Below are 55,391 nucleotides of genomic sequence, written 5' to 3' on the forward strand. Positions count from 1 at the left end.
GCACGACTCGAAGAACTGGGCGAGGCAACTGTAGGCGTGCCAGGCGGCGAACGTCTGCTCCAGCGGCCAGCGGGCGTGCGACCACGAGGTTTCGAAGAACTCCACGTCCTCGGCGCCGGCGTCGAGGAACTCCCTGGTGATGGCCAGGTCGAAGAACTTCTCGTGCGCACCTTCGTGAACCAGCGCCTCGGCGACCTCCATCGGCGTGGTGGGCTCGTCGATCAGCACGATGCCGGGCACATAGCGCGACGAGGCCGACACCACGCCGCCGGAAGTCTCCTTCTTGAGCACGGCGAACATCGACACGTGCGCGAGCAGGTCGCGGGCCGTTTCCGGTACCAGCCGACGCAGCAGACGGACTCCGTCGGCCACGATCGCCAGCGCCGCCTCGAACCGCTCCCCGTCCGCCTCGGTCAGCGGCTGCGGCGACGTGCCCGGTGGGGCGATGATCCGCAACGGCGCCTCGAGCAGGTTCGCGGCGTCCGGATCCGCCGCGACCGGCAACCCGGCGTCGCGCACGCGCATGGCGGCGACGTCGCGCAGCAACTCCTGGTCGAGATCGCCTTTGCCCGCGAGGGCCTTGCCGATCTCGTACCGGACGATCGGATGGTCGAGGAGGTTGTCCGACAACTGCGTGCCGGGCGCGAACAAGCCGGTTGCGAGGCGGTACAGCGTGCGCCGCTCGTCGACCAGTGTTTCCGCAGGCGCGATCGCGGCATGCAACGCATGTGCGCTCGCGATGGGTGAACTCATCACCGAAGACCCCGTACTCACGTCCCCCGACGCCATGGAGTCACGACACCGCCCGATCGACGCCGTGATGACGGACAACTCTACTGACTTCATGCCCTGAACTACGTGCGGACAGGCCGGAACGGACCGGTGCCCGGACCGCGAGTTCGCGATCCGGGCACCGGTGGTTCTGTTCATCAGCGGGTTTTGCTCATCAGCTGAACATGATGCTGGTGACGTTCACGAAGCCGACGACGGCAAGCGCGATCACTGAGACGGCGACCATCGTGAGCACGGTCCGCCATCCGATGGCGGTGACGGCGACTGCGACGGCTGCTGCGATTCCGAGTGCACTCCCTGCGGACATCTCGATTCCCTCCCGACTAGGCGAGTCCGTGCTCCCAGGTGTGGGCGGTCCTGGGCGTCTCGCCATGTACTTAGGGTCCCGTGTTGTAGGTTGTCTGTCAACGGTCGCCAGGTTGCCAGACAAGTTGCAACCAGACTGCGATAGGCCTAAACTGAACCAATGCCCGCCGACGAGTCCCATCTCGGCGAGAGCTGGTCGCTCTCGCCGGATTCGCGCCGCCCTCTCCCGGAGCTCATCGAGCAGAAGCTGAGGGAGCAGATCATCGGCGGCACTCTCAAAGCGGGCGATCGCCTCCCCACGGAACCCGAACTGGCCCGCAAACTGGATGTCGCGAGGTCGTCGCTACGTACAGCTCTTCAGCGACTGCAGCTCCAGGGCATCGTCGAGGTGCGCCGCGGCCTGGGCTGGTACGTGCGCCGCACCGACCTGGCCGCCGTCGAGGAGCACCTCGAGGGCAGGCTCGCCGCCAGGCAGTTCTCCCTCACGGACCTGCTGGAAGTGCGCATCGCGCTGGAGACCACGGCGGCGAGCCTTGCCGCTGTTCGCGCCGGCGACGGCGAACTGGACGAGCTGGCCAAGCTGAACCGCCGTTACCAGCGGGCGCCCGTCGACGACGTGCAGGAGATGATCGAGTCGGACGAGGAGTTCCACTCGGCGCTGATCCGCGCGTCGCACAACGAGCTGCTGGAGCAGATGTACCAGACACTCGTGCCGGGCCTGCAGGACTGCAAGCGGCACGCTCATCCGTCCCGCGAGGTGCACAACCGTTCGGCGAACGAGCACGAACAGGTCGTCTGGTTCCTCCGGCGGCACGACGAAGTGGGCGCGAAAAGCGCGATGACCACCCACCTGCTGGGCCTGTACAACGACCTCGCCACCGACGACACGAAGCCGAAAGCAACGCTGAGCACCTACGTCGGGGTGTCGGACAACCCGATCTGGAACAAGACCCGCTGATACGGCATTGACCGAAAGGGGCTGGCGCTGATCCCACTTCACTCCCACCATGTATGCAGAACCGGTGGTGTGAGGGGGCGGCGACCAGGTGGTGTTAGCGCGCAGGCACAAACAAGCGCTAGCCGTCGCGTTCCTGCTGTTGGCTGTCGCAGCTGCCGATCTGACCGCCGTGCTGCTGTGGCAACCCACTTCACGGAGCGTGCTCCACGACGCGTTGGTGGTGCTCTGGCCGTTGCCGGCGTTGGCGGGCTTCCTGCTCGGCGCCTACGAACTGTTCCTGCACAAGCGCCTGGTCGCCGAGATCGGGCGGATCTCCGGACCCGGCATCGTCGAACACCTGCTGCCTGCGGAAGTGCTGCGCACGTTCCTCTCGTCCGTGTACGGCCCGAACGCCGCGAACGACGACGTGGTGGCAGGTGTTCTCGGCGGCGACGGCATGCGCCCGCGCGGCGACGACCTGACGATCAGCACCGGCACCACGGTCAAGCTCGAACTGCAGGGCATCGACACGAAGACGTACCACCTGAGGACGACGCAGCGGTACCAGTTCCGCAACAGCGTCCCCGCCGACCGCTTCGTCATCTTCGCCACCTCCAACGCCACGCTGCGCGACACCATCAGCGCCGCCTGCCGCTATCCGTTGTTCGAGCTCTACTTCATCCCGGACTCGTCGCTGTTCCTCGAGTCCGTGGACGACCTGCGCCACTCCACCCAGATCGCCATCGACTACCTCGACCACGAAGGTCAGCGCCGCTCGGCCGAACCCAGTCAGATCCCACCGGTCGAGGTGAGGTTCGACCAGTGGAGCAACTACCTGACGTTCTTCCGCGAGTCCACGGGCCCGCTGGGCAAGCTCAGCCCGCTGGATCACATGAGCGATCTGCGCATCTTCGAGTGCGATCTCAACGGCATCGCCGACGACCACGTGGTGCGCGCGATCCGCGGACTCACCGTCTGGTCCCGCACCTTGCAGCGCACCAACGACGGCTTCTGCTACTGGCAGTCGCCCTATCCGTCCTTTGTGGACACGATCAGCTTCGACGCCACCGGGCTCGCGGTCGACCAGTCCCCCAGGCACGAGTTCCGGGTCATGCCCTTCACCTTCCGGTCGGCCACGACGTCCGCGCAGTGGTTGGAGGCCGGCGAGTTGGACGACCTGGACGTGCGGTCGTGGTTGCTGCCGGGGCACGGGGTGGCGTTGCTGTGGCGAGAAGCGATGAGCTGATCACCAAACCACCACTGCGCCCTGCCCTTGCACCACCCACCGGTCCAGCCGAAGCGAGAGGTACCCGTCCTCCGCATCGAGCATCAGGTTCTCGACGCTGCCGAGGAAGACCTGTACGAACACCTTCAGCCCTTGGTTCCGCACAAGTTCTCTCATGTCCATGGTGAGAGTTCTGACGAACATCGGACGATCGGCGTACCACCACGAGAAGTGCTCTGCGATGTCCTGTGACCAACGAAGGTGGTGCCGCACCCTCACAAATTCGTCGTCCTCCCGGCTGAGATCCGCGAGGAAGAGCACCAGATCAGACGCCGTCATACCTACCGGCGGAGATATGTATTTGCGGACCGAGTTCGTCGCCACCCTCCGGAACTCGACCCGTTTCGTCACGCCGGACCTCGGCTCGACATAGCATTCGAGCTTCTCCCCGAAGGCCTTCACTGCCTCGTCGAACGACGTCGCGGTGGTCAGCGTCGCGACGTCGAACAGCTCAGGACATGCGTCCGACAGCGCGGTCGTGTGCGTGGGTGACGAGGTCACCGCAACCAACAGTGGCCCCCTCGGCATGGTCAACTCGTAACGGCTGCTGTGATACACCCTTCCGTCGGCCACCTTGTCGACGCGAAGAGTCATCGATACGTCATGGTGGGCAGGCCTCGTCGACAGCAGCAGCGACACGAATGTCGACTTGTCCGCCGTACGCGGGATGTGGCGGTTGAGCGCGGTGGTGATCAGCTCATCCGCGGAGGTGGCGTCGAGCACGAGTTTCCTGACCGCGGGCGCGGGACGCGTGTCGTCCCTCATCACATCGAGCTTGCGGTCGATGTCCCGCAGCAACTCCCCCTGTTCCTTGGTGCGGACCCACTCGAAGTAGATCGAGATGAGCAGCACCAGCACGAGGTCCTTGGTGATAGAACCGAGGCTGCGCGCGACAGCGTCGCCGGCCTCGGGGTTGAGCACCGCCGACACGACGATCTTCGGTACCGGCGTGTTGATCAGTGCGATCGTTGCGAGCAGGCTGCCGAAGTAGACGAGCACGCGTGATCGCATGGCACCTGATCAGTCGGTGGGCCGCAGGTAGACCGTGCCGCCGCCGGTCGGCATGCGACGGAACCAGTCGACCGGCACCACCGGCTGCGGTGGTTCAGGGGGTTGAGGAGCGGGAACGGGCTGGACTGGGTCGGCGGCCATCGCGGTCTCCCCTCGCCTGCGGTGGCCTTGGAGCGTATCCAAGGCGCGGTTCGGCGGGCGCCTGCCGAGAGGGTGAGCGTGGTGCTGCAAGCGAGCGCAAGAACTTGCGTACACTTGCGCCATGACGCAACGGAGGCTGGCCGAGGTCGCGGCCAAGGTCGGGGTCAGCGAGGCGACGGTCAGCCGGGTGCTGAACGGCAAGCCGGGCGTCTCGGACGCCACGCGAAGTGCCGTGCTCACCGCGCTTGACGTGCTGGGATACGAAAGGCCCACGCAGCTGCGGGGTGAGCGGGCCAGGCTGGTCGGGCTGGTGCTGCCGGAGTTGCAGAACCCGATTTTCCCGGCGTTCGCGGACGTGGTCGGCAACGCGCTGGCGCAAAGGGGTTTCACGCCCGTCCTCTGCACGCGCACGGCCGGCGGGGTGACCGAGGCGGAGTACCTCGAACTGCTGCTGGAGCAGCACGTCAGCGGGATCGTGTTCGCGGGCGGGTTGTACGCGCAGAAGGACGCGAGTCACGGGCACTACCAGCAGATGATGTCCCGCAAACTCCCTGCCGTGCTGGTCAACGCCGCGATAGACGACCTGGCGTTCCCGCGGGTCTCGTGTGATGACGCGGTGGCGGTGGAGCAGGCGTACGGGCACCTGACGTCGTTGGGGCACAAGCGGATCGGGGCCGTGCTCGGGCCGCCGGACCACGTGCCCAGCCAGCGCAAGCTCGAAGCGCTCACCAAGTGCGGGGGCGCGGACGTCGAGCACGCGATGTTCTCGCTCGAAGGCGGGCAGGCGGCGGCCACGAAGCTCGTACAGCGCGGGGTCACGGCGATCATCTGCGCCAGCGATCCGCTGGCGCTCGGGGCGATCAGGGCCGTCAGGCGCGCTGGATTGGACGTGCCCAAGGACGTGTCGATCATCGGATACGACGATTCGGCCTTCATGACCTGCACTGATCCGCCGCTGACCACGGTCAGGCAGCCCATCGAGGCCATGGGTCGGGCCGCGGTCGAGCTGCTGGCCAACCAGATCTCGGGCAACGCGGTGGCGCCCGACGAGCTGCTCTTCGAGCCCGAACTGGTGGTGAGGGCCTCCAGTGCTCCCGTGAGGTAACCGAGCAGTCGGCTTCTTGCGAGTTTTCGTCTAGATATTGCGTACAGATGTAACGACGACTTATGGTCGCCGTCACATCGACGCGCTCGCGAGAAGGGCGGCCCCACCATGAAGAAGTCCGCTGCCGTGCTGCTGGGCTGTGTCCTGGTCACCGGTTGTGGGAGCGGTTCCACGACCGAGCCCGGCGGCAAGGTCACGATCAACATCAACGGCCAGCCGCCGCAGACCCAGGCGTTCGACCGCAAAGTCTTCGACGAGGACGTGGCGGAGTTCGAGAAGCAGAACCAGGACATCGACCTCGTGCCGCACGAGGGGTTCATGGACCCGAAGACGTTCAGCGCCAAGCTCGCCGGTGGGCAGCTGGAGGACGTCTTCTACGTCTACTTCACCGATCCCGCCGCGCTCATCGCCAGGAAACAGGCCGCCGATCTCACCGACTACGTCAAGGACGTGCCGCACTACGGCGACCTCAAGCAGGAGCTGAAGGACGTCTTCACGGTCGACGGCAAGGTGTACGGCCTGCCCACCGCCAACTACACGATGGGCCTGCTCTACAGCCGCACCAACTTCACCAAGGCCGGCCTGGACCCCGACCAGCCACCGAAGACGTGGGACGAGGTCAGAGCAGCCGCCAAGAAACTCAAGGACGCCGGCGTCACGGGGTTCGCCGAGTACAGCAAGAGCAACCAGGGCGGCTGGCACTTCACGACCTGGATGAAGTCCGTCGGCGGTGACATCGCGCGCAAGGACGGCGACACCTACAAGGCCGACTTCAACAACGACAAGGGCAAGGAAGTCCTGCGCCGTCTCAAGGAGATGCGCTGGGACGACAACTCCATGGGCGAGAAGCAGCTCCTGGAGATCGGCGACGTGCAGAACATGATGGGCGCGGGCCAGCTCGGCATGTACCTCGCCGCACCCGACAACGTCGCCGCGATCGTCAACCAGTTCAAGGGCGAGTACGACGACTACGGACTGGCGGCGATTCCCGGCCGGCAGGGCACTCTGCTCGGCGGCGAGGGGTACATGATCAACCCCAAGGCCACGCCGGACAAGATCAAGGCCGGCCTCAAGTGGATCCAGTGGAAGTACCTGAACCCGGACCGCCTCGAGCAGAACCTGCAGAAGTACAAGGACCGCGGCCAGCCCGTCGGCCTGCCGATCCCGCCGATCGCCGACATCTGGACCGGCGAGCCGCGCAAGAAGCAGGAAGAGCTCAAGGGCAAGTACGCCACCATGCCGGTGCGGAACTTCCAGGCCTATGTGGACGGTTCGGAGCAGACCAAAGGTTCGCTCGAACCACCGCAGGCGCAGCAGGTCTACGCGATCCTCGACAGCGTCGTGCAGGCCACGCTGACGAACAAGGACGCCGACCACGCGGCGTTGCTCAAGGACGCCGAGACGAAGGTCAACGCCGTCCTGGCCCAGGTGAAGTAGGTGCGGCGCCACGTCACCGCGTACGGCTTTCTCAGTGCCGCGCTGGTCGTCTTCGCGGTGTTCTCCTGGTACCCGATCGTGCGCGGGGTGGTCCTGAGCTTCCAGCAGGTCAACTTCGTCACGAGTCCCGACTGGGTGGGCTGGGAGAACTTCGAACGGCTCTTCGCGGACCCGCTGTTCGGGGTGGCGTGGCGCAACACGTTCTACTTCACGGTACTGGCGCTGATCATCGGTTTCGGCGTCCCGTTCCTCACCGCCGTGGTGCTCAACGAACTGCGGCACGCCAAGGGCTACTTCCGCCTCCTGGTCTACCTGCCGGTGATGTTGCCGCCGGTCGTCACGGCCCTGCTGTGGAAGTGGTTCTACGACCCGGGACCCGGCCTGTTCAATTCCGTCCTGAGAGGACTCGGCCTGCCGACCTCCCAATGGCTGGATTCCAGCAGCACCAGCATGATCAGCCTCGTCCTGGTGATCACGTGGGCGAACATGGGCTCGGCCACGCTGATCTACCTGGCCGCGCTGCAGACCATCCCCGGCGAGCTGTACGAGGCCGCGGACCTGGACGGCGCCGGCGTGCTCAAGAAGGTCTGGCACGTCACGATCCCGCAGACCAAGTTCGTGATCCTGATGCTGCTGCTCCTGCAAGTGGTCGCGACCATGCAGATCTTCACCGAGCCGTTCGTCATGACCGGCGGCGGCCCGGAGGAGTCCACGGTCACGGTGCTCCTCCTGCTGTACCGCTATGCCTTCTACTACAACGACTTCGGCACCGCGAGCGCGCTGAGCCTGATCCTGTTCGCGGTGCTGGGCACCTTCTCCTTCCTCTACCTGAAGATCACGAAGAAGGCCGACGGATGAGGACTCTCACCAGGGGAACCGGAAAGACCTACTGGATCGTCCTCACGATCACGCTGGTCCTGTTCACCGCGGCGTTCCTGCTCCCGCTGATCTGGGTGCTGCTCGGCGCGTTCAAACCACCGGCGGAACTCGCGCAGCAGCCCCCGACGATCCTGCCGGCGACGTGGGAGCCCGGCGCGTACGTCGACGCGTGGAACTACATGGACCTGGGACGGTTCTTCCTCAACACGTTCGTCGTCGCGATCGGCGCGTGGGCCGTGCAGATGGCCGTGATCGTCCCGGCGGCCTACGCGCTCAGCAAGCTGAGGCCGTGGGGAGGCAACGTGGTCCTGGGCCTGATGCTGGCCACGCTGATGCTGCCGTCGACGGCTGTTCTGGTGCCGGTGTACCTCACCCTCACCGACCTCGACCTGCTCAACAACCCGGCGGGCATCTGGCTGCCGGCCGCGGCGAACGCGCTGAACGTCTACCTGCTCAAGCGGTTCTTCGACCAGATCCCCGAAGAACTGCTGGAGGCGGCCAGGATCGACGGTGCGAACACCTGGACGACACTCACGAGAATCGTCCTGCCGATCTCGCGGCCCATCCTCGCCGTCGTCTCGATCTTCGCGGTCGTCGCGGCCTGGAAGGACTTCATCTGGCCGCTGCTCGTGTTCCCCGACCCGGCGAAGCAGACGCTCAGCGTGGCGCTGCAGCGCTTCGCCCCGGACACCCCGATCAACCTCCTGCTCGCCGGCCTCGTGCTGGCGAGCCTGCCGATGGTGGCGCTGTTCCTGGCGTTCCAGCGGCACATCCTCGCGGGGCTCACCGCGGGCGGCGTGAAAGGCTGAAAGGACTTCAGATGAGTTGGTGGCGCAACGCATCCATCTACCAGGTCTACCTGCGCAGCTTCGCGGACGGCAACGGTGACGGCATCGGCGACCTGGCCGGCCTCCGCGCCAAGCTCCAGCACATCGCGAACCTCGGCTTCGACGCGATCTGGCTCAACCCGTGGTATCCGAGCCCGCTGGCCGACGGCGGCTACGACGTGGCCGACTACCGTGACGTCGAACCGGTCTTCGGATCCCTTGCCGACGCCGAGAAACTCATCGCGGACGCGCACGGGCTCGGCATCAGGATCATCATCGACCTCGTCCCGAACCACTGCAGCGACCAGCACCCGTGGTTCCGGGACGGCCTGTGGGACCGCTTCCACGTCCGCGACGGAGAAGAGATCCCGAACGACTGGCAGTCGCGCTTCGGCGGGCCTGCGTGGAGCAAGCTCCCGGACGGACGCTGGTACCTGCACCTCTACGCCGCCGAGCAGCCGGACTTCAACTGGGAGAACCCCGCCGTCGAGAGCGAGTTCGAGGACATCCTGCGGTTCTGGCTCGACCGCGGCGTCGACGGGTTCCGCATCGACGTGGCGGACGGCCTGGTGAAGGACTTCAGCAAACCCGACGCCGATCTCCCGTACTCCGACCAGGACGGCGTGCACGAGATCTACCGCAAGTGGCGCAAGATCGTGGGCGAGTACGACGGCGAACGCATCCTCGTCGGCGAGATGTGGCTGCCGGACCCCGTCCGGTTCGCCAGGTATCTCAGGCAGGACGAGATGCACAGCGCGTTCAACTTCGACTTCCTCTGCTGCCCGTGGAACGCCCAGGAGCTGCGCAGCGTCGTCGACAGCACGCTGGCCGCACACGAACCCGTTGGCGCGCCACCGACCTGGGTGCTGTCCAATCACGACGTCACGCGGCACGTGACCCGGTACGGCCGGGAGAAGACGGGATTCTCCTTCGCGGACCGGCAACACGGCGCCCCGACCGACTTCGAGATCGGCACCCGCAGGGCCCGTGCGGCGATCATGCTCACGGCCGCGCTGCCCGGTGGCGTGTACGTCTACCAGGGTGAGGAACTGGGACTCTGGGAGGTCGAGGACCTGCCGGACGAGCTGCGCGAGGACCCGGTGTGGCACCGCTCCGGCTTCACCGACCGGGGCCGTGACGGCTGCCGCGTGCCACTCCCCTGGTCCGCCGAGGACGGTCCGAGCTGGTTGCCGCGGCCCGAGAACTGGCAGGACTTCTCGGTCGAGGCGCAGACCGGCGATCCTGAATCGATGCTCGAGCTGTACCGGCGGGTGTTCGCGCGGCGGCGCGCGATCGACGGCGAGCTGGAGTGGCTCGATCTCGGGCCGGACGTGCTGGCGTTCACCCGCGGCAGCCACACCTGTGTGGTCAACCTGTCGAACGCTCCGATCGACCTGCCCGGCCTGCCGGCGTTGACGAGCGTCCCGCTGGTCAACGGTCAACTGCCCGCTGACGCCGCTGCGTGGTTGGGCTAGAAACGGGCCATTCGGATTGTTCATTCGGGCATGCCCGGAAGCCGCGCCCCAGGTGGGCGCGGCTTTCGTCGTGTGAACCGGGCAAAAATCGGGCAGCATCTCATTTAGTTGTGGTGGCGGCCACAGTGTGCTGAGGGTGTTTCATCTAGGCACAGCCCGAACGGGCAACATGGTTAACCGAGTGGGCAGGTGACATGCGAGCCGAGGAACGCAAACGGCGCATCCTGGCCAGGGCCCGCGCCGACGGTCGCGTCGACGTGGTGGAGATGGCGCAGGAGCTGCGCGTCGCCCCTGAAACGGTCAGGCGCGACCTGCGCGTGCTCGACGAACACGGTCTGGTCCGTCGCACGCACGGCGGTGGTGTCCCGGTCGAGAGCGCCGGCTTCGAGACCGGGCTCCGGTTCCGCGCCGGGTCGCACGTGCCGGAGAAGCGGCGCATCGCGAAGGCCGCGGCCGAACGGATCGACGACGCCGAGACGGTGTTCATCGACGAGGGCTACACGCCGCAACTCGTCGCGGAGGCGTTGCCCACCACCAATCCGCTCACGATCATCACCGCGTCGCTGCCGACCGCGGCGGCGATGTCCGAGCACCCGTCCTGCACGGTTCTGCTGCTGGGTGGGAGGGTTCGCGGGCACACCCTGGCCACGGTGGATCACTGGACCACCCGGATGCTGGGCGAGATGGTGATCGACCTCGCCTACATCGGTGCCAACGGCATCTCCCGCGAGCACGGCCTGACGACGCCCGACCCCGCCGTCGGCGCGGTGAAGGCCAAAGCGCTCAGCTCGTCCCGGCGGAAGATCTTCGTCGGCACGCACACCAAGTTCGGCGTCTCCAGCTTCCACCGGTTCGCCGAGGTCACGGACCTGGAAGCGATCGTCACCGACAGCGGCCTCTCCGCCCACGAGGCGCACCGCTACACCCTCCTCGGCCCCAAGGTCATCCGCGCCTGAGGTTGATGAGGGGAGCTTTCATAAACCTGAGGTTTATGAAAGCTCCCCTCATCAACCTCCCCTTCCCCTCTTCAGCGCGCCCAAAAGTTCGCGAAAGGAAAGACGATGTTGTCTATCCGCACACTCGGAGCCGCTACCGCCGTGTTGCTGCTTGCTTCCGCCTGCGCGGGCGCTGGAGGTGGTGGGGGCAGCGGTTCGGACTCGGTGAACGTCCTGATGGTGAACAACCCGCAGATGCAGGACCTGCAGAAGCTCACCGCGGACAACTTCACCAAGGACACCGGTATCAAGGTGAACTTCACCGTGCTGCCCGAGAACGACGTCCGCGACAAGATCAGCCAGGACTTCTCCAGCCAGGCCGGGCAGTACGACGTGGCGACGATCTCCAACTACGAGACGCCGATGTACGCCAAGAACGGCTGGCTCGCGGCGATGGACGACTTCGTGGCCAAGGACAGCGCGTTCGACCAGGCCGACATCCTCCCGCCGATCAAGCAGTCGCTGACCGCCGCGGACGGCAAGGTGTACGCGCAGCCGTTCTACGGTGAGTCGTCGTTCCTCATGTACCGCAAGGACATCTTCGAGGCCAAGGGCGTCACGCTGCCGGACAAGCCGACCTGGCAGCAGGTCGCCGAGGCCGCCGCGAAGGTCGCCACGCCGGAGGTCCGCGGCATCTGCCTGCGCGGTCAGCCGGGCTGGGGCCAGGTCATGGCGCCGCTGACGACGGTCGTGAACACCTTCGGTGGCACGTGGTTCACCAAGGACTGGCAGGCGCAGGTCAACGCGCCGGAGTTCAAGGAGGCCACCAAGTTCTACGTCGACCTCGTGCGCAACTACGGCGAAGCGGGCGCTCCGCAGGCCGGGTTCGCCGAGTGCCTGAACAACATGACGCAGGGCAAGGTCGCGATGTGGTACGACGCCACGGTTGCCGCCGGTCTGCTGGAGGCCAACGACTCGCCGGTCAAGGGCAAGCTCGGCTTCACCCAGGCGCCGGTCGTGAAGACCGACTCGTCCGGCTGGCTCTACACCTGGGCGTTCGGCATCCAGAAGGCGTCGAAGAAGCAGGACGCGGCCTGGAAGTTCATCTCGTGGGCGTCCGGCAAGGGCTACGAGGAGCTCGTCGGCAAGAACCTCGGCTGGTCCAAGGTGCCGGACGGCAAGCGTTCGTCGACCTACCAGCGCGCAGAGTACAAGCAGTCCTCGGGCACGTTCTCCGCACAGGCAGAAGCCGCGATCAAGGGCGCCAAGCCGCTCGACCCCGGTGTGCAGCCGCGGCCGGCGCCGGGCATCCAGTTCGTCGGCATCCCCGAGTTCACCGACCTGGGAACGCAGGTGTCGCAGCAGATCAGCTCGGCGATCGCGGGCGCGGTGACGGTGGACGACGCACTGAACAACGGTCAGGGGCTCGCGGAGAAGGTCGCTGCCAAGTACAAGGGGCAGTGAGATGGCTGTTCTGACGCGTCAGGAGCGGTCGGTCGTGGACCGACCGCCTCCCGTCCCCCGCAAGACGTATCCGAAGTGGGCGAGGCGGGCGCCGTTGTTGCCCGCGCTCATCTTCCTGATCGTCGTGACGCAGCTGCCGTTCGTGGCGACGCTGGTCATCTCGTTCATGAAGTGGAACTCGCTCGATCCCACCAACCGCGGGTTCGCCGGGTTCGACAACTACGTCAACGTGTTCACCGACCCGGATCTGCGCTCGTCGATCGTGAACACCATCGTGCTGACGGCGTCCGTGGTGCTGATCAGCCTGGTGCTGGGTCTCGGGCTGGCGTTGTTGCTGGACAAGAAGTTCCGGGGTCGCGGGTTCGTCCGGACGATGCTGATCGCGCCGTTCCTCGTGGTTCCGGTGGCGGCGGCGCTGATCTGGAAGCACGTGCTCTACAACCCGGAGTACGGCCTGTTCAACGGAATCCTGAACTGGCTGGGCTTCGACGCCCAGCCGGACTGGATCAGCTCGATGCCGATGTCCGCCGTGGTGCTGTCGCTGGTGTGGCAGTGGACGCCGTTCATGATGTTGATCCTGCTGGCCGGGTTGCAGTCGAAGCCCGTCGAACCCGTCGAGGCGGCGCGGATCGACGGCGCGTCACCGTTCCAGATCTTCCGGTACCTGACGTTCCCGCACCTGCGGCAGTACCTGGAGCTCGGCGGGCTGCTCGGGTCGATCTACATCGTGCAGAACTTCGACGCGGTCTTCACGATCACGTCCGGTGGTCTGGGCACGGCGAACCTGCCGTACATGATCTACCAGACCTTCTACCAGGCCCACGAGTACGGCGAGGCGTCCGCGGCCGGCGTGATCGTGGTGGCCGGGTCGATCGCCATCGCGACGTTCGCGTTGCGCGTGGTGTCCTCGCTGTTCAAGGAGGAGGCGCGATGAGGCAGACCTGGGGTGGCCGGATCTGGGGTCTGCTCGCCTGGATCTCCGGTCTCGTGTTCTTCGCGCCGGTGGCGTGGATGTTCCTGACCTCGCTGCACAGCGAGACGGACGCGGCCACGAACCCGCCTTCGCTCGCGGCGCCGCTGACGATGGACGGGTACGCCGAGTTCTTCGACGGGGGCGCGTGGCCGCCGTTGCTCAACTCGTTCTCCGCGTCGATCGGGTCGACGATCATCGTGCTGCTGCTGGCGATTCCGGCCGCGTACGCGTTGTCGATCAAGCCGGTCGAGAAGTGGACCGACGTCCTGTTCTTCTTCCTGTCCACCAAGATGATGCCGGTCGTCGCGGCGCTGCTGCCGATCTACCTGATCGCGCAGTTCGCCGGGATGCTCGACAACATCTCGTTCCTGACGTTGCTGTACTGCTCGATGAACCTGCCGATCGCGGTGTGGCTGATGCGGTCGTTCCTGTCGGAGGTGCCGCGCGAGATCCTCGAGGCGGCGTCGATCGACGGCGCCGGGCTGATCACGATCCTGCGCCGGGTGGTGGCGCCGATCGCGATGCCCGGGATCGCGGCGACGGCGTTGATCTGCTTCATCTTCAGCTGGAACGAGCTGTTGTTCGCGCGGGTGCTGACCGGTGTCGTCGCCGGTACCGCGCCCGTGTACCTGACCGGGTTCGTGACGTCGCAGGGGCTGTTCCTGGCCAAGGTCTGCGCCGCGGCGGTCGTGGTTTCTCTGCCGGTGCTCATCGCCGGGTTCGCCGCCCAGGACAAGTTGGTCCAGGGCCTGTCGTTGGGAGCGGTCAAGTGAAAGCAGCGGTCATCACCGGCGTCGGGTCCGTCGAAGTGACCACTGTGGACGATCCTTCGTGCGGGCCGCGTTCCGTGGTCGTGGATGTGGCAGCCTGCGGGTTGTGCGGGACCGACCTGCACATCCTGCAGGGCGAGTTCGCGCCGACGCTGCCGGTCGTGCCGGGGCACGAGTTCGCCGGCACGATCGTGGAGATCGGGTCGCAGGTCACCGAACTGTCCGTCGGTGACCGGGTGGCGGTGGACCCGTCGTTGTACTGCTACGAGTGCCGGATGTGCCGTGCCGGCAAGAACAACCTGTGCGAACGGTGGGCCGCTATCGGGGTGACCACTTCCGGTGGCGCGGCCGAGTACGCGGTGGCGCCGGTGGCGAACTGCGTCCGGTTGCCGGACCACGTGCGGACCGAGGACGCGGCGTTGATCGAACCGCTGTCGTGCGCGGTGCGCGGGTACGACGTGTTGCGCGCGTCCATGGCCTCGCGGGTGCTGATCTACGGCTCCGGGACCATGGGGCTGATGATGTTGCAGCTCGGGAAGCTGACCGGGGCGTCGTCGATCGAGGTCGTGGACCTCAACGCGGAGCGGCTGGAGACGGCGGTCAAGCTGGGCGTCAGCGCGGTGGCGGGGTCGGCGGACGAGCTGGACCGGCCGGAGGGCTGGGACGTCGTCATCGACGCCACCGGCAACGAGAAGGCCATCCAGGACGGGCTCGGGCGGGTCGCGAAGGGCGGGACTTTCCTCCAGTTCGGCGTGTCCGACTACTCGGCGCGGGTGACCATCGAGCCGTACAGGATCTACAACCAGGAGATCACCATCACCGGCTCGATGGCGGTGCTGCACTCGTTCGAACGCGCGGCGGATCTCTTCGCGACCGGAGTGCTCGACCCCGCGATCTTCATCAGTGACAGGGTGCCGCTGGACGACTACGCGGGGGCGTTGGACCAGTTCAAGGCGGGCAAGGGGCGCAAGATCCAGGTCCTGCCGTGATCTTGGCCTGAACTGATCGAAAAGGATCGTGGGCACTCGTGTATCCAGACGAGTGCCTGCGACTCCTTCCAGACATGTCGAAGTCCGGGCAGAAAGTGGTACCGCCGTACTTTTCGCACATGTCCGACGAAGAGCTCCTCGCCTGGTACGCGGAGCTTCAGGCGCGCGCGATGAACGCGCCGCCTGGGGACGTCGATTTCGACCACGCCCACGAACCCGCCAGACCGATGACCGTTGAGGACTTGCGGCACCGGATCATGACGTTCCAGGGCTGGCCTGGAGGCATCTCCACGCTCGACGCCGGTTCGCCGTTTCACAACCTGTGGCACTGGCTCAGCGACTGACCCGACGCGAGGTCGTCCTCGCTCGGGTCATTGGTGCGTTGGTGGCCGCGTGTGTGCTCTACGCCGTCGTGCACACAGCGGTCACCGGCGCTGTCTCGCATCCGCGGAACTGGCTGGTCGCGTTCGCCTGCACCCTGCTCGGGGTGCGGGTGATCGGTCACGTCCGCAGGTCGGCCGTCGGGTGGTTGCTGCTGACGATGGGCTTGTTCGGCGCGGTCGCCGTCGCGGTCGCGGGCCAGCCCGCTGATCACCCCGCCCGCTGGGTCGAGGCGTGGGTCTGGTGGCCCACCTACGCGTTGTTGCCTGCTGTGGCACTGGTTTTCCCCAACGGCATGCCGCTGAGCAACCGCTGGTGGATCGCCATCGGGGCGTCGTTGTTCAGCGCTCTCGCCGGCACGATCGGGATCGCCTGGGCGTCGTGGGGCAGTCCCGCCGACTTCTGGCAGATGCCTGGGGGCGGACTGGCCAAGATGATCACGTTGGTCGCGGTGCTCGCGGCTCTCGTCGCGGTGATCGCGGCTGTGGTGTCGTTGTTCATCCGGTGGCGCCGGGCTGAAGGTGATGAACGGCGGCTGCTCGTGTGGGCTGTCGCGCTGTTGGCGTTGGCCGTCGTGGCGACCGTGGTGGAGACGACGGACGGACACGTCGCGTGGGTTGTTGGTGTGCTGGCGTTTCCGGCTGCCGCGGTCATCGCGATCGTGCGATACGGGTTGTACGACATCAGCCTGCTGATTCACCGGTCGTTGCTGTACGGGTCGCTCACTGTGGTGCTGCTGCTGGTCTATCTCGGCGTGATGGTCGGGGCGGGCGAGCTGTTCACGAACGACGCCGAGGTGATCGGTGTGGTCGCGGCGGGGCTGGTGTTCGCGCCGATTCGCAGTTGGCTGCAGCGGCGGCTCGACCGGTGGCTGTTCGGGGAGCGCTCGGATCCTTATGGCGCTTTGTCGACATTGAGCGAGAAGCTCGAACGGTCGCAGGACGTGTTGCCGACGGTGGCTCAGACCGTGGCGGAGTCGTTGAAGCTGCCTTACGTGGCGATTCGCGGTGGGTCGGTGCTGGCCGAGCACGGGCGCAGTCGCGGGTGGCCGTTGCTGCGTTTTCCCATGACGTATCGGGGTTCGCTGGTCGGCGAACTCGTCGTCGAGCCCCGTGCGCCCGATGAGCGGTTGAGCGATCGCGAGCTGAGTTTGCTCGTCGACCTCGCCCGTTCCACCGCGCCGGCCGCGCAGTCGATCAAGCTGACCGCTGATCTGCAGCTCGCGCGCGAACGGCTCGTGCGGGCGCGCGAAGAGGAACGGTTGCGGCTGCGGCGCGATCTGCACGACGGGGTTGGGCCCGCGTTGGTCGGGATTCGGTTGCAGCTCAGGGCGTTGCGGCGGTCGCTCGGTGATGTGCTGGATCCGGTGCTGGGCGATGTCGACTCGACGGCTGGTGAGGTGCGCCGGCTCGTGGACGGGTTGCGGCCGCCGATCCTCGACCAGGGGCTGGCGTTGGCGGTGCGGGACGAGGCCGCGCGGTTCCACGGAGACCTGCGGGTGCAGGTGGAGGCCGAGCAGATCGACGGGTTGTCCGCCGCGGTCGAGGTGGCGGCCTATCGGATCGTGGCGGAGGCGTTGACGAACACCGCGCGGCATTCCGGGGCGTCGACGTGCGTGATCAGCGTGCGGACCGACGGCGACCTGGTGGTGGAGATCGTCGACGACGGGCGTGGGGTGGCGGCGGACGCGCGGCCGGGTGTCGGGCTCGACTCGATGCGAGAACGCTGTGCGGAGCTGGGTGGATCGTGCACAGTGGGACCTGCGCAACCACATGGGACTCGGGTGGTGGCGCGGATCCCGTTGGAGGCCCAGTGACTCGCGTTGTCATCGTGGACGACCACCCGGTGTTCCGGCGCGGGCTCAAAGCGTTGCTGGACGGTGAGGACGGGCTCGACGTCGTCGGCGAGGCGGCGGACGGGCTGTCGGCGGTGTCGGTCGTGCTGGACCTCGAACCGGACGTCGTCGTGATGGATCTGCACATGCCCGGCCTGGGTGGGGTCGAGGCCGCCAAGCGGATCCTGGACGTGCTGCCGTCGTTGGGCGTGTTGGTTCTGACGATGCACGAGGACGACGAACTGGTGTTCGCGGCGATGAAGGCCGGTGCGCGGGGGTACCTCGTCAAGACGACCGACGACGACGAGATCGTGCGCGCCGTGCAGGCGATCGGGGCCGGTGAAGCGATCTTCAGCGCCACCATCGCGCAACGGATGATGGGCTACTTCACCGCGATCTCGTCGTCGAAGGCCGTGGTGTTCCCGCAGCTCACCGACCGGGAACGGGACGTGCTGGAGCTGATGGCGTCCGGGCTCGACAACACCTCGATCGCGCACCGGCTCTCGTTGTCGGGCAAGACCGTGCGCAACCGGGTGTCCGCGATCTTCACCAAGCTGCAGGTGGCCGATCGCGCGCAGGCCATCGTCCGCGCCCGCGAGGCGGGACTCGGAAGTCCCCGCTAAGTCGGGACAACGGTCACCTGACAGCGGGACTGGATCCCCGATGGGATCGGCGTCATCCGCCGAAGGGGGCCCGATGGACATCACCTGGGACGTCGCACACGCGCGGCTCAGCCACGAACGAATGCTGCACATCACTCAGGCGCTCATCTCGATGCGCCCGGAAACCGTCACGCTGGGCGGAGGAGAGCCTCTCACCGTGCCCGGCCTGTTCGAGATCGTCGAGGCGTTCCGCGCCGGCGGCATCGACGTGGTGCTCCGGACGTCCGGCAAGTCGCTGCACCCGTCGATGGTGCGGACGCTGCTGGCCTCCTGCGCACGCATCGAGGTGTGCGCGATGGCGTTCACGCACGCCATGCACGCGTTGCACCTGCTCGACATCGGTGCCGCCAAGCTCGACCGGGCCGCCGTGTTCGGGCTCGACGCGACCGGCATCCGGCGCGGGTTCGACCGGCTGGAGGACTTCTGCGCCACCACCGCGTTCGAGCTGCCGCACCTGTCGTTCATCGCGCTGGGCGACACGATCGGCTCGGACCACGCGCAGTACCTGCAGTCGCTCGCGCCTCAGACCGTGCGCGTGACGGTCGAGACCGCGAACACCTCGGTGGTCAGAGCGAGTTGATCAGGGCGCGCCAGGCAACGTTGGAGAACGCGAGAACGTCACCGCTCGCGTTCTTCGTATCGCGCACCAACGCGTTCTCGGCCAGCGACACCTCCACGCAGCTTTCGGCAGTACCGCCGTTGCTGTAACTGCTCTTACGCCAGGTCCGTTCCGCCGTCATGAGGGTCCTCTCGAAGTCCGCTGACGTACTCCGCCAGCTTGCGCTTCGATTGTTCCGCATCCAGGGCGACAGCATCCAGCCGCTCAAAGAGCCTCTTGGCCCGCGCAACGGCGACGGTGTCCTGCGCCCACACCTGAGCTGTTTCGGACTCGCTGTACACCACCGGGGCTGCCTTGCCGAACTCGTACAGCGTGGCCGGTGAGCGGAAGGCGCAGACGTTTGCAGGTACGACCCGGAGGATGTGGGTGTTGAAGAGAAGGCGCAGGTACTGGTCTTCGCGAAGACGCGCATCACCCAGCGGCAGTTGTAGAGCCAACTCGTGCACGTAGAACACGCATTCCGGCCGGCTGGGCCGCCTCATGATCGTTTGCCGCTCCATGCGCACCTGGACGAGCCTCTCGATGTCCTCGGGCGCTTCGATGTGGGAGTCGACGAACAGCTGCCGCGCGTAATCCTCCGTCTGCATCAGGCCGTGCATGATCAGGACGTCGTAGGAGAAGATCTTCGTGGCCATCGCCTCTGTCATCGCGAGTGTGCGCACGTTGTCCGTCACCTGGGCGAAGAACAGATCGAAGGCGTTGTAGTAGCGGCTGCGGAACTCGTTGGCGAAGTTGATGTCCTTGCCGCACGTCGCCAGGTACTGGACGAGATCGACCTCGCTCGCCCGCACCTTGCCGAGTTCGATGTCGGACACCTTGCTCGGGTCCCAGCCGAGCTGTATGGCCATCGCGCGGCCGTGGAACGAGGTGCAGGACTCCCTCAGGTGGCGCAGCTCGTCCCCGAGATCCCGGCTGTACGGGGTGGAAATGATCGCGGTCATGCCGTTCGACGGTAGGGCTTGGATTCATTCCATGGCAGCGGCTCGTTCGGGTGAAAACGGAGCCGCTGTCGCAAATCAGGTCCGCGGCACCGCCGAGCCCGGGTCGATGCCGGAGAACGCCAGTCCGATGACGAACCCGGCGACTTCTTCGAGCTGCCGGGCACGCCTCAGCGGTCCGAGCACCGCCGGCCGTGCGCCCACGTCGCGCACCAGGTCAGCGGTGATCCGCAGCGCGTCCTCGTGGTCACCGGCGAGCACCACGGTCACCGACGCGCGATCCTCGTTCCACTGATCCGCCGGAAACATGTGGAACGCCTTGACCACTCGGGCACCCGGCGCCCAGTCTGCGACGTGTTCGGCCGCCGACCGGCCGTCCGGGGTGAGCAGCTCGCCGACGCCGTGTGCGACCGCGTTGGTGGGGTCGATCAACGGCGTGCCGGCCAGCGAACCCTCGGCCGCCCCAGCGGTGCGCAGGGCGTCCGGGAGTCCTTGCCACGACACGGCGAGCAGCACGGCGTCCCGCCCTGTGACCGCTTCTGACATGGGGACGGCCCGAGCCGTCCCCATTCGCGCGGCCGCGGCTGCGGCCTTGTCCGGTGAGCGACCACCCACCAACACCTCGTGCCCGGCGCGGATCCACCTCGTGCCCAACGCGACGGCCAGGGTGCCGGTGCCCAGAATTCCTGTTCGCATGAGAGCTAACCTAGGAAGCCGACGCACACCGATCGGTAGGAAACGGACCCGCGAGCATGGCGCCATGAACGACGAGTTGCTCGTGGACTGTCGGCTGCGCGCGGCCACGGAGCTGTTGTCCCACGCCTGGGACCCGGTCGTGCTCGCCGGCCTGCGCGGCGGGCCGCGGCGCCGTTCCGAGCTGCTCGTCGCGCTGGGCGGTCTCAGCGACAAGGTGCTGACCGAGACCCTGCGCCGGCTGCACGCCAACGGCCTGGTCGAACGTCGCAGCTACCCGGCCGCGCCGCCCCGCGTCGAATACCGGTTGAGCGCGCTGGGCGTGAGCCTCGTCGAAGGTCCGCTGCGTGAGCTGGGCCAGTGGATCGTCGAGCACGGCGACGAGCTGCTGGAAGCACAGGAGCGGACCACTCCCTCGGCGGTCTGAGCGCACGCGTCCGAGAGCGCTCAGAAGATCTCGCCGCGGGCTGCGAACACGTCCGCGACAGGGCTTTGCGCGCCGAGCGCGAGCCGCAGCAGCACACGTGCCTTGCGCGGGCACAGCCATCCGGCCATCACCACACCGCGCTTGATCAGGTCCGATTCGGACCCGGTGAAGCCGTAGGTGTTCCGGAACGTGGTGCCCATGCCGGTCCGCGTCGCCACCACGACCGGGAAACGCGCACGCGAGATCGCCTCGGCCATGCCCGCCGAGACGTGTCCGACGCCCGTGGCGGCGACGACGACTCCGCCCACGTTCAGCCAGTCGAGGAGTGAGCCGTCGTCATCCAGCGTCGCCTCGATCAGCGGAACCGTTGGCACGTCTTGGGGTCGTGGCAACGCGGGCAGCTGGTGCGCGGGGTGGAAGTACTGCGGGCCGCCCTCGATGACGAGCCCCAGCGGGCCAGGGAACGACTCGAAGGCGTTCAGCAGGCTGCTGTGGGCTTTGCGCACCCAGCGGGCGGCGTGGATCTCGTCGTTCAACACGAGCAGGGCGCCGCGGCCGCGTGAGTTCGGGGCGGCGGCAACGGCGACGGCGGCGGCGAGGTTGGCCGGGCCGTCGGCGCCGGGAAGTCCGGGGTGGCGCATCGCGCCGGTGACGACGACCGGTTCCTCGTGCGGCCACAGGCAGTCGAAGAAGTACGCGGTCTCTTCGAGGGTGTCGGTGCCCTGGATGATCACGACGCCCTGGGCGCCCTGGGAGACCTGCTTGTCGGCCCAGTCGAAGGCGTCCAGCAGCGTGGTGAACGTGAGCGAGGCGCCCGGAATCGTTGCCAGGGTCGCGATCTCGCCCACTTCGAGGCCCTGGACGAGGTCTTTCGCACCCAGGGTCGGTGACACCGCACCGGAGCCCGTCATCGTGATCGTGCCGCCGAGCGATGCCACCGCCACCTGTGAGCTCATGCCCTCACCTTAGGGTCACTGGCGCCAGTACGTGATGTTGCGGAACCGGGCTTCGGCACGGCCGCTGCCATGGTGGTAGACGCCGTTCTTGAAGTGTCGGGTGGCCCTGCCGCGGTCGTTCACCGTGGCCTTGAGGACGCCGCCCGCGTAGACCTTGATCTTGCCGGTGCCGCCCGCGACGGCGGAGTGCTCGACGCGGATGCGGGTCCAGGTGTTGTAGATGCCGGCCGCGATGACCGTGCTCGTGTAGTACCGCAGCGTGCCGCCGTTGGCGTTGGTGACGTTGAGCATGAAGTCGGTGGCCGGCGTGCCGGGGTCGCCGCCGCGCACGCGCAGGATCTGCATGACGGTGGGGCCGTTGACGCCGCTGGGCACGAAGATCTCGCCCTCCCAGGCGTGCTGGCCGCTGGAGTACTCCTGTGCCCAGCGCATTTCGGTGCGCGGGTCGGTGCTGCTGCCTTCGCTCATGGGCTCGTCGGTGTCGTAGACCCACATCGAGTGGACGCCGCCTTCGTGCTTGTAGCGGGCGCTCTGCGGCAGGTTCCACGGTTTTTGGATCTTGTAGGTGAACGGCGTCTGCGTCCAGGCGGGGGCCGCTTGCGCAGGCGTCGGCGTCGCGAGCAGGGCGACGGCGGGCAGGGCGAACAGGGAACGACGGGGCAGGGTCACGTGGTCCTCCGGCCTCGGTTAATGGTCTGGACCAGGATCTCCACACCGAGGCCGGACTCCGCAACGTCTGAGCTGTACCGAAATTCCGGTCACTGGCGCCAGTAGGTGATGTTGCGGAAGCGGGCCTCCGCACGGCCGCTGCCGTGGTGGTAGACGCCGTTCTTGAAGTAGCGCGTCGCCGGCCCCTCGTCCTGGTGGGTCAGCTTGAGGGCGCCGTTGTAGTAGGTCCTGACGGTGCCCCGGCCGCCCGCGACAGCGGTGTGCTCGACGCGGATCCTGAACCACTTGTTGTAGATGCCGGTCGCGACGACCTGGTTGCTGTCCTTGCGCAGGGTGCCGCCGTTGATGTTGGCGACGTTGAGCATCACGTCGGTGGCGCGGGTGCCGTCCGGGCGGCTGCCGCGCAGGATCTGCACGACGGTCGGGCCGCTGCCGCCGGACGGGATGTAGATCTCGCCTTCCCAGGCGCGTGAGCCGCTGGAGTACTCCTGGTTGAAGCGCATCTCGGTGCGCGGATCCGTTGGGCTGCCTTGGGTGTGGGGCTGGTCGTAGTCGTAGACCCACATCGTGTGCACGCCGCCCTCGAACTTGTAGCGGGCGCTCAGCGCGAGGTTGTACGGCTTCTGCATCGTGTAGGTGTACGGCGCCGACACCCACTGCGCGGACGGCGGCTGAGCGAGGGCCTGAGCCGCCGGCGCCACGATCAGGGGTGCGGTCAACGCGAGGGCTAGAACGGAGCGTCGCGTGTGGAGAGCAGGGGTTTCCACGATGAATCCCTCCGACCTTCGATAAGTGGTCTGTACCACTTTGAGGGCACGAAGGCGGAGGGATCAATACTTCGTTCAAGTTCCGGAACTAGATTCAGATGGAAGAACTCACGAAGCGGTCGGTGGCGGCGATGATCGCCGCAGTCATGCTGCCTCCGCCGTGACCGGTGTCGTCGAGGACCACGAGCTCACTTCCCGGCCAGGCCCGGTGCAGCGCCCACGCCGTGCCGAGCGGACCGCTGACGTCGTAACGCCCGTGGATCAGCACGGCGGGAATTCCGTGCAGCCGCTCGATGTCGCGCAGCAGTTGCCCCTCTTCCAGGAAGCAGCCGTGCGACCAGTAGTGGGTCACGAGGCGGGCGAAGACCAGTTGGAAGTCCGGGTCCGCGACTGACAGGAACGGTTCGGCGTCGGGGGCCAACGACACGTGCGTGTCCTCCCACACGCACCACTCGTGCGCGGCTTTGGCGCGGACCTCGGGGTCGGGGTCGTGGAGCAGCCGGCTGTAGGCGGCCGACAGGTCGCCGTCGCGTTCGGCGGCGGGCACGCCGTCGCGGAACCGTTCCCACTCGCGCGGGAAGACGCGGCCCATGTCGCGCGTGATCCAGTCGGTGTCGCGGCGGTCGCCGCTGGTCACGGCCACGAGCACCAGCTCGGTCACCCGCTCCGGATGCGCCTGGGCGTAGGCGAGAGCGAGCGTGACGCCCCACGAGCCGCCCTGCACCAGCCAGCGCTCGACGCCCAGGTGGACCCGCAGCGCCTCGATGTCGGCGATGAGGTGCTGGGTGGTGTTCGCCGACAGGTCGACGACGGGGTCGGTCGCCGGAGGAGTGCTGCGCCCGGCGTTGCGCTGGTCGAACTGGACCACGCGGTAGCGGTCCGGGTCGAACAGGCCTCGCTTGGCCGGAGAGCTTCCCGATCCAGGACCACCGTGCAACACGACTGCCGGCTTGCCACCGGGGTTGCCCGATACCTCCCAGTACAGCGAATGACCGTCGTCGACCTGCAACATGCCCGACTCGTACGGCTCGTTCGACAGGTAACGCCCGTCGTCGGATTTGCTCCCCATGCGGACATGATCGAGGACAGGCGGTTTACGACAAAACAGAATTCAGTTCGTCGAAGGTCGGGAACTTCGTCGCGATGTCACTGCCGGTGAAGTTGCCGATCCAGCCGTCGTCGTCGTGGAAGAACCTGATCGACACGTAGTCCGGCGTGGTGCCCATGTCGAACCAGTGGGTGGTGTTCGCCGGCACGCTCAGCAGGTCGCCCGCCGTGCAGAACACCGCGTACACCTTGTCGCCGATGTGCAGGTAGAAAACCCCTGAGCCGCGGGCGAAGTAGCGGTCCTCGTCGTCGTCGTGGGTGTGCTCGGCGAGGAACTTGTTGCGGAACTCGACGGCCTTCGCGCGGTACTCGTCGGTGTCCGCCGGGGTCATCTCCATCGCGTCGACGTAGGTGTAGCCCTCCGTCTCGCTGACGCGGGCGATGTCCGTTTCGTAGGTCTGCAGGGCGTTCTCGGCCGTCACACCGTCCACAACGGACCAGCGGCTGAAGCGAACGCCGTGTTCCTCGAGCGCGGTGGCGATCTCCTCGGGGTCGGTCGTGCGGACGAGGACCTCGTCGGGGCCGGAGTCCGGCCACACCGTCAGCAGCGTCATGATTGCCTCCCCGTAAAGATGTCTCGCGTCTCCACCTTGAAGCGCAGCAACCACTCCAGGCATTCCAGGCGGTGCCGGGCCTGCACGAGGTCGTCGCCCCACACGTACACGCCGTGCCGCGCGACGATCAACGCAGGGGTTCGAGGGTCGAAGCCCTTCTCGAAGGCGTCGCCCAGTTCGAGCATGTCCTGCGAGTTCCGGACGACCGGGATCACGACCTCTTCGTGGTCGTGGCGGCCGAAACCCTTGAGCATCTCCAGGTCCTTGAGCACGACGCCGTCCGGCCAGTGCTCGGCCGCGACGACCGGGGCCAGCGCGTGGACGTGCACGACCGCGCCCGCACCGGCGACGCGCGCGATCCGGGCGTGCAGACCGGCTTCGGCGGACGGAACCTTGTCGGAGTCGACGGCCAGACCCTCGGAGTCGATCACCACGGAGTCGTCAGCGGTGATCTCGCCCTTGTCGACGCCGCTGACCGTGACCGCGAGCCGCAGCGGATCGCGTTGCAGCACAACGGAAAGGTTGCCCGAAGTGCCGCGCATCCAGCCCATCTGGGCGTAGCGGACGCACTCGCGGGCGAGCTCTGCCGTCACGAGAGTTCCCAGACCGTCGGGTGGGGCGTGAAGTCGGCGTTGCCGTAGGGCTCTCCGGCGCGCGCGACGCCGACCGTCTTCCAGCCCGCCTCCTGCGCGGCGTGCAGTTCGGCCGGAACGTCGCTGTAGAAGGTGATGTCGTCGGACTGCAGCACTTCCGCGATCTTGTGGTATGACGCGGCTTCGCGCTTCGGGCCGGCGTTGACCGTGTCGAAGTGGTGCTCCAGCAACGGGGTCAGGTCGCCGTCGGTGGTGTGCTGGAAGAACGCGATCTGGCCGGCGACCGAGCCGCTCGAGAAGATCGCGAGCTTCACGCCGTCGTCGTGCCACTTGCGGATCGCGGGGACGACGTCCGGGAAGAACTCCGCGACGAGATCGCCCTGCGCGTAGCCCTGCTGCCAGATGAGGCCCTGCAACGTCTTGAGGGGCGTGACCTTCTGGTCGGCGTCCATCCAGTCGTGCAGCGCCTTGACAACGTCGTCGTGGCCGCTCAGCTCCTTGATCTGCCGCACGGCGTCGGCGACGACCGGGTCGTCACCGTGCTGCTCGATCCACGGGCCGAGCCGGGGGCGGGCGTAGTCGTACAGGACGACCAGCACCTGGTCCGTCGCGCTCAGCGTGCCCTCGATGTCGAGCACGACCCACTTGCTCACCGCTGTTCTCCCTCGTAGTACTTGTCCAGCTCCCCGGCGGCGTAGACACCCCGGTCCGTCACCACGTCCGTCACGAACCGCGGCGGCGTCACGTCGAACGCCGGGTACAGCCCTTTCACCCTCGGCGTGGCACTCGGCCTGCCGAGCACCTGCAGCACCTCGGCGCCGTCGCGGTACTCGATCTCCACGTGCTCCGTGGTCGGCGCCTGCAGATCGGGTGCCTGCACCTGGGCGTGGAACGGTACGCCGAACGCGTGCGCGGCCACGGCCAACCCCAGTGTGCCGACCTTGTTGACGACGTGCCCGTCCATGGTGACCCGATCGGCCGCCGTGACCAACGCGTCGATCTCGCCGCTCTGCAGGACGGCGGCGCCCATGCCGTCCGTGATGAGCGTCGTGTCGACACCCATCTCGATCAACGTCTCCGCGGTGAGCCGGGCTCCCTGCAGGTAGGGCCTGGTCTCGGTGCAGAAGAACCGCAGCGTCTTGCCCTGGCTCTGGGCTGCCCGGACCGTTTCCGTCAGGTAGAGGTCGGCCCAGCAGTGGGTCATGACCGTGGCGCCGTCCGGCAGGAGGTTCGCCGTGTGCTCGCCGAGCGCCTGGCTCTTGGCGCGGTACCTCCGGTCGCCTTCGTGGGCGCCGTGGAGGGCGTGCGTGACGTCCTGCGCGGCGTCCACGGCTTCGAGGACGATCTTGGTCGCCTTGCGCAGAGCGTTGTTGGTGCGCCTGGTGTTCTCGAGCATGTGCGCGGTTTTCTCCAGCTCCGCGCGTGCTTGTTCGTACGGCAGGTTCTCGACGGTTCGCGCCTTGAGGACCATGCCGTAGAGGACCGCGAAGTACGGGCCCGAGGACTGGGTGACCATGTCCTCGATGGCCCGCGCGACGTCCTCGGCCGTCCGGCACAGCACCCAGTCGCGTTCGAACGGGAACTGGCGGCGGTCGAGGATCAGCACGCCGTCGTCGGTGAGCCGCACCGAGTCGGCGAGCACCGGCTGCATCAGCTGTACCCGGTGTAGGCGGGACGCGCGCCGGTCAGGAAGTGCTCGCCGACCTCGCGGGCCTTGTAGACGACCGGATCGTGCAGCGTGAGCGTGCGAGCGTTGCGCCAGAAGCGGTCCACGCCGTACTTGGCGGCCGTGCCGCGCGCGCCGACCTGTTCGAAGATGCGGCTGGTGACCTCGTTGACGAGCTTGGTGCTGACGACCTTGGCCGCGGAGATGGTGACGGCGACCTCGCCGCGCTTGGCCGGGGTGAGGTTCCGGCCGAGTTCGGACGCTTCCCGGAGCTGTTCGGCGGCTTCGTCCGCGAGCAGCCCGGCGGCCTTCGTCTGCGCGACCATCTCGCCGTACGCGGCGACGATGTACGGGTCCTCGGTGGCCTGCTCGACACCGCTGACGAACCACGGGCGGGTCTTCGTGCGGGTGTAGTCGGCGGCCTCGTGCAGCGCGCCTTCCGCGAGCGCGACGTAGAGCTGGGCCAGCACGAGCTGGAAGCCGATCGCGGCGAGGCTGAGCCGCGGGTCCTCGTTGGCCGGCTGGACGCCGAGGATCTCGGTCACCTGGACGTTCTCGAACTGCACACCGCCGGACGCGGTGAGGCGCTGCCCGATGTTGTCCCAGTCGTCCAGGTAGGTGATTCCGTCTGCCTTGCCGTCGAGCAGGAAGGTGAGCTTCTCGCCGTTGTCGGTGCGGGTGGCGCTGACGACGATCCGGTCGGCCACCGACGCGCCGGTGGCGAAGGTCTTGCGGCCGTTGAGGACGAACCCGTCGTTGGTCGGCGTCAGTTCGAGCGCCGCGTCGAGCGGGTTGCTGACGCCGGCCCAGAACTGGTCGGGAGCCTTGCTGAACTGGGTGTCGAAGAGTCCGCTGCGCCAGATCTGCAGGTAGTGGTACCCGAGGAGGTGCCCGACGTTGGCGTCGGCGGCCCCGACGATCCGGGTGACCTTCTGCTGCTGGTCCCAGTCACCGACGTTCAGCAGGCCGCTCTGCCGGAGCAGTTCCACCTCTTTGGTGGGTGGCTGGTTGGCCCGGTCCCTGTCCGCCGCGTCGGACCTGAGCGCCGCCGCCACTTCGCGCGCGACGTCCAGCCAGTTCGTCATCCCTGCTCCTCTCGGTGGTACCCGGTCCAACTTACTTCTTCACACCACCGGGCTAACCACGATGTGAGAGAGGTCGTCCGCTGGCAGACTGCCCCGCGCACCCCGCTCGACGGGGGCATGAACTCTAGGGAGCAATTGGTATGGCGCAGGGCACCGTTAAGTGGTTCAACGGCGAGAAGGGCTTCGGATTCATCGCGCAGGACGGCGGTGGGCCGGACGTGTTCGTGCACTACTCGCAGATCGAGGGCAACGGCTTCAAGTCCCTCGAGGAGCAGCAGCGCGTGGAGTTCGAGATCGGTCAGGGCCAGAAGGGCCCGCAGGCGCAGGCTGTCCGCGCCATCTGATTTCTCTCTTCGAACGGCCCGCTCGGTCTTACCGGGCGGGCCGTTTCTGTGCCCAGACAGACCTCGTGGCCGCTGCGGTGACGACAAGGGTCGCGGTGAGGACGAGCGCACCGCCGTCGGTGATCAGGGACGGCAGCATGCCCGGGACTCCGAACCGCTCTCGCGTGGCCGTCCACATCTCCGGCGGGACGGCTGCGACGCCGGCGGCCTGGGTGGCGTTGACGGCCAGCACCAGCCAGAAGAGCCAGGTTCGCGGCTTGCCCTGCAGGGCGAGGATGCCTGCCGCGTTGCCCGCGATGTAGAGGCATCCCACGGCGCGGAACGCGGTCAGGAAACCTGGCGTGGGTTCCGCCTCGGCCAGTTCGAACATTCGCGCCAGCGTCTGCTCGTTGACGATCACGAACGCGTGCAGCGCCGTTCCGACCGTGAAGATCACGGACGCGATGCCGGTGATCTTGAGAATCCTCTCCCCCATGGTCGCGATCGTTCCCGACTGGAGGGTGGAGGCGAATCCGGGAATGCCCTGAAACCACCCCTGACCTGGGCTTCAAAAATTGTCAGACCCGTCTGTCATCGTGGTCACATGGTTCGTTCGGAGACAGACGATGACCGAAAGGCTGGTACCGCCGTGCACCCTCGCGAGTTGCGGAGTTCCTTGAACAAGGCGGCGTTCGTGCTGGCCCTGCGGACGAGTCGCCATCCGGGCTCGGTGAACAGAGAGCTGAACGGCGTGATGGGGGTCGACCGCCGCGCCGAGGCGACCAAAGAACAACTGCGCGAGGCGCTGGCGTACGTCGGAGATCGGTTGCGCGCCTTGGCGGCGAAGTCGCGTGCCAGGCCGACCGAACAAGATGCCGGCCCCACGTTCAGCGGCGATCCACCGTTCTGAAACGAAGGCGGCGCCGCGGCCTCTCGGCCACGACGCCTGCGCTTCCACCGCGGGAACGGTTGAAGAACGCCCAGAGATCACCTGAGCTCGTGGCAACCGAGGGAGTCGAACCCTGCGCGGCTTGTGAAGGCGGCGCTCAGAACCGGCCCGAACCCTTCGGTTGGGCGACGGCTGCCGTGGAGTTGTACCTGCTCTGCAGGAGGCCCGTACCGCAGTGGAGATACCCACAGTGTTAAACGTCCAAACGGTCGAGGGCGTTTCATGTTTCACTCGGGTGGGTGACTCTGGTCACCGTGCGATACCTCCCTGCTGTCGCAGCCCTGCTGCTACTTCCCCTGGTGCCCGCCACCGCGCACGCGGCTCCGTCGGGCACGTACTACGTCACCGGTGTCAGGACCGGTCTCAACGTCGCGCAGAGCGGCGGCGGCCTCGCCCTGCACCGTCCGAAGGGCAACGAAGACCACCAGCAATGGCGACTGAGTGACGGGAGGTTCGAGAACACCGACTCACCGGGCCAGTGCCTCACCCGTCAGCTCACCATGGGTTCGTGTGCACTAGGGGATACGGTTCACGAGCTCCGTCAGTTCGGTGATCAATGGGAGTTCTTCAGCCTCGGTGGCGAGTCCCGCTGGTACCTGACGCCGACGCAGGCCCGGACCGAGCCGATGCCGGCGGATCCGAGGCTCGACCAGATGACGTTCCTGACGGCCCACAACGCATACGCGAACGGGGTCGACGGTGGGTTCGCGCCGCCGTTCGTCAATCTCGCCAAGAACCAGACGCGCGGCATCGTTCAGCAGCTGAACGACGGCGTGCGGGGTTTCATGCTGGACATCCACCAGACCCCGGACGGCGCGATTCTCTGCCACAACAGCTGCACGCTGGTGAGCAAACCGGTGGCGCTCAACGTCGACCTTCAGAAAATCGTGGAATTTCTGCGGAACAACCGCAGTGAGATCATCACGGTCTTCCTGGAGGACTACGTGTCGGCCGATGTCCTGCGCGCCGAGCTCCGCAAGGTGCAGGGGCTGAACGACGTGCTGTACCGGGCTGAAGGTGTGCCGCAGAACGGGTGGCCCACGCGCAGCCAGCTGCAGGCCGCCAACAAGCGGTTGATCATCTTCACCGATCACGGCAAGGACGGGCGCGAGGACAGCGGCGTGCTCTACCAGCGGGACTGGACCGTCGAGAACTACTGGTCGATGGGTTCGGGCCTGGGCAACTCGGACTGGTCCTGCTACTCCCGATGGGATGAAAAACCGCTCACGGCGACGGGCGCGTTTCAGCCGTTGTTCGTCATGAACCACTTCCGCGACGTTCCGTTCACGAGCACCGCCACGACGGACAACGGCAAGCTCGGGAACCGGGCTCAGCAGTTCTGCCAGCCGGCGGCCAGGAAGAAGCCGAACTTCCTGGCGGTCGATCTCTACCACCTCGGCAACGCGGCTCTGGCGGTGCAGCAGCTCAACGCATACGCATATCGCCCGTAGCCCAAATCCTGGGAGTTGTACGCTCCGCGCATGGCCTCGATCCTGTTCACGCGCGGAGCGCCCTCTCTCGACATCATCGACCAGGAGGGTCTGCGCGAAGCGGCGCAGAAAGCCTTCACGGACGACCCCGGCGGCACGTTCGCGTACGGCACGAGCGTGGGCTACGTGCCGTTGCGTGCGTGGATCGCGGAGCAGCACGGTGTCGAGCCGGAGCAGGTGCTCGTCACCAACGGTTCGATGCAGGCCGACGCGTTCCTGTTCGAGCTGCTCGTCCAGCCGGGCGACGACGTGGTGGTCGAGGCGCCGACCTACGACCGCACGCTGCTGAACCTGCGTCAGCGCGGCGCGAAGATCCACGCCATCGAGCTGGAGACCGACGGCATCAACGTCGACGCGCTGGAGCAGCTGCTCGAGAGCGGTGTGCGTCCGTCGCTCGCGCACATCATCCCGAACTTCCACAACCCGGCCGGCTACACGCTGTCCGAGGCGAAGCGGGCGCGGCTGCTGGAGCTCGCGGCGAAGTTCGACTTCGTGCTGTTCGAGGACGACCCGTACATCAAGGTCCGCTTCGAGGGCGAGCCGCTGCCGACGATGCTGTCGCAGGACAAGAGCGACAAGGTCGTCTACGCGTCGTCGTTCTCGAAGACCATGGCGCCCGGCATCCGCTGCGGCTACCTGGTCGGGCCGAAGGCGATCATCAAGAAGATCCAGGACATCGCCACCACCACGTACATCTCGCCGAACATGGTGGCGCAGTCGATCGTGAACTCGTACTGCCGTTCCGGCCGCATCGAGGAGTCGGTCGCGAACGTCCGCACCGCGCTGCGTGCGCGCAAGGACGCTCTCGTCACGGCACTCAAGCGTGAGCTGCCCGAGGCCGTCTTCACGCCGCCGCAGGGTGGCTACTTCATGTGGGTCGAGCTGCCGGGCGTGTCGATCGAGAAGCTGGTCCCGGTCGCCAAGGAGCACGGCGTCGAGTTCGTGAAGGGCTCGGACTTCCTGCTGGAGGGCGGCGACAACGCCATCCGCCTCGCGTTCTCGGGCGTCACGCCGGAGCAGATCGACGAGGGCATCACCCGCCTCGCCGCGGCCGTCCGCTCGCTTTCCTGATCTGCGCCTCCAGGTGCTCCGGCAGCGCACGTCGCTGCCGGAGCGCCTGACGCAGCCGGGGCATGGCCGCCCAGAACGCCCGCGGGTCCTTCAGCGACGCCACCAGCGCGCGGCCCACCGGCCGTCGCATCCACGAGGTCAGCACGGCGTTGCGCCGCTCGACGATGTCCCCGTCCGGCGCCCGCTCCGCCGCTGGATGATGGTGCGCCACCACGTCCTCGACGTAGCAGAGCGCCCACCCCGCCGCCGCGAGATCCCACGACAGCAACGTTTCCTCGCCGCGGAAGAACAGCACCGGGCTGAACCCGCCCGCCTCGATGAACGCCTGCCGCCTCACGATCGCCGAGCAGGCCAGGAACCCGAGCACCGCGGGCCCCGCAACCCCTTCGCCCAGCGGGCTGTGGCGCAGCAGCGGCGTGATCGGGTCCGGCGTCTCCGCAGGTCCGACGAGGGTGCGTGCGGCAATCACCGCCAGGTCCGGGTGCTCGTCGAAGATCGGCTCGGCCCGTTCGAACGCGTCGGGCGCCCACCACGAGTCGTCGTCCGCGAAGGCCACGAACGGTGTCCGCGCGGCCCGGATGCCGTAGTTGCGCGCGACCGCGCCCAGATTGATCGGCGACTCCAGCACCGTGACCGCGGGGAACTCGCGCCGCACGCGCGCGACGGTGTCGTCGGTGGAGGCGTTGTCCACCAGGATCACCGGCGCCGCGAGCTCACTGAGGTGCGTGAGCGTCCGCAGCAGGCTGCCGCAGCGGTTCCGCGAGGCGATGACGACGGTTGTCCGAGCCATGCCAGTCGTCTACCCCAGCGTCAGTCACCAACACTACGCAAGGTGCGCGGCGGTGATCGGTGATTCGACCGTCCACCCGAGGTGCTCGTACAGCGCGCGCCCTTCTTCGGTGGCGACCAGCACGGCGCGCACCGCACCGCGTTCCGCGGCGACACGCGTCAGCTCAGCCATGACGACCTTGCCGAGACCTCGCCTGCGGTGCGCGGGATCGGTCTCGACCATGTCGATGACGGCCGCACGACCGTGCACCGCGACCCGCCCTTTCGCCGCGCACCCGCCGTCAGCGGCGCGGACGGCAACGTCGTGCACGTCGCCGGTGCTGCGCAGGTCCACGGTGTAGGGATCCGGCGGGGCGATGGGCGAACGTGCACCCAGTTCGGTGCTCATCAGGTACTCCGGCGCCCGGATCGTCCACCTGGGGCTCAGGCCGTCCCGCACCTGCTCGGGCGAACCGCAGACCTTCAGCCAGGTGCCGGACTCGGTGAGGCCGGCGGCACGCGGGCCGACTGAGCGAGGGTCCAGCAGGACGTAGCGCACGCGGTGCTCGGGCAATCCGACGTCGACGCGGTAGCCGTCGGGCTCCGGGACGGGATCCGGGGTGCCGCGGGACAACGCCCAGCCCTGCACCCAGTCCTCGACGGCCTGCCCCCAGGAATCGATCACCCCACGATCCTGTCACCTCCCCCACACCCGTTGGCTCGGAGCGCGCCCGCGAGTTACTGTGTACACAAATGATTAGTACACCAAGTATCCCGGAGAACCCGCTCGAGCTGGAACGGCAGGTGTGCTTCGCCCTCGCCGTGGCATCCCGGACGGTGATCGCGGTGTACCGCCCGATCCTCGAGCCGCTCAACCTCACCCACCCGCAGTACCTGGTGATGCTGGCTCTCTGGGAACGGTCCCCGCGCACCGTCAAGGACCTCAGCAACGCGCTGCAGCTCGACCCCGGCACCCTCAGCCCGCTGCTCAAGCGGCTGGAAGCCATCGGGTACGTCATGCGCCAACGGGACAAGACCGACGAGCGCGCGCTGGCCCTCACGCTGACCGAGGAAGGCCAGGCGCTCAGGGCAGAAGCGCTCAAGATCCCCTTCAAGGTCGTGGAGCAGCTGGACATGTCGTTCGAGGAGCTCGCGCAGCTGAACGAGGTGCTGCGCAAGGTGATCGCGAAGGCGACGAAATGAATCCCGCGCTGAAGTTTTGGTACTACGCGGGCGGGCGACTCCCTCAGAAACACCGCGAGTTCGTCTACGACGACGTGACCGGTCCGAAGTGGTTGGTGCGGTTCACGATCCGGAGTCTGGTGCAGGTCACGCCACTGGTGACGGTGATCGCCCTCGCGCTCGTGCACGGGCTCGGCTCGCCGTGGCCGTTGGCCATCGCGTGCGGTGGGCTCGGTTTCGTTGTAGGACTGTACTTCGCGTTGTCCTACGCACCTGAAAGTGTGGATTACCGGCTCACTAAGTACGGGTACCCACGAGGGTCGGCGACCGAGGGGCGCCGAGTGCGAAACGCCGCGCGGGACCGCGAACGACAAGCGAAGTACGACGCGGTCTGGCGGCGATCCGAAGGGTAGAGACCTATGGCCTTGTTGAGCGATGAGCTGCAGTTCACGAGGCCGCAGGTGCTCACCCTCACCGCCGGGTTGTTGCAGCTCGCGTTCGGCTGGTTCGACGTGTTCGGGCTGGACCCGAACTACCACGTGATCCAGGTCGGGGTCGGGGCGCTGGGCGTCGCGATGGCGTGGCGGCACGACCTCGCGCGGATGTACGGGCTTCTGTTGCTGCTGTCCTTCGGGACGTTGGCGTTCTCGCTCGACGACGTGACGACCGAGAGCTTTCTCGAGGTGCGGACGGCGTTGATCGGGCTGGTAATCACGCTGGCCAGGCCGGCAAAGCGCGCTCCGAACTGACGTCGCGGTCCACCGAACGCAGGGCCGTCAGGGTCGCGTAGCCGTCGGCGAGCAGGGCCGCGTCGGTGCCGGGCACGAGTGACTCCTCCGAGTACACGTGGACGAGTTCGACCTCGCCGTCGTCCAGCTCGTCCACGCGGCTCTGCACGGTGCCGAACCGTGCCAGCTCGGCCCAGCGAAGTCCTTGCACGTCAACGATGTTCGGCACGTTCAGCGAGACGACCGAGGCCGCGGGCATCTCCAGCAACACCGGCAGCACCGCGCGCACGACCTCGCCCGCCTTGTCCCACAACGGCTCGGGGCCGTCCAGGCCGACGTCCAGCGACACCGCCATCGACGTGACGTCGTTGAGGTGGGCGGTCAGCGCGGCGCCGACCGTGCCGGAGTGCAGGATCGCGCGGCCGACGTTCGCTCCCAGGTTCACCCCGGAGAGCAGCACGTCGGGCTTGCCTCCGAAACCGCCGCGGCACGCGATCAGCGAGATCAGGCCCGGATGCGCGGCGACCGCGTGGGCCTCCACGTCCAGGCCCGGGATCGTGTGGCGGGAGCTCGCCACTCGACCGGTGTCGCTGATGGCCGCGACCGAAGCCGAAGTGCCGCTCGCCTGGGACGCGGGCGCGGCCACCACCACGTCAAGCCCGCAGTCCACCGCGGCGGCAGCCAGGGCAACCAGGCCGGGAGAGTCGATTCCGTCGTCGTTGGTGATCAGCGCGCGCATCCGCTCATTCCTCGATCGGCTCCAGTTCCACGCGTTTGCTCAGCTCGCGCACCGCTTCTCCCCCGCCGCTGCCGAGGCCGTGCCGCGTCACGTTGACCGCACCGGCGGCCGCGCCGAGCTTCACCGCGTCCTCCAACGACATACCCAGCGCGAGTCCCGCCGAAATCCCCGCGGTCATGGAGTCGCCGGCCCCGCGCGTGTCGACGGGTTGCAGCTGAGGCATCCGCACGAAGTACAACCGGTCGTTGAGCAGCGCCAACGCCGGTTCGTCCGCGCGGGACACGACGACGCCGTGCACGCACGAAGAAGCGATCTCACGGGCCTTCTGCACGAGCTTGGGCACCTCTTCCTCGCCCAGTTCCTCGTGCGAGACCTTCACGACGTGCGGGCCGCCGCGCACCGCTTCGGCGAGCCGGTCGCCGGACAGGTCGACGATCACGCGGCAGTCGTTGCTGGTCAGGTCGGCGGTCAGGCGGTAGTACGTGTCGTGGGGCAACACGCGGTCGTCGGACGGACCGCTCAACACGGCCGTGCCCGCGCGAATGCCTTCGATCAGCGTTGACTCGTACAGGTCGTCGAGCTCGTGCCGGGACAACGCGTCCGGCGGCATCTCGACCATCTCGGAACGGTGGCCGTCACGGCGATCGTGCACGTACGCGCTGTTGCGTGCGGCGACGTCACGCGCGCGCACGTCGACGTGTTCGCCTTCTAGCAACGTGCGCAGCACACGGCCTGTTTCACCTCCGAACGTCGCGCACACCACGGCTTCGACGCCCAGTGCGGCGATCATTCTCGACTGCCAGAAACCCTGGCCACCCGCGTGCAGGTGCACGTCGGGTTCGCCGTCGAGGTCCTCGACGGTGACGGTCAGCTGAGGGGACGGGGCAAATACGGCAACTCGGGCATCCACGACATCCGGGCTACCCGGTGCGGGCGAACGGTATTCGCCCGCACCGGATCACGCGCCGGAACCGCCGGTCGGGTCCGCCCCGTCCTGCGGTGCGGGCGCGCCGCCCGGCCCCATCTTCTCGTCGGCGCGCCACTCACCCGGTTCCGTCAGGTCGCGGTACTCGTCGACCTCCTGGGGCGTGGGGTCGACGCCGGCCTCTTCCGCGAACTCTTCCGCTTCTTCGGGATCTGTCATGTCCGACCGAGTACCCAGCGGAGCTCAGCAGATTCCACCGTCGCGCCAGACGCCCCACTGGCCGGTGGTGCCGGGTTCCTCGCCCTGCGTCCACCACTGCGCGGTCCACTTGTGGCCGTTGTGCGAGACCACGTTGCCGCCGGTGTAGACCTTCGAGCGCTCCCACGCCGGCTGCGCGCACGAACCAGGCGGGCCGCCGGTGTCCCACGGGACCTGGGCCGACTTGTAGAAGTTGATGCCCATGGTCGTCCAGCGCGGGCCCTGGTTGCCCAGGCGCACCTTGAACTGGTCCCAGTTGTGCGTGGACCACGGCGACCAGCCCAGTTCCGCGATCGTCGCGAGCCGCGGGAACGCCATGAACTCGATGTCCCGCCCGGTGACGATCGTCTCGGTCCACAGTGGAGCTTCGACGCCGCGCACCGCGGACTCCGGGACACCGCTCAGGTGCGTGCCGGGGTTCCACTCGTAGGCGGTCTGAACCTCGATGTAGCCCGCCCACGACAGGCCCAGCGGCGTGCTGGAGTTGTACTTCATGTCCAGGTACGCCTTGTTCGCGGGCGACATGATGACCTTGTTGCCGCGCGCCGCCGCTGCCTGCACCGTGGCGTTGGACGTCGTCGTGCCCCAGTACTGCGGGATGGCGGTGGTGTCGGTCGTGGTCTTCACGAACTCGTGCCAGCCGAGCACGGTCTTGCCGTACTTCTTCACGATCGGCAGGGCGCGGTTCATGAACGTCTGGTAGTCGGCGTCGGAGGTCGCGTGCGCCTCGTCGCCGCCGATGTGGAAGTACGGGCCGGGCGTCAGCGCCGCGATCTCGCGCACCACGTCGTCGATGAACTGGTAGGTGACGTCCTTGTTGACGCACAGCGAGGAGTAGCCGACCTCGATGTCCGTGCGCAGCGGTGGGGCCTGGTTGTTGCAGTTGAGCTCCGCGTACGAGGCCTGCGCGGCGTTGGTGTGGCCGGGCATGTCGATCTCGGGGATCACCGTGATCTTGCGCGACGCCGCGTACTGCACGATCTCGCTGTACTGCGCCTTGGTGTAGTAACCGCCGGGGCCGCCGCCGACCTGCGTGCTGCCGCCGTACGTCGCGAGCCGCGGCCAGCTGTCGATCACGATCCGCCAGCCCTGGTCGTCGCTCAGGTGCAGGTGGAAGTAGTTGATCTTGTAGAGCGCCAGCTGGTCGATGTACCGCTTGACCGTGGACACCGGGTGGAAGTGGCGGGCCACGTCGAGCATCGCGCCGCGATAGGAGAACCGCGGGTAGTCGACGATCAGCGCGCCCGGCACGGTCCACGGACCGGGTTGCGTGGTCGCGCTCTCCACCGCGGCGGACAGCAGCTGCCGGAGCGTCTGCACGCCGGCGAAGAGCCCCTCCGACGTGTTGGCGCGCACCACGATGGCGTTCGCCGCGACGTCGAGCTGGTAACCCTGCTGGCCGACCTGCGCAGGTGCCCCCGACAGCAGCAGCGAGATGCCGTCAGCGGGTGTTCCGGCCGCGTCGGACACCGGCAGGGCGTACCCGGTCGACGGTCGCAGCACGCCTGCCAGGAAGGTGCCGACGTCCCGCGCGGCGGGGCTGGTGTAGATCTTGGTGGCGGCCGTCAGGTTGTGCGTGACGCCGGCCCTGGCCTGGACCGAGACCGGTACCGGGACCAGGCTCTGCAACGGTTCCGCGGCCTGCGACTGCGCGCTCACGGAGAGCGCCGCGGTCACAGCGATGACCACGGCGAGAACCCGAGTTCTCACGACTCCTCCTCATGAGTCGAGGGGCGGCGACCCGAGGACCAGCGTGACCATCTCTCCCATTTGCCGTCAATGGTCTGAGCCAATTCGAACGTGGCTTTCCGTGAGGCACCTGCGCGACGGTCCTGCGCCGTGCCACACTCGCCGGAGTGGGGGACTTCCAAGAACTGATCATGAACACCGCGGCGCGGATCGAGGCGCTGATTCCCGCGGAGCCGGCGGCGGAACTGGGCAGGCGCACCGAACGCTGGAGGCGGGACGACTTCCCGAGCGGGTCGCTCGTGCAGGAGGCGTTGCGCAACGTTCCAGGTCTGTTGGCGGAACGGCTGCTCGGCGCGCTGGAACTGGGGGTGGCCCGGCTGGACCTGACCGCGCCGCGGGAGCTCGTCGCGGAGCTGAAGCCGTTGCCCGACGGCAGCGCGTTCTCGTACCTGAGCTCGGACGGTCAGAGCGCGATGGCCACTCCGATGGTCCTGGTGGAGGGGGTGCACCGGGGCGCGACCGACCTGATCGTCCGGCACGTGCGGGCGCTGCTCCCGGACCTCACCGACGTCACCGGCGACGAGGCCGCCATCGCCACGAAGCGCGGGGCGGCACATCTCGCTGTCGCCGTGGCAGTGTCCAGGGCGGTGCTGAACGCGCTCGGCACGCCCACCGCAACCGACCCGGCGGCGGCGATCGGGATCGCGATCGGCGCCACCGCGGAGATCCTCCCGGACGTCCCCATGCCGCCCGCGTACGCAAAGGCGTTGCTGGACAAGCGACGCGCGGAGTACCGCAGCGCGTCGTGGTACACGAACGCCCCGGTGTTCGACCACGAGTTCGTGCTCGTCGAGGAACTGGGCCTGACCAAGGCCGACTTCACGGCGACGGGTCTGGTGAGCGCGGTCGACACCGGGTTCGCGGTCCGCACCGGCATCGCGGAAGGCCAGGTCCCCGTGTCGGTGAGCGTGCTGATGCAGGCGCCACCGCTGCCTAACACCGAGATGTGGGACGAGATCGCGGAGATCAGCTACCTCGCGGTGAAGGGCGACGCGAGGCTCGGACAGGGCGGCACCCCTCCGTGGCCGGGCGAGTTCCGGGTCCGCGTGTGTGCGACCGGTCGCGACGAGGGTGATGAGCGGTACGAACTCACGATCTGGCCTGCGCCTCACCAGGATCCGGTGCTGCGCAAGACGACCGACCGCGTCGGCCACCTGCTGCGCGGAGAACCCGCGCCGCCGCCGCTCTCCCGTCCCGAGCGTCCGTACTGGTGGCTCGAGGACGAGCTCGAGGTGGCGGCGACCGTCACGATCATCACCAACATCGACGTCGACGAGGTGGTGGGCGAGTTCGAGGAGGACTCGATCGCCGTGGAGATCGGCGGCGACGTGATCGTCATCGAGGTCAACAACTACCAGGGTTCCCGGCCTGAGGTGCTGGAACGCCTGTCCCGCAACGGGAAGGCCGCCAGTCACTTCTGGAACGTGAACGCGCTCACGCGCCTGTCGTTCGCTCGCGAAGGTCAGGTCATCGACGCCCGCGAAGTCCTGAACGAGGACTGGGCCGACGTCGACCCGGAGGTGGGGAAGGCGTTGGAGGGTCTGCGCTTCACCGACTGGCGCCACCTCAACGCCAAGGGGATCACGGCGGCGGTGAGGTTCACCGGTGCCGTGATCCCCGAGGACGACGTCCGCGCGGCGATCGAGGAGTTGTTCAGCAGCTGGGAAGACTGAGGCTGTTCACGACCTCGGCGAAGTCGTCGCCGGGAGCGCCGCCCCGCTCCTGGTTGCGCAGCGCCATGTCCTGGTTGGCCGTCACGTACGGGCGCAGGATCTCCTCGTAGCGCCGGAAAGCGGTGGCGGGGTTGTCTCGGAGTTCGCCGGCGAGCACGTACGCGCCGACCAACGCCATGCTGGTGCCCTGCCCGGACAACGGCGAACCGCAGTAGCCGGCGTCACCGAGCAGCACGACGTTGCCGCGGGACCAGGAGTCCATCCGGATCTGGCTCATCGAGTCGAAGTGGAAGTCGGGCGCCTCCCACATGTGCTTCAACGCGGTCGGCCACACCCAGCCGGCGTCGGCGAACTTCTCGGCGATCAGCGCACGCTGCGCGTCCACGTCGCGGTAGTCGAACTCCACCTCGCCGTTAAAACCCATGTAGACCCGGCATTCCGCGTTCGAGCGGGCGCTCATGATGCCGCCGCCGACGACGTTGCCCTGCTGGAAGGTCTGCCAGTGGTCGAGCCCGAGGAAGTTCGGCGCGGTGAAGACGGCCAGGTTCATGCCGAGGTTGCTGATGAACTGCTGTTCCGGCCCGAAGACGAGCCTGCGGACGTTGGAGTGCAGGCCGTCGGCGCCGACGATGACGTCGAAGTCGCGGGGCGCCGCCTTCTCGAACGTGACTCGGGTGCCGTCGATCGAGGTGATCGTGTCGTCGAACAGGTACTCCACGCCCTCGGCCGCGTCGAAGAGCATCCGGGCGAGGTCGTCGCGCAGGAGCTCGACGTCGGGGCTCGCGAGGTCGCCGCCGCTGAGGGTGTGCGTGGTGGAGCTGAACAGCTCGTTGCCGTCGGCGTCGACCATGTTCATGCCACGCATGTTCGTGTCGAACGACCGCAGCTGGTCGCCGAGGCCCATGCGCTCGACGACCTCCAACGCGGGACCGCGCACGTCGATGGCCTGGCCGCCGGGCCGCAGACCGCGGGCCCGCTCGACCACGGTGACGCGGAAACCGTGGCGGCGCAGCCAGTACGCGAGCGCGGGACCGCCGATGCTGGCGCCGGAGATCAGGACGTTCGTCATGGTGTTGCCCCCTGTGAGTCGGTGTTGCTCACAAGGTGCCGACCAGCACTGACCGTCCGCTGACCAACCGCCGTCAGTGATGATCAGGGTTTGACAGCGACGCCCGCGAACGGGACCTCGTTGATCTCCGGGTTCGTCGCGAAGTCGCCCGCGCTGTCCGGCCGCCACGACGGGCAGCCGACGAGCCCCGGCTCGACCAGGTCGAACCCGCCGAAGAACGCGAGCACCTCGTCGTGCGTGCGCGGGAAGGCCTGGTTCTGGGAGCTCTTGGTGTTGTAGGTCTGCACGGCCTCGTCCATCCCGGCGGGCTTGGCCTCGGCCGACGCGTGCGACAACGCGAGGAAACTGCCGGGCGCCAGCCGGTCGCGGTACTGGCCGACGAGCGCCGCCGGGTCCCACTCGTCCGGGACGAAGTGCAGCACCAGCAACATGAACAGGCCGACCGGCTGGTCGAAGTCGATGAGCTTGCGGGTCGGGTCGGCGTTGAAGATCGCGTCGAGGTCGCGCAGATCGGCCTGCACCACGGCGGTGTTGCCGTTGCCCGCCAGGATCAGCTCGCTGTGCGCGACCGCCACCGGGTCCCGGTCGACGTAGACCACCCTGCAGTCGGGGGCCTCCGCCTGCACGATCTCGTGCAGGTTGCCCACGGTGGGGATGCCGGAGCCGATGTCGAGGAACTGCCGCACCCCGTGCTCGACCATGTGCAGCGCGGCCCTGCGCAGGAACGACCTGTTCAGCCGCGCGGCGTCGCGGACGCCGGGCATGATCTGCAGGATCTTCTCGGCCAGCATGCGGTCGGGGGCGAAGTTGTGACCACCACCGAGCCAGTAGTCGTACACCCGCGCCGGTGACGGCACCGTCGTGTCCACACCTGGCGGAACCCAACCGAGGTCGTTGCTCACCCGACCGAGCGTACGCGTGCGCACCAGATCGGCCGACTGCATCAGCATCCGATCGTGTGTATCTGCTCGCCTCCACTGGCGCGGTGGCTCTAGGTTGTTCGGGGTCGCGAGAAGGTGGGTGTGATGCCGAGCGTCACGACGGTGCCGGGCCGATGGCCCCTCATCGGACACACCATCACCCTGCTCAGGTCGCCGGTCGAGTTCCTCTCCTCGTTGTCCGCCAAGGGTGACGTGGTCAGAGTCTTCCTCGGTCCCCTACCGGTGCACCTGGTCACGACCCCCGAGCTCGCGACGAAGCTGCTCACGTCGGACAAGTTCGACAAGGGCATCGTCTTCGACAAGATGCGCCCGTTGTTCGGCAACGGGCTCGCCACGTCGAACGGCGCGTTCAACCAGCGGCAGCGCCGGATGATGTTGCCCGCGTTCAGCCGCACCAGGGTCTCGACCTACGCCGAGACCGTGATCACCACGCTGGCGACCGAGCTGCGCGACTCGTGGCACCACGGTCAGCGGCTCGAGTTCGACGAGGTGATGCAGGACTTCGTGATGACCGTCGCCGGGCGCACGCTGTTCTCCGCCGAGCTCGGTCCCGAGGTGCTGGCCGAGATCAAGCGCTCCATCCCGATCATGCTCGAACACGTGCTGGTGCGCGCGTTCTCCCCCGGGTTCGTGGAGAAGCTGCCGATCAGGGCGAACCGCGAGTTCGACGAGGCCGCCGCCCGGCTGCGCCGGATCATCCCCGAGGTCGTCGTCGGGGCCCGCCAGGACGGCACCGACCACGGTGACCTGCTCTCGGCGTTGCTCGCCGCGCGGGACGCGGACACCGGCGAGGCGATGACCGACGAGCAGATCCACGACGAGGTCGTCACGATCCTCACCACCGGCGCGGAGACAACGGCGGTGGCGCTCGCCTGGTTCTTCCACGAGGTCGGCACCCGACCTGAGGTGCGCCGGCGGTTCCACGCCGAGGTCGACGCCGTGCTGGGCGACCGGCCCGCGACGTTCGAGGACGTGGTGAAGCTCGAGTACACCGGCCGGATCATCAACGAGGTGCTGCGGCGCACCCCGCCGATCATCCTGATGCGCCGGGCGCGTGAGGACGTCGAGATCGGTGGCGTGCTCGTCGAGAAAGGCTCCGAGATCGCGGTCTCGCAGCACACGCTGCACCGCGATCCCCGCTGGTTCCCGAATCCCGACGGGTTCGACCCGGACCGCTGGGAACCGGACAGGGCAGCGGAACTCCCCAAGGGCGCGTTCATCCCGTTCGGCGGGGGTTCGCGGTTCTGCCCAGGACACTTCCTCGCCCACACGGAGATCGCGATCGCGGCCGCGACGATCGCGACCAGGTGGGACCTCGTCCCCGTTGCGGGACAACGCGTCTACGCCCAGGTGAAGGCGACCATGCAGCCGAACCAGCTGCCGATGACCGCCATGAGCAGAAAGCCTCAAGCGTGAAACTGCTTCCCGTTCTTGCCGTGGTGCTGGCAATGACCTCCTTGACGCCCGCCGCCCACGCCTCCGGTGTCGACTGTTCTCTCACCACGCTCCCGGTTTCCGGTCCCACCGGGGGAACCGCCACGGTCTCCGGCCAGCTCTGCAAGCCCGCGGGCGCGAACCCCGGCTCGATCCAGCTGCTGGTGCACGGCGGCACGTACAACCGTGCGTACTGGGATCTGCCGGGTGTGCCGGAGTCCTATTCGTACCAGCGGAACATGGCCCGCGAAGGCCGCGCGACGTTCGCCGTCGACCGGCTCGGCACGGGCGCCTCGACGCGTCCGCTCAGCCTGCCGATGCTGATTTCCGTTGAGGCGCGGTCGTTGCACGAGGTGGTGCAGCACCTGCGCGCCGGACGCGTCGGCGGTACCGCCTACGAGAAGGTCGTCATCGTCGGGCACTCCGTCGGGTCGGGCATCGTGGCGCAGGAGGCCGCGACCTACCACGACGTGGACGGCGTGGTGCTGTCCGGCATGACGCACATGCCCGCCGTGCCGGTGCTTGCTCTCGGTGCGGGACTGGGACTTCAGCCGGTGTTCCTGGACAACCTGCTCGCGACGCTCGGCAGCGACCCGCTGTACTTCACGACGCGGCCGGGCGCGCGGGCCGGGTTGTTCTACGCGATGGACGACGCCGAGCAGCTCGTGGTGAACGCGGACGAGGCGACCAAGGACCAGGTTTCCGTGCCGGGCATGGGAACCGTGGCCGTGTTCGGCATCGTGCTGCCGACGACGTACGGGATCGACGTACCGGTGTTCCAGGCGGTCGGCACGCAGGACGTGCTGTTCTGCGGTCTGCTGGCGTTGCGCGACTGCTCGAACGCCGCGAACCTGCGCGCCCAGGAAGCGGTGTACTACCGGCCGGAAGCCCAGCTGGAGACCTACGTCCTGCCCGGTGCAGGGCATTCGCTCGCCCTGCACCGCAACGCCGAGGACTACCGCGACGCGACCCGCGCGTGGCTCAGCTCGAAGTTCGGGATGTGAGCCGGTAGGCGGACGTGCCGAGGCCGGAGGGACCCTGGTGGAAGACCGGGATCCCTCCGGCCTCGTCGTAACGGCTGGTTTCCCGGTGCCAGTGGATGATGCCGACGATCCAGTCCTTCAGCTCGTCGGCGTAGCGGGTGAGCCCGGAGCTCTGCGGCAGCTCGTCGACCGCCCTGACGAACTGGTCCAGGCGGGCGTCCATCAACGCGTAGGTGATCTCGAAAGCACGGGACTGCGAGACGCCGAGGAAGTTCTCGACGACGCGGACCATGTTGTGCACTTCGCCCTCGTGCTGAATCTCCTTCGAGTAGGAGAAGACGTCGTTGAGCATCGTGCAGTAATCCATGGCCGACCGTTCCATGGTCTGCACGACCCGCGTTCCCCACAGCTCCGGCGGGACCGTCGCGGAATGCGAGAAGCGCGACAGCGACGTCGTCAGCTCGGAACCGAACGTGCTTCGCCGCATTTCCACGTAATCGACGGGATCCGGGATGCGGTTGTAGTGCATGTTGATCACTTCCCACACCCACGCGTCGAGCATCGTGTCGACGGTCTCCCGGAACGTGGCGCGAAATTCCGGGGTCATGGGCGCCGCGGTCCGTTGCCACAGATCGGCCAGCGAGAGCTCCATGGCGTTGGCCGGGACGACGGTCTGGGCCAGGTCCAACGGCATGCAGGCCTTCAGCCGGGCCGTCTGCGTCTTCACCCCGAGCAGGTTGCGGGTCTGGCCGAACCACAGCGGGTAGACGTCGTCGGCGTAGGTGCCCCAGGTGAGCCAGCAGCCGGACAGGAACAGCTCCTGCGGCGTCGCGTCCGGGTCGATGCCGGCCGAGCACAGCGGGAAGTCGAAGCCCCGCACCTTCCGCTCGTCCCAGACGCCCTCGCCGGTCATGCCGTGGTCGACCGCCCACCCGACCACCTGGTCCCTGGCCTGGTCGAGGTGCGGCGACAGGGACAGCGGGAAGGGGACCTCGAAGTCCGGCAGCACGTACGGCTCGACGCGTTTGGGCGTGCTGGTGAACTGGCTCAGCCGTTGCGGCATGGTCTTGGCGCAGGAGCCGAGCACGTTCCCCGACTTGACGTTCTGGTTCATGTACCGCGACGACCGCAGGTGCCACTCGTGGCCGCCCGCCTGCCAGTCCTGCAGGCCCTTCACGTAGCCCAGGACGGCCGCGCGCCCGATGGGGTCGACGGCGTGCTCGTCGAGCAGGATCGGGACCTCGGTGAGGGCCGTGTGCTCGAACTGGTGCAGCCGGGACGTGAGGAGGTCGTTGACGGCCTCCGCGGCCTCCTGGGTGGGCAGGCCGAGGAACGTCTCGAAGACCAGCACGCTGTTCGACAGCTCGCCCTCGTCGAGCACCTCGCGCTCGTAGGAGAACAGGTCGTTGCGCAGGTGCACGGCGTCGGAGAACGTGTCGCGCAGGACCTCGATGGGCCTGGTGAGAGCGATTCGTCCGGGCACTTCGAGGCCCACCGCGTGCTCGACCAGGTTCGCCGACCAGGGCGCGCCGCCGACCTTGCGGCGCATCTCGACGTACTCGATGGGGTTGGCCAGCCGTTTCGCGCTGATGTTGTGCAGCTCCCACATCGACTCGTCGAGCAGGTGCTTGGTGTTGCCGGCGAACCGCTGCCGCCAGTCCGGTGAGTGGCTGCCGACCGTGCGGCACCAGAGGTCCGCGAGGCCCTTCTCGACCGGGTTCGTCGGCGTCTCGGTGATCCTGCCGCTGACCGGCATGAACAGCGGCAGCCGGTCGAGGTACCGCTGCGCGCCCTCGATGTCCGGGTTGCGCTTGTAGAGCTCGACGAAGTGGTCGTCGAAGTAGAAGACCCACACGTACCAGTCGGTGACGAGGTCGAGCGTCTCACCGTCGCAGTCGGGGTGGGTGTACGCGCAGAGCAGCGCGTAGTCGTGCGATTCGAGGTCGTCTCCGGTCCAGATCACGGTGCCGTGCTGCGGTACGTCGATCATGTCCATCTCGTGCGCCCAGGCCCGTGTGTGGGCACGGGCGCGCTCGAGGTTCGGGTTCAGCCGGGCCGGATGTGGGGTGTAGAACTCCGGCAACTGGAACGGCTGCATGTGCGTTGGACCTCCGCGCGTGGGACGTGACGCGGAGAACGCAACCAGCCCGGCGCACGAGCACGCCAGATGGTGAAACCTTGATCCACACGTTTGTTCCGCGGTGTCGCCCGTTCAGCCCAGCAGGTCTCGACAGGCAGACACTCAGCGCACCAATGACTGCGCGCTCAACTTCACCGCGAACGGGAACTGCAGCTCGATGATCTCTTCGCCGTCCGAACGGGCCTGTTCCACGTAGACGCCGTTTTCCCAATGCAGGCAGCGCAGCCAGGGACTGTCGTAATCGATCATCCAGTAGTTTTCGCAGCCGACTTCCTGGAACTTCGCCCGTTTGAGTTCGAGGTCCACGTGGCGCGTGCGCGGCGACAGGACCTCGACCGCCAGCACGGGCGGTCCGATGAGCGCCTGCTTCGTGAACTGCTCGCGCCGGCCCACCACCAGGTCGGGGATGAACACCGTGTCGTCGGCGAGCACCACGTCGACCGGAGCGGGGAGGACCTCCAGCTCCGGCGGGCAGACAGCCGTCAGCGCCACCAGCAGTCGCGCGACGACCCGCTGGTGCACGGGGCGGGGTGAGGGGCTCATGACCAGCACCCCGTCGACGAGTTCGAAACGGTGCCCGTCATCAGGCATCGCCTCCAGGTCCGCCCACGTCAATGGCCTGCCGTGGGGAAACGTCGGGACACCACCCATGGTGCGTTCCACCCCCGCGTCGAGGCCACTGTCCGCCGGACGGGTCCCGGCGATGCCATTAGACAAGACTGGTCCGATTCGCACGACTCACAAGCCCCTTTTGGCCGACCTCGCACCACTGCACGCACACGTCTCCGTCACGCCCGCCCCGCTGGGTGAGCGTCGAGTGGTCCTGCCGTGGAAGGCGCCACCCGGACGGAGCAGCCTTTGGTTGCAATCGAACAACTGGCTAATTTTTGATCAATTTTCGGGCGATTTTCGGTAACGCCATCGCCGCTGCCAATTGTCCGCGAATGCGACCCTAACGGAATCTTACGAGCCCGCCAAGCACTCTGTTGGAGCAATACCTCGTGGAAGGGTCGTGTGATCGTGGTGGGGACGATGTGTGGACGCTCTCCAACACCCTCGGTGGCACCACCACCGAGGGGAGCCGGGAATGCGCAGCACCAAGGACAAGGTCACTCAATACGCGGCGTTCGCGTTGATCGCGGGAGTTGCTACGACGCTGGTTCTGCTGGCGCTGTGGCTCTAGCGAGAATCCGCTTCGCGACCGCCACCGCCCTGGGCTGACGCAGGCGCTCGGCGCACTGGACCGCCTCCTCGCCGTAGCGGACGGCGGTGGCACGGTCGCCGAGCGCCAGGTGCAGCCGGGACAGCTGGCCGAGCACGCGGTCGCCCATCCACCGGCGCCGAGCCTTGTTGATCGCCTTCAGGGTCCACTCGCCGTACCGCACGGCCTCGGTCAGCCGTCCCTCCAGCTCCGCACGGATGGCCAGGGTGGAAGCCAGCTCCAGCTCAGCGGCGTGGTCCTCGATCTCGTCCATGGCCCTGAGCGCCTCTTCGTCACCGGTCACTCCCAGGCCTTTCCGGCACAGGTCCACTGCCGCGCGCGTCATCTCCAGCGCCTTGCCGGGCATGCCGAACTCCAGTGCCGCGTAGGCGAAGTCGGCCCGTGAGAGCAGCTCGTTGCGCCAGTCCTCGTACTCCTGGAACGCCAGCACGGATCGTTCGAGGTACTCGACGCACTCGTCGTCGTTGAACAGGTAGAAGTGGGTGTAGCCCAAGTCCTGCAACACCATCGCGGCCCGCCAGAAGTCGCCGTGCTCTTCGAGCAACGACAGCGCTGCCTCGCTGTGTGCCAGTGCTTCGTCGTTCTGGCCGCGGAGCACGTGCACGAGGCTGAGGTTGTGCAGCGCGGCGGCCTCCCCCGTCGGCGCTCCCGCCGCTCGCATCAGCGCCAACCCTCGTTCGAAATACTCCTCCGCCTTGTCGAGCTGGTTGGTTTCCCGCGCGATGATGCCGAGCATCCCCAGAACGGATGACTCCCCACGCAGATCGCCGATCTGGCGCATCAGTTCCAGTGACTCGTACAGGTGCTGGAGCGGCTTCGCGTCCTGCCGCGTGATGTAGGCGGATCCGAGGCCCCGCAACGCCTCCGCACGGGCTTTCAGATCACCGAGCTGGCGCGCGGCGGCGAGCGCGACGTTCTGCAGCTCGATCCGTTCGCGGCCATAGCCCAGCAGGAAGTTCGACATGTGGTGCGGCACCTGCCAGGCATGCGCGTAGTGGCCGCGGTAGGCAGCCAGGTACACGGCGGCCCTGAGGTTCGACCGCTCGGCGTTCAGCCATCGAGCCGCGTCCCGGACGGTCGTGAGCGGCGGCGGGTCGAACGGGAGGTACCGCACAACGGAGTGGATCTGCGACCTTCCCGGCGACATCCGGAACTCCGCGAGTGCCACGGTGTGCAGGTAGTAGTCGAGGATGCGCAGGACCGTCTCGTCGGCCTCGTCCGGCTCGACACTCGCTTTCGCGTGGTCGGCCAGCAGGTCGTGGAAGCGGTAGCGGCCGTTCTCCTTCTGCTGCACCAGGTGCACGTCGAGCAGTTCGTCCAGCAGCCGTTCCGCTTCCGCCCGTGTCGTGCCGATCACCGCGGCCGCGAGGTAGGCGTCCCAGTCCTCACCGGTGTGCAGGCCGAGCCGCCGGAACAGGCGCTGTTGCTCGGGCGTGAGTTGCTGGTACGACAGAGCGAACGCGCCGGCGACGCTGCGTTCGCCCGCGGTCAGCTCGGTCAGCCGGTGCTCGGTGAGCCGCCGGATGACGTCCTGCGCGGACCACGCCGGCCTGGTGCGCCAACGGGCGCCGACGATTCGCGCGGCGAGCGGCAGATAGCCGCAGAGTCGGACGATCTCGCGAGACCCGTCGAGTTCAGCCTTGGGCCCGACGATGCTCGCGAGCAGCTTCAGCGAGTCCTCTTCGGACAGAACGTCGAGCGAGACCGTGTGCGCGGCGTCCAGGTCGACGAGCCTGCGCCTGCTGGTGACCAGGACCAGGCCGGTGCCGGGCAGCAACGGGCGGACCTGCGCGGTGCTGCCCGCGTTGTCGAGCACCACGAGTGCCTTGCGGTGGGCCATTTCCGCGCGCCACCGGGCCGCACGGGCGTCGAGGCCGTCCGGGATGTCGTGGGCGGGCACGCCGAGCGCGGTCAGCAACGCCAGCAGCGCGTCCGCCGGGGTGCGTGGTTCGACGCCCTCGGTGTAGGAGTGCAGGTCGACGAACAGCTGCGCGTCCGGGAACCTCCGGGCGAGCCGGTGCGCCGCGCGGACCGCGAGCGTGGTCTTGCCGATGCCGGCCATGCCGTCGATCGCGGTGATCGCGACGCAGCCGGACGGCACGGCGGCGAGGATCTCGTCGAGGTCGTCGGTGCGGCCGGCGAAGTCGGGGATGTCGCCAGGCAGGTCGTTGCGGGCCCGCGGCCGGTTGTCGGCCGTGAGCACCTGCTGGTGGGCCTGTTGCAGGTCCTTGCCGGGGTCGAGGCCGAGCTCCTCGGCGAGCCGGGTGCGGATGTCGTCGTACGCCTGCAGCGCCTCGGTTTGCCGGTCGCAGCGGTGCAGCGCCACGATCAGCTGGGCCCACATCCGTTCCCTGGTGGGGTGCTGGCGGGTGAGCGTGCGCAGTTCGGGGACGAGCTGCTCGTGCAGGCCGGCCCGCAGGTCGTGCTCGATCCGCGCTTCCAGCGTCGCGAGGTGCTTCTCGGTCAACGCGGGCAGGTGGTCGCGTTCGAGCGCGTCGCTGCCGATGTCGGCGAACGGCCGGCCGCGCCAGAGGGCGAGCGCCTCCCGCGGTTCCAGTCGGTCGAACCGGTGGACGTCGACCTCGTCCGGCCGCACGTCCAGCAGGTAGCCGCCGGGCCTGGTCTGCACGAGCGCTGGTTCGCCGAGGTCCTCGCGGAGCCGGCCGACGGTGGTCTGCAGGGCGTTGCGCGAACCGCCGACCAGCTCGACCAGTTCGTCGACGCCGACCACCTGACCGGGCCGCAGCAACAGCGCGGCGAGCACCACCCGCCGCTTGCCGGGCGGGACGTGGACGTGGCGCCCGTCGAGCACCACGTCCAACGGCCCGAGCAGGCCGAACGATCTCACTGCCACTGACCCCAGTGCACCATCTCGTCGAACCGCAAGCGCTTGCGCGTCCGCGGCGAGGCGCCCTCGGAGATGCCCTCCTCGGCGGGGTGCCCGATCGCGATCATGCCGATCGGCACGTACTCGTCCGGCACGCCGAACTCCGCGCGCAGTGCCGGCCACTCGTCCTTGTTGGTGCCGAAGAAAACCGCACCGAGGCCTTCGTCGACGGCGGTCTGCAGGATCAGCAACGCGGCCATGCCGGTGTCGATGTCCCAGTACGGCACCGGCCAGTGGTCCTCGCTGCGGTCCGTCCAGCCCTTGTCGGCCTGCGCGTACCGGTCGAGGTAGACGTCCTTGGCCGAGAACGGGATCACGATGACGGGCGCCGTCTTGACCCCGTCGCCTGCCCACAGCTCGAACCTGTCGAAGAGCCGCTTCAGCTGTTCGCCCTGCAGCACCAGGAACCCCTGGCCCTGCGAAAATCCGGCGGAGGGACCGCGCACCGCGTTGCGCATGATCCGCTGGATGCTCTCGTCGCTGACGGGTTCGCTGGTGAACTTGCGGACCATGCGCCGGCGCCGGACGACGTCTTGGAACTCCATGTCGACCTCCCCCAGATAGACCTAGAACCCGACCGTATCAGCCGGCCGTCACTGCCATGAACGGCGCTTTTGTGGACCTGTGGTCCGCAAAAGCGCCGTTCATGGCCAGTTCGGGTGCAGGGTCAGAGGCGGCGCAGGCCTGCCAGCACGCGCTCCAGCAACGCCCCGTCGGGCCGTTCCTCGCCGTAGGACGACGCGGTCCGGTGCACGTCGATCAGCCCGTGCGAGGCCATGTCGCCGAGCAGCACCTTGGTGACGCCCAACGGCAACCCGCGCAGGGCGGCGATCTCCGCCACCGACCGCGGCGAGTGGCACAGCGCCAGCACGTCGTGGTGCTCCGGGCGCACGGCGGTGGCCGAGCGGTCGTTCACCGACACCAGGGTCTCGATCTCCAGGTGCACGTCGGACGTGGTGCGGCCGCCGGTCCACGCGTAGGCGCGCACGATCGAGGACGACGTCTCGAAGGACGACGGCTCGATCGACGGCAGCGGCGGGACCGGCTCGAACGGCAGCGTGGCGTACGGGTCCGGTTGCTCCGGCACGGGTTCCGGGGCGCGCTGGGCCTTCTTCTTGCCGCGCTTGCGGATCCGTTCGCTGTCGAAGCTGAAACCGCTGATCAGATCGCCGAAGTTGACCTGCTCGTCGGACTCTCCGTTCATGCCAGCTCGGCCCGCAGTTCCGGCGTGAGCAGCTGGCCCACCTGGCGCACGACCACCGTCATCTCGTACGCCACCTGCGCGACGTCGGACGTGGACGACGCCAGCACCGCGAGGACCGAACCGTCGCTGATCGACGACAACAGCATCACGCCCTTGTCCATCTGCACGACCGTGCGGACGACTGCCTCGCCGGCGAAGCATTGGGAAGCGGACTCCGCCAAGGACACCACACCGGCCACGATCGCCGCGAACTGCGGGGCCACGTGCCCCGGCAGCTTCGAGGACGAGATCAACACCAAGCCGTCGGCCGAGATCACCACGGCGTGCTCGATGCCGGGTGTGCGTTCGGCGAAGTTGGTGACCAGCCAGCCGAACTGGTCCACCTGCGTGCTCATCGACTCTCCTGGTGGTCGGGAAGGCCTCGCTGCACACCGCGCTGGAAGGCGTTGAGGAATCCTCGGGCAGATTCCGGCGTCTGACGCACGGGTGCGGGGGGAGGCGGCCCGGCAGCTTTGGGCGTCTCGAACCACGACGCCTGCTGCTGCTCGACTGCCTCCCCGCGGAAACTCTCCCAGGACTCTTCCCGTCGTGGGGCGAGTTCCGCCGGAACCAACACGATCGCGCGAGTTCCCTTGCCCTGTTGAGCATCGAGGCGTACCACGATCTGGTGGCGTGCGGCGAGCCTGCCCACGACGAAAAGTCCCATTTCGCGGAACACCTGGACGTCCACGCCCTCGCCCGCGGCTTCGAGGCGGTGGTTCACGGCCTCCAGCGCCTCGGGGTCGATGCCGATGCCCAGGTCGACCACGTCGATCTGCACGATGTCACCGGCCTCGATCGACGCGCTGATCGAGACCTGGGTGTGCGGCGGCGAGAAAGCTGTTGCGTTGTCAAGAAGTTCGGCCAGCAGTCGGACCAGGTCGCTTGCCACATAACCGACAACTTCGGCGTTGGGCGCCGTGTGCACCATCACCCGTTGGTACTGCTCGATCTCCGCGGCCGCCGCGCGCAGCACGTCGGTCAGCGGGATCGGACGGGTGAACCGCCGCGCCACGTCACCGCCGGAGAGCACCATCAGGTTCTCGTTGTTGCGGCGCATGCGGGTGGCGAGGTGGTCGAGCTTGAAGAGGTTCGCGAGCTGGTCCGGGTCCTCCTCGTACTTCTCCAGCTCCTCCATCAGCTTGAGCTGGCGTTCGACGAGGCTCTGGCTGCGGCGCGAGAGGTTCACGAAGATGTTGCGCATGTTCGCGCGCATGGCGGCCTGCTCGGTGACCGACTGGACGGCCTGCTGGTGCACCGCGTCAAACGCGCGCGCCACCTGGCCGAACTCCTCGGTCGTGTCCACCGGCACCGGCTCGATCTCTCGACTGCCGTGTCCGGTTGCCACCATTTCGGGAAGTTTGTGCCACGCCACTTCGAGTGCGGAGCGGCGCAACGCGTTGAGCGAGCGCAGCAGGTAGCGGCCGACGACGAACCCGATGGTGCCGGCCAGGATCAGGCTGGCGAACAGGGCGGCGGACGCCGTACCGGCCGCGTCACTGGTCTCGTCGCGCAGACGGTTCGCGGTGTCGCGCAGGTCGCGCTCCATCCCGTCCACCACGCCGTCGAACGACGTCACGACCGCACCGGAGGCCTTGCTCCAGTCCGAGGCCGCGATCGGCAACGGCTTGGGCCTGGCCGAGTTGTTGTTCCCGTTGCCGGTGTTGTTGCCGGTGTTGTTGCCCGTGCTGGGTGCGTCCGAGGTCGGGTGCAGCAGCGCGGTCGCGAGCATCTTGCGGTGCGCCTCGATGTCCGGGCTGTTGAAGTTCACGCCGTAGGCCTTCAACTGCTCCGGCGTCGCCAGCGCGGCGAACTCGCCCGCGATGTAGCCGAGCTTGACGTTCGACTCGACCAGCGACCGCACCTCGGCGGTGAGCAACTGGCCGCGGGTGAGCCCGGACAGCACGACCGCCTGCTGGTACAGGACCTCTTCCTGCACGTGCACGACGTGGTGCAGGCCCATCGCCGTGCGGAAGAGCGCGGCGTCGCCGAAGTCGCTGGCGAGCACCTCGTCCACGTCGAGCAGCGACTCGGTGAGCTCGGTGTACGTCTTGATCGCGGCCGGCACGTCGCCGGTCTGCTCGCGCAGCGCGGCCAGTCCGCCGATCTTGCCCTGGACGTCGTTCATCCGGGCCATCACGACCTCGCTCAACGAGGTCTTGGCGATCTGCGCGCGCAACGCCGTGCGGGCGTCATCGGTGCGCTTCACCTGTTCGGACAGGATCTGCGGGCCGACGCCCTCCGCGATGATCCGTCGTTCCGCCTGCACCCCCTCGATCACGGGGATGAGGGCCGCGCGGACCTTGACCAGCCGCTGGAGCGCCGCGTACGACTCGGCGCGTTCCATGTGGGACTGGATCTGCAGTACGCCGGCGCCCACCGCGATGGCGACCGGAACGATCAACACCGCGGCGAGCTTCACCGGCAGGCGCCAGTTGCGCCAGTTGACGAGCGCGTTGAACATCAGACGAAGAGCTTGGCCGCGTTCAGGAAGAGCCGGTACAGGCCGTAGGCGAGCGGAAGACCCACCCACAGCCACGCTCCGATGAGCAACAAGCGCTGAGAGTTCACTTCTGCACCACGCCTTCCGCCTCTTCCTTCTCAGCCTCAGCCTCAGCCGACTCGGCGACGTCCGCTGCCTCGGCTTCGTTCCACTTGGCGACCGTCGCCTCGTCGTCCGACTTCGACGCGGGCTGCTCGGGCTCGTCGACGACGTCCTCCGCGGCCTTCGGCTCGTGGAACTTCGGGTTGACCGGGCGAACCAGCTCGTTCGCGACGAACCCGACGACCAGCAGCGAGATCATGATGTAGAACGACGTCGCGTACAAGTCGGGACCGACGTGGCCCGCCTTCTTGCCCGCGTCCGCGATGGCGTTGACGATCAGCGGCCCGAGCACGCCGGCCACCGACCACGCGGTCAACAGGCGACCGTGGATCGCGCCGACCTGGTAGGTGCCGAAGAGGTCGCGCAGATACGCCGGAATCGTCGCGAAACCACCGCCGTAGAACGACAGGATCACCATCGCCGCGACCACGAACAGCGGGGTGCTGGTCGGACCGAACGTCAGCAGCACCAGGTAGAGCAGCGCGCCGACACCCAGGTAGAGGCGGTAGATGTTCTTGCGGCCCACGATGTCCGAGGTGGACGACCAGATGAACCGGCCGGCCATGTTGGCCGCGCTGAGCAGTGCCACGAAGCCGGTGGCCGCCGTCGCGAGGACCGGCGTCGAGGACTCCTTGAAGAAGTCGACCAGCATCGGCGCGGCCTTCTCCAGGATGCCGATGCCCGCGGTGACGTTGAAGCAGAGCACGACCCAGAGCAGCCAGAACTGCGGCGTCT

General features: G+C 67.6%; 60 protein-coding genes and 1 pseudogene (2 of these 61 running past the window's edge). 27 read left to right on the forward strand and 34 right to left on the reverse strand.

The features are described 5' to 3' along the window. On the reverse strand, nt 1-753 hold the 5' portion of the coding sequence (locus G7043_RS21165; protein ID WP_166047868.1) for an aKG-HExxH-type peptide beta-hydroxylase. It extends 468 nt beyond the left edge of the window; the window shows 753 of its 1,221 coding nt (coding positions 1-753); its start codon is at nt 751-753; the stop codon falls past the left edge of the window. Nucleotides 754-946: 193 nt separating this feature from the next. Then, complete coding sequence (locus G7043_RS21170) at nt 947-1,099, reverse strand: hypothetical protein (protein WP_166047870.1); 153 nt, start codon at nt 1,097-1,099, stop codon at nt 947-949. 159 nt (nt 1,100-1,258) lie between these two features. On the opposite strand from G7043_RS21170, the gene G7043_RS21175 reads away from it, so the two are divergent. Together G7043_RS21175 and G7043_RS21180 are read left to right on the forward strand one after the other, a co-directional pair. Then, nucleotides 1,259-2,056 (forward strand): FadR/GntR family transcriptional regulator, encoded by a 798-nt coding sequence (locus G7043_RS21175; protein WP_166047871.1) that lies wholly within the window; start codon nt 1,259-1,261, stop codon nt 2,054-2,056. A 139-nt stretch (nt 2,057-2,195) separates the two neighbouring features. Then, nucleotides 2,196-3,281 (forward strand): hypothetical protein, encoded by a 1,086-nt coding sequence (locus G7043_RS21180; protein ID WP_242642473.1) that lies wholly within the window; start codon nt 2,196-2,198, stop codon nt 3,279-3,281. On the opposite strand, the gene G7043_RS21185 is transcribed toward G7043_RS21180, so the two are convergent. Both G7043_RS21185 and G7043_RS49440 read right to left on the reverse strand, forming a co-directional pair. Further along, a complete protein-coding gene (locus G7043_RS21185; protein ID WP_166047873.1) occupies nt 3,282-4,319 on the reverse strand; it encodes a hypothetical protein in 1,038 nt (345 codons plus the stop codon). It abuts the gene before it with no gap. A gap of 21 nt (nt 4,320-4,340) precedes the next feature. Then, nucleotides 4,341-4,472: a hypothetical protein gene (locus tag G7043_RS49440; protein ID WP_278185805.1), complete on the reverse strand. Its 132-nt coding sequence runs from the start codon at nt 4,470-4,472 to the stop codon at nt 4,341-4,343. A gap of 121 nt (nt 4,473-4,593) precedes the next feature. Between G7043_RS49440 and G7043_RS21190 the strand changes: the two genes are divergently transcribed. The 14 genes from G7043_RS21190 to G7043_RS21255 all read left to right on the forward strand — a co-directional run bounded on the left by G7043_RS21190 (nt 4,594) and on the right by G7043_RS21255 (nt 18,783). Further along, entirely contained in the window at nt 4,594-5,577 is a 984-nt protein-coding gene (locus G7043_RS21190; RefSeq protein ID WP_166047875.1) for a LacI family DNA-binding transcriptional regulator, read from the forward strand. A 108-nt stretch (nt 5,578-5,685) separates the two neighbouring features. Next, nucleotides 5,686-7,014, forward strand: coding sequence for an ABC transporter substrate-binding protein (locus G7043_RS21195; RefSeq protein ID WP_166047877.1), 1,329 nt, complete (start codon nt 5,686-5,688; stop codon nt 7,012-7,014). Beyond that, complete coding sequence (locus tag G7043_RS21200; protein WP_166047879.1) at nt 7,015-7,872, forward strand: carbohydrate ABC transporter permease; 858 nt, start codon at nt 7,015-7,017, stop codon at nt 7,870-7,872. Then, nucleotides 7,869-8,702: a carbohydrate ABC transporter permease gene (locus G7043_RS21205; RefSeq protein WP_166047881.1), complete on the forward strand. Its 834-nt coding sequence runs from the start codon at nt 7,869-7,871 to the stop codon at nt 8,700-8,702. The genes G7043_RS21200 and G7043_RS21205 overlap by 4 nt, the downstream gene beginning before the upstream one ends. Nucleotides 8,703-8,713: 11 nt before the next feature. Next, nucleotides 8,714-10,195, forward strand: a complete 1,482-nt coding sequence (locus G7043_RS21210; RefSeq protein ID WP_166047883.1) for a glycoside hydrolase family 13 protein — start codon at nt 8,714-8,716, stop codon at nt 10,193-10,195. A 194-nt stretch (nt 10,196-10,389) separates the two neighbouring features. Continuing rightward, nucleotides 10,390-11,151, forward strand: a complete 762-nt coding sequence (locus G7043_RS21215; protein ID WP_166047885.1) for a DeoR/GlpR family DNA-binding transcription regulator — start codon at nt 10,390-10,392, stop codon at nt 11,149-11,151. A 105-nt stretch (nt 11,152-11,256) separates the two neighbouring features. Continuing rightward, on the forward strand, nt 11,257-12,594 hold the full coding sequence (locus G7043_RS21220; RefSeq protein ID WP_166047888.1) for an ABC transporter substrate-binding protein: 1,338 nt from the start codon (nt 11,257-11,259) through the stop codon (nt 12,592-12,594). Nucleotide 12,595: 1 nt separating this feature from the next. After that, nucleotides 12,596-13,528 carry a carbohydrate ABC transporter permease gene (locus tag G7043_RS21225; protein ID WP_166047890.1) on the forward strand — a complete coding sequence of 311 codons (933 nt, stop codon included), beginning with the start codon at nt 12,596-12,598 and terminating at the stop codon, nt 13,526-13,528. Beyond that, nucleotides 13,525-14,340, forward strand: a complete 816-nt coding sequence (locus tag G7043_RS21230) for a carbohydrate ABC transporter permease (RefSeq protein WP_166047892.1) — start codon at nt 13,525-13,527, stop codon at nt 14,338-14,340. The genes G7043_RS21225 and G7043_RS21230 overlap by 4 nt, the downstream gene beginning before the upstream one ends. Continuing rightward, entirely contained in the window at nt 14,337-15,326 is a 990-nt protein-coding gene (locus G7043_RS21235; protein ID WP_166047894.1) for a zinc-dependent alcohol dehydrogenase family protein, read from the forward strand. The genes G7043_RS21230 and G7043_RS21235 overlap by 4 nt, the downstream gene beginning before the upstream one ends. 119 nt (nt 15,327-15,445) lie before the next feature. Next, complete coding sequence (locus G7043_RS21240) at nt 15,446-15,670, forward strand: hypothetical protein (protein WP_166047896.1); 225 nt, start codon at nt 15,446-15,448, stop codon at nt 15,668-15,670. Between the two features lie 41 nt (nt 15,671-15,711). Beyond that, nucleotides 15,712-17,523 carry a sensor histidine kinase gene (locus tag G7043_RS49935; RefSeq protein ID WP_166047898.1) on the forward strand — a complete coding sequence of 604 codons (1,812 nt, stop codon included), beginning with the start codon at nt 15,712-15,714 and terminating at the stop codon, nt 17,521-17,523. Beyond that, nucleotides 17,520-18,164, forward strand: a complete 645-nt coding sequence (locus G7043_RS21250) for a response regulator transcription factor (protein WP_166047900.1) — start codon at nt 17,520-17,522, stop codon at nt 18,162-18,164. The genes G7043_RS49935 and G7043_RS21250 overlap by 4 nt, the downstream gene beginning before the upstream one ends. Nucleotides 18,165-18,237: 73 nt before the next feature. Continuing rightward, entirely contained in the window at nt 18,238-18,783 is a 546-nt protein-coding gene (locus tag G7043_RS21255; protein WP_166047902.1) for a hypothetical protein, read from the forward strand. Here the strand turns inward: G7043_RS21255 and G7043_RS21260 are convergent. The 3 genes from G7043_RS21260 to G7043_RS21270 form a co-directional block, all read right to left on the reverse strand. Further along, on the reverse strand, nt 18,770-18,943 hold the full coding sequence (locus G7043_RS21260) for a DUF397 domain-containing protein (protein WP_166047904.1): 174 nt from the start codon (nt 18,941-18,943) through the stop codon (nt 18,770-18,772). The genes G7043_RS21255 and G7043_RS21260 overlap by 14 nt on opposite strands. Beyond that, on the reverse strand, nt 18,918-19,763 hold the full coding sequence (locus tag G7043_RS21265) for a helix-turn-helix domain-containing protein (RefSeq protein WP_166047906.1): 846 nt from the start codon (nt 19,761-19,763) through the stop codon (nt 18,918-18,920). The genes G7043_RS21260 and G7043_RS21265 overlap by 26 nt, the downstream gene beginning before the upstream one ends. 75 nt (nt 19,764-19,838) lie before the next feature. Beyond that, the gene (locus G7043_RS21270) at nt 19,839-20,456 is read right to left on the reverse strand and encodes an NADPH-dependent F420 reductase (RefSeq protein WP_166047908.1); all 618 of its coding nucleotides are present in this window, start codon (nt 20,454-20,456) and stop codon (nt 19,839-19,841) included. Nucleotides 20,457-20,520: 64 nt separating this feature from the next. Between G7043_RS21270 and G7043_RS21275 the strand changes: the two genes are divergently transcribed. Then, a complete protein-coding gene (locus tag G7043_RS21275) occupies nt 20,521-20,880 on the forward strand; it encodes a winged helix-turn-helix transcriptional regulator (protein ID WP_166047910.1) in 360 nt (119 codons plus the stop codon). 20 nt (nt 20,881-20,900) lie between these two features. On the opposite strand, the gene G7043_RS21280 is transcribed toward G7043_RS21275, so the two are convergent. The 9 genes from G7043_RS21280 to G7043_RS21320 form a co-directional block, all read right to left on the reverse strand. Next, nucleotides 20,901-21,836 carry an asparaginase gene (locus tag G7043_RS21280; RefSeq protein ID WP_166047912.1) on the reverse strand — a complete coding sequence of 312 codons (936 nt, stop codon included), beginning with the start codon at nt 21,834-21,836 and terminating at the stop codon, nt 20,901-20,903. Between the two features lie 15 nt (nt 21,837-21,851). Then, complete coding sequence (locus tag G7043_RS21285; protein WP_166047914.1) at nt 21,852-22,505, reverse strand: polysaccharide lyase family 7 protein; 654 nt, start codon at nt 22,503-22,505, stop codon at nt 21,852-21,854. Nucleotides 22,506-22,594: 89 nt separating this feature from the next. Further along, a complete protein-coding gene (locus tag G7043_RS21290; RefSeq protein ID WP_166047916.1) occupies nt 22,595-23,272 on the reverse strand; it encodes a polysaccharide lyase family 7 protein in 678 nt (225 codons plus the stop codon). 94 nt (nt 23,273-23,366) lie between these two features. Further along, entirely contained in the window at nt 23,367-24,341 is a 975-nt protein-coding gene (gene pip, locus G7043_RS21295; protein WP_166047918.1) for a prolyl aminopeptidase, read from the reverse strand. 25 nt (nt 24,342-24,366) lie between these two features. Next, on the reverse strand, nt 24,367-24,933 hold the full coding sequence (locus tag G7043_RS21300; RefSeq protein ID WP_166047920.1) for a 1,2-dihydroxy-3-keto-5-methylthiopentene dioxygenase: 567 nt from the start codon (nt 24,931-24,933) through the stop codon (nt 24,367-24,369). Next, nucleotides 24,930-25,526 (reverse strand): methylthioribulose 1-phosphate dehydratase, encoded by a 597-nt coding sequence (gene mtnB, locus G7043_RS21305; protein ID WP_313888001.1) that lies wholly within the window; start codon nt 25,524-25,526, stop codon nt 24,930-24,932. The genes G7043_RS21300 and mtnB overlap by 4 nt, the downstream gene beginning before the upstream one ends. Further along, nucleotides 25,523-26,179, reverse strand: a complete 657-nt coding sequence (gene mtnC, locus G7043_RS21310; protein ID WP_166047923.1) for an acireductone synthase — start codon at nt 26,177-26,179, stop codon at nt 25,523-25,525. The genes mtnB and mtnC overlap by 4 nt, the downstream gene beginning before the upstream one ends. Continuing rightward, nucleotides 26,176-27,177: a s-methyl-5-thioribose-1-phosphate isomerase gene (locus tag G7043_RS21315; RefSeq protein WP_166047925.1), complete on the reverse strand. Its 1,002-nt coding sequence runs from the start codon at nt 27,175-27,177 to the stop codon at nt 26,176-26,178. The genes mtnC and G7043_RS21315 overlap by 4 nt, the downstream gene beginning before the upstream one ends. Beyond that, nucleotides 27,177-28,277, reverse strand: a complete 1,101-nt coding sequence (locus tag G7043_RS21320) for an acyl-CoA dehydrogenase family protein (RefSeq protein ID WP_166047927.1) — start codon at nt 28,275-28,277, stop codon at nt 27,177-27,179. The genes G7043_RS21315 and G7043_RS21320 overlap by 1 nt, the downstream gene beginning before the upstream one ends. 140 nt (nt 28,278-28,417) lie before the next feature. On the opposite strand from G7043_RS21320, the gene G7043_RS21325 reads away from it, so the two are divergent. Then, a complete protein-coding gene (locus G7043_RS21325) occupies nt 28,418-28,621 on the forward strand; it encodes a cold-shock protein (protein WP_045310287.1) in 204 nt (67 codons plus the stop codon). Between the two features lie 28 nt (nt 28,622-28,649). Here the strand turns inward: G7043_RS21325 and G7043_RS21330 are convergent, their stop codons facing one another. Then, nucleotides 28,650-29,096, reverse strand: a complete 447-nt coding sequence (locus tag G7043_RS21330) for a hypothetical protein (RefSeq protein WP_166047929.1) — start codon at nt 29,094-29,096, stop codon at nt 28,650-28,652. A 168-nt stretch (nt 29,097-29,264) separates the two neighbouring features. On the opposite strand from G7043_RS21330, the gene G7043_RS21335 reads away from it, so the two are divergent. The 3 genes from G7043_RS21335 (at nt 29,265) to G7043_RS21345 (ending at nt 32,110) form a co-directional block, all read left to right on the forward strand. Then, complete coding sequence (locus G7043_RS21335) at nt 29,265-29,510, forward strand: hypothetical protein (RefSeq protein WP_166047931.1); 246 nt, start codon at nt 29,265-29,267, stop codon at nt 29,508-29,510. 278 nt (nt 29,511-29,788) lie between these two features. Next, the gene (locus tag G7043_RS21340; protein WP_166047933.1) at nt 29,789-31,000 is read left to right on the forward strand and encodes a PI-PLC domain-containing protein; all 1,212 of its coding nucleotides are present in this window, start codon (nt 29,789-29,791) and stop codon (nt 30,998-31,000) included. 30 nt (nt 31,001-31,030) lie between these two features. Continuing rightward, nucleotides 31,031-32,110 carry an aminotransferase-like domain-containing protein gene (locus G7043_RS21345; protein ID WP_207311451.1) on the forward strand — a complete coding sequence of 360 codons (1,080 nt, stop codon included), beginning with the start codon at nt 31,031-31,033 and terminating at the stop codon, nt 32,108-32,110. On the opposite strand, the gene G7043_RS21350 is transcribed toward G7043_RS21345, so the two are convergent. Beyond that, nucleotides 32,073-32,900 carry a glycosyltransferase family 2 protein gene (locus tag G7043_RS21350; protein ID WP_166047937.1) on the reverse strand — a complete coding sequence of 276 codons (828 nt, stop codon included), beginning with the start codon at nt 32,898-32,900 and terminating at the stop codon, nt 32,073-32,075. The genes G7043_RS21345 and G7043_RS21350 overlap by 38 nt on opposite strands. 33 nt (nt 32,901-32,933) lie before the next feature. Beyond that, complete coding sequence (locus G7043_RS21355; RefSeq protein WP_313888002.1) at nt 32,934-33,563, reverse strand: GNAT family N-acetyltransferase; 630 nt, start codon at nt 33,561-33,563, stop codon at nt 32,934-32,936. A 68-nt stretch (nt 33,564-33,631) separates the two neighbouring features. On the opposite strand from G7043_RS21355, the gene G7043_RS21360 reads away from it, so the two are divergent. Genes G7043_RS21360 through G7043_RS21370 form a run of 3 tightly spaced genes read left to right on the forward strand, consistent with a single transcriptional unit; the run spans nt 33,632 to nt 34,809 of the window. Beyond that, nucleotides 33,632-34,081 carry a MarR family winged helix-turn-helix transcriptional regulator gene (locus G7043_RS21360; RefSeq protein ID WP_166047939.1) on the forward strand — a complete coding sequence of 150 codons (450 nt, stop codon included), beginning with the start codon at nt 33,632-33,634 and terminating at the stop codon, nt 34,079-34,081. Next, nucleotides 34,078-34,473 (forward strand): DUF5313 family protein, encoded by a 396-nt coding sequence (locus G7043_RS21365; RefSeq protein WP_166047941.1) that lies wholly within the window; start codon nt 34,078-34,080, stop codon nt 34,471-34,473. Before G7043_RS21360 ends, G7043_RS21365 begins: the two co-directional genes overlap by 4 nt. Nucleotides 34,474-34,479: 6 nt before the next feature. Then, on the forward strand, nt 34,480-34,809 hold the full coding sequence (locus tag G7043_RS21370; RefSeq protein WP_166047942.1) for a hypothetical protein: 330 nt from the start codon (nt 34,480-34,482) through the stop codon (nt 34,807-34,809). Here the strand turns inward: G7043_RS21370 and surE are convergent. Genes surE through G7043_RS21390 form a run of 4 tightly spaced genes read right to left on the reverse strand, consistent with a single transcriptional unit; the run spans nt 34,772 to nt 38,399 of the window. Next, nucleotides 34,772-35,527: a 5'/3'-nucleotidase SurE gene (gene surE, locus G7043_RS21375; RefSeq protein ID WP_166047944.1), complete on the reverse strand. Its 756-nt coding sequence runs from the start codon at nt 35,525-35,527 to the stop codon at nt 34,772-34,774. The genes G7043_RS21370 and surE overlap by 38 nt on opposite strands. A gap of 4 nt (nt 35,528-35,531) precedes the next feature. Then, on the reverse strand, nt 35,532-36,437 hold the full coding sequence (locus tag G7043_RS21380) for a 1-phosphofructokinase family hexose kinase (RefSeq protein WP_166047946.1): 906 nt from the start codon (nt 36,435-36,437) through the stop codon (nt 35,532-35,534). Between the two features lie 48 nt (nt 36,438-36,485). Further along, nucleotides 36,486-36,671 carry a hypothetical protein gene (locus G7043_RS21385; protein ID WP_166047139.1) on the reverse strand — a complete coding sequence of 62 codons (186 nt, stop codon included), beginning with the start codon at nt 36,669-36,671 and terminating at the stop codon, nt 36,486-36,488. A 24-nt stretch (nt 36,672-36,695) separates the two neighbouring features. Next, nucleotides 36,696-38,399 (reverse strand): family 20 glycosylhydrolase, encoded by a 1,704-nt coding sequence (locus tag G7043_RS21390; protein WP_390827669.1) that lies wholly within the window; start codon nt 38,397-38,399, stop codon nt 36,696-36,698. A gap of 167 nt (nt 38,400-38,566) precedes the next feature. Between G7043_RS21390 and G7043_RS49940 the strand changes: the two genes are divergently transcribed. Further along, nucleotides 38,567-40,132 carry a DUF6461 domain-containing protein gene (locus tag G7043_RS49940; RefSeq protein ID WP_166047950.1) on the forward strand — a complete coding sequence of 522 codons (1,566 nt, stop codon included), beginning with the start codon at nt 38,567-38,569 and terminating at the stop codon, nt 40,130-40,132. On the opposite strand, the gene G7043_RS21400 is transcribed toward G7043_RS49940, so the two are convergent. Further along, complete coding sequence (locus tag G7043_RS21400) at nt 40,113-41,201, reverse strand: FAD-dependent monooxygenase (RefSeq protein WP_166047951.1); 1,089 nt, start codon at nt 41,199-41,201, stop codon at nt 40,113-40,115. The genes G7043_RS49940 and G7043_RS21400 overlap by 20 nt on opposite strands. Nucleotides 41,202-41,284: 83 nt before the next feature. After that, on the reverse strand, nt 41,285-42,103 hold the full coding sequence (locus G7043_RS21405; protein WP_166047953.1) for an SAM-dependent methyltransferase: 819 nt from the start codon (nt 42,101-42,103) through the stop codon (nt 41,285-41,287). A 123-nt stretch (nt 42,104-42,226) separates the two neighbouring features. Here G7043_RS21405 and G7043_RS21410 point away from each other — a divergent pair, with 123 nt between their 5' ends. Together G7043_RS21410 and G7043_RS21415 are read left to right on the forward strand one after the other, a co-directional pair. Beyond that, on the forward strand, nt 42,227-43,558 hold the full coding sequence (locus tag G7043_RS21410) for a cytochrome P450 (protein WP_166047955.1): 1,332 nt from the start codon (nt 42,227-42,229) through the stop codon (nt 43,556-43,558). Between the two features lie 32 nt (nt 43,559-43,590). Then, a complete protein-coding gene (locus tag G7043_RS21415; protein ID WP_166047957.1) occupies nt 43,591-44,580 on the forward strand; it encodes an alpha/beta hydrolase in 990 nt (329 codons plus the stop codon). Here the strand turns inward: G7043_RS21415 and G7043_RS21420 are convergent. The 9 genes and pseudogenes from G7043_RS21420 to G7043_RS21455 all read right to left on the reverse strand — a co-directional run. Then, nucleotides 44,558-46,657 carry a terpene synthase family protein gene (locus tag G7043_RS21420; RefSeq protein ID WP_166047959.1) on the reverse strand — a complete coding sequence of 700 codons (2,100 nt, stop codon included), beginning with the start codon at nt 46,655-46,657 and terminating at the stop codon, nt 44,558-44,560. The two genes, G7043_RS21415 and G7043_RS21420, sit on opposite strands and share 23 nt — an antisense overlap. A gap of 144 nt (nt 46,658-46,801) precedes the next feature. Further along, entirely contained in the window at nt 46,802-47,434 is a 633-nt protein-coding gene (locus tag G7043_RS21425) for a Uma2 family endonuclease (RefSeq protein ID WP_313888003.1), read from the reverse strand. 413 nt (nt 47,435-47,847) lie between these two features. Beyond that, nucleotides 47,848-50,775: an AfsR/SARP family transcriptional regulator gene (locus tag G7043_RS21430; RefSeq protein WP_166047962.1), complete on the reverse strand. Its 2,928-nt coding sequence runs from the start codon at nt 50,773-50,775 to the stop codon at nt 47,848-47,850. Continuing rightward, nucleotides 50,766-51,353 (reverse strand): nitroreductase family protein, encoded by a 588-nt coding sequence (locus G7043_RS21435; protein WP_166047964.1) that lies wholly within the window; start codon nt 51,351-51,353, stop codon nt 50,766-50,768. Before G7043_RS21435 ends, G7043_RS21430 begins: the two co-directional genes overlap by 10 nt. Before the next feature lie 122 nt (nt 51,354-51,475). Then, complete coding sequence (locus tag G7043_RS21440; protein WP_166047965.1) at nt 51,476-52,012, reverse strand: DUF742 domain-containing protein; 537 nt, start codon at nt 52,010-52,012, stop codon at nt 51,476-51,478. Next, nucleotides 52,009-52,407 (reverse strand): roadblock/LC7 domain-containing protein, encoded by a 399-nt coding sequence (locus tag G7043_RS21445; protein ID WP_166047967.1) that lies wholly within the window; start codon nt 52,405-52,407, stop codon nt 52,009-52,011. Before G7043_RS21445 ends, G7043_RS21440 begins: the two co-directional genes overlap by 4 nt. Next, nucleotides 52,404-54,515, reverse strand: coding sequence for a sensor histidine kinase (locus G7043_RS21450; RefSeq protein ID WP_166047968.1), 2,112 nt, complete (start codon nt 54,513-54,515; stop codon nt 52,404-52,406). The genes G7043_RS21445 and G7043_RS21450 overlap by 4 nt, the downstream gene beginning before the upstream one ends. Next, nucleotides 54,515-54,622 (reverse strand): MFS transporter small subunit, encoded by a 108-nt coding sequence (locus tag G7043_RS50495; protein ID WP_425435607.1) that lies wholly within the window; start codon nt 54,620-54,622, stop codon nt 54,515-54,517. The genes G7043_RS21450 and G7043_RS50495 overlap by 1 nt, the downstream gene beginning before the upstream one ends. Nucleotides 54,623-54,771: 149 nt before the next feature. Then, nucleotides 54,772-55,391 (reverse strand): annotated as a pseudogene (locus G7043_RS21455) (OFA family MFS transporter); its annotated part runs 706 nt beyond the window's last position; the annotation flags it as partial.

This window comes from Lentzea alba, assembly GCF_011067745.1.
Classification (GTDB): domain Bacteria; phylum Actinomycetota; class Actinomycetes; order Mycobacteriales; family Pseudonocardiaceae; genus Lentzea; species Lentzea alba.

Excerpts from the sequence above, each read along its gene's own strand:
- G7043_RS21410 (WP_166047955.1), top strand. The coding sequence starts at position 42,227 with ATGCCGAGCGTCACGACGGTGCCGGGCCGATGGCCCCTCATCGGACAC.
- G7043_RS21415 (WP_166047957.1), top strand. The coding sequence starts at position 43,591 with ATGACCTCCTTGACGCCCGCCGCCCACGCCTCCGGTGTCGACTGTTCT.
- G7043_RS21400 (WP_166047951.1), bottom strand. The coding sequence starts at position 41,201 with ATGACGAACGTCCTGATCTCCGGCGCCAGCATCGGCGGTCCCGCGCTC.
- G7043_RS21265 (WP_166047906.1), bottom strand. The coding sequence starts at position 19,763 with ATGACCGCGATCATTTCCACCCCGTACAGCCGGGATCTCGGGGACGAG.
- G7043_RS21360 (WP_166047939.1), top strand. The coding sequence starts at position 33,632 with ATGATTAGTACACCAAGTATCCCGGAGAACCCGCTCGAGCTGGAACGG.
- G7043_RS21385 (WP_166047139.1), bottom strand. The coding sequence starts at position 36,671 with ATGACAGATCCCGAAGAAGCGGAAGAGTTCGCGGAAGAGGCCGGCGTC.
- G7043_RS21450 (WP_166047968.1), bottom strand. The coding sequence starts at position 54,515 with ATGTTCAACGCGCTCGTCAACTGGCGCAACTGGCGCCTGCCGGTGAAG.
- G7043_RS21230 (WP_166047892.1), top strand. The coding sequence starts at position 13,525 with ATGAGGCAGACCTGGGGTGGCCGGATCTGGGGTCTGCTCGCCTGGATC.
- G7043_RS21330 (WP_166047929.1), bottom strand. The coding sequence starts at position 29,096 with ATGGGGGAGAGGATTCTCAAGATCACCGGCATCGCGTCCGTGATCTTC.
- G7043_RS21315 (WP_166047925.1), bottom strand. The coding sequence starts at position 27,177 with ATGCAGCCGGTGCTCGCCGACTCGGTGCGGCTCACCGACGACGGCGTG.
- G7043_RS21275 (WP_166047910.1), top strand. The coding sequence starts at position 20,521 with ATGAACGACGAGTTGCTCGTGGACTGTCGGCTGCGCGCGGCCACGGAG.
- G7043_RS21435 (WP_166047964.1), bottom strand. The coding sequence starts at position 51,353 with ATGGAGTTCCAAGACGTCGTCCGGCGCCGGCGCATGGTCCGCAAGTTC.
- G7043_RS21220 (WP_166047888.1), top strand. The coding sequence starts at position 11,257 with ATGTTGTCTATCCGCACACTCGGAGCCGCTACCGCCGTGTTGCTGCTT.
- G7043_RS21440 (WP_166047965.1), bottom strand. The coding sequence starts at position 52,012 with ATGAACGGAGAGTCCGACGAGCAGGTCAACTTCGGCGATCTGATCAGC.
- G7043_RS49440 (WP_278185805.1), bottom strand. The coding sequence starts at position 4,472 with ATGGCCGCCGACCCAGTCCAGCCCGTTCCCGCTCCTCAACCCCCTGAA.
- G7043_RS21260 (WP_166047904.1), bottom strand. The coding sequence starts at position 18,943 with ATGACGGCGGAACGGACCTGGCGTAAGAGCAGTTACAGCAACGGCGGT.
- G7043_RS21370 (WP_166047942.1), top strand. The coding sequence starts at position 34,480 with ATGGCCTTGTTGAGCGATGAGCTGCAGTTCACGAGGCCGCAGGTGCTC.
- G7043_RS21445 (WP_166047967.1), bottom strand. The coding sequence starts at position 52,407 with ATGAGCACGCAGGTGGACCAGTTCGGCTGGCTGGTCACCAACTTCGCC.
- G7043_RS21205 (WP_166047881.1), top strand. The coding sequence starts at position 7,869 with ATGAGGACTCTCACCAGGGGAACCGGAAAGACCTACTGGATCGTCCTC.
- G7043_RS21225 (WP_166047890.1), top strand. The coding sequence starts at position 12,596 with ATGGCTGTTCTGACGCGTCAGGAGCGGTCGGTCGTGGACCGACCGCCT.
- G7043_RS21195 (WP_166047877.1), top strand. The coding sequence starts at position 5,686 with ATGAAGAAGTCCGCTGCCGTGCTGCTGGGCTGTGTCCTGGTCACCGGT.
- G7043_RS21190 (WP_166047875.1), top strand. The coding sequence starts at position 4,594 with ATGACGCAACGGAGGCTGGCCGAGGTCGCGGCCAAGGTCGGGGTCAGC.
- surE (WP_166047944.1), bottom strand. The coding sequence starts at position 35,527 with ATGCGCGCGCTGATCACCAACGACGACGGAATCGACTCTCCCGGCCTG.
- G7043_RS21210 (WP_166047883.1), top strand. The coding sequence starts at position 8,714 with ATGAGTTGGTGGCGCAACGCATCCATCTACCAGGTCTACCTGCGCAGC.
- G7043_RS21350 (WP_166047937.1), bottom strand. The coding sequence starts at position 32,900 with ATGGCTCGGACAACCGTCGTCATCGCCTCGCGGAACCGCTGCGGCAGC.
- G7043_RS21175 (WP_166047871.1), top strand. The coding sequence starts at position 1,259 with ATGCCCGCCGACGAGTCCCATCTCGGCGAGAGCTGGTCGCTCTCGCCG.
- G7043_RS21270 (WP_166047908.1), bottom strand. The coding sequence starts at position 20,456 with ATGCGAACAGGAATTCTGGGCACCGGCACCCTGGCCGTCGCGTTGGGC.
- G7043_RS21280 (WP_166047912.1), bottom strand. The coding sequence starts at position 21,836 with ATGAGCTCACAGGTGGCGGTGGCATCGCTCGGCGGCACGATCACGATG.
- G7043_RS21325 (WP_045310287.1), top strand. The coding sequence starts at position 28,418 with ATGGCGCAGGGCACCGTTAAGTGGTTCAACGGCGAGAAGGGCTTCGGA.
- G7043_RS21215 (WP_166047885.1), top strand. The coding sequence starts at position 10,390 with ATGCGAGCCGAGGAACGCAAACGGCGCATCCTGGCCAGGGCCCGCGCC.
- G7043_RS21255 (WP_166047902.1), top strand. The coding sequence starts at position 18,238 with ATGGACATCACCTGGGACGTCGCACACGCGCGGCTCAGCCACGAACGA.
- G7043_RS21420 (WP_166047959.1), bottom strand. The coding sequence starts at position 46,657 with ATGCAGCCGTTCCAGTTGCCGGAGTTCTACACCCCACATCCGGCCCGG.
- G7043_RS21170 (WP_166047870.1), bottom strand. The coding sequence starts at position 1,099 with ATGTCCGCAGGGAGTGCACTCGGAATCGCAGCAGCCGTCGCAGTCGCC.
- G7043_RS21365 (WP_166047941.1), top strand. The coding sequence starts at position 34,078 with ATGAATCCCGCGCTGAAGTTTTGGTACTACGCGGGCGGGCGACTCCCT.
- G7043_RS21345 (WP_207311451.1), top strand. The coding sequence starts at position 31,031 with ATGGCCTCGATCCTGTTCACGCGCGGAGCGCCCTCTCTCGACATCATC.
- pip (WP_166047918.1), bottom strand. The coding sequence starts at position 24,341 with ATGGGGAGCAAATCCGACGACGGGCGTTACCTGTCGAACGAGCCGTAC.
- G7043_RS21240 (WP_166047896.1), top strand. The coding sequence starts at position 15,446 with ATGTCCGACGAAGAGCTCCTCGCCTGGTACGCGGAGCTTCAGGCGCGC.
- G7043_RS21300 (WP_166047920.1), bottom strand. The coding sequence starts at position 24,933 with ATGACGCTGCTGACGGTGTGGCCGGACTCCGGCCCCGACGAGGTCCTC.
- G7043_RS21320 (WP_166047927.1), bottom strand. The coding sequence starts at position 28,277 with ATGACGAACTGGCTGGACGTCGCGCGCGAAGTGGCGGCGGCGCTCAGG.